Below are 57,671 nucleotides of genomic sequence, written 5' to 3'. Positions count from 1 at the left end.
GGAACCTATCGCAAGCTCGACAAGTCCAAGCTGACCCATTACGGCAACCTCGATCCGGCGGTGATGAAGACGCTCGACAGCGTTTCCGATCCCGGCAACCTCTACGCTGTCCCCTATATGATCGCCGCCACCGGCATCGCCTATAACATCGACAAGCTGGCCAAGGTCGCGCCCGGCCTGAAGCCCGATAGCTGGTCGGTGCTGTTCGATCCGGCGATCGTGTCGAAGGCGAAGAGCTGCGGCGTCAGCCTGCTTGATACGCCGACCGAAGTGTTCGCTGCGGCCCTGCTGTATCGCGGCCATAACGGCGCCAGCCTCGCCACCGAGGATCTGAAGCTGGCCGCCGAGACGGTCAAGGCGATCCGTCCCTCGCTGAAATACTTCCATTCCTCGAAGTATATCAACGACATTGCCAATGGCGACACCTGCTTGGCCCAGGGCTATGTCGGTGATCTGGTTCAGGCGCGCAACCGCGCCAACGAGGCCAATAAGGGCGTTCATCTCGCCATCATTATCCCCAAGGAAGGAGCGGTGGTGAACATCGACGCCGCCGCGATCCCGGCCGATGCCCCGCATCCCGACAACGCCCATAAGTTCATCGACTTCCTGTTGCAGCCCGAGATCATTGCGGCAATCAGCGACACCACCGGGTACGCCAACGCGGTTCCGGCCGCCAAGCCGCTGATGAAAAAGGAAATCGTTGCCGATCCGGTGATCTATCCGCCGGCTGAGGTGGTGGCGAAGGAGTTTCAGGTTCCCCCCGCCGATCTGGCGAAGGAGCGTGAGCGCACCCGCCTGTGGACCAGCGTCAAGACCGGCCGTTAAGGCCGGTTGAGACGCGGAAATCACGAGCATGGCCCAGACGGTTGCCCAACGCCCGACCTTCTCGCCCTGGACCGATCCTGACGCGGTGCCGCTGATCCGTTTCGAGGCTGTCTCGAAACGGTTCGGCGACTTCGTCGCGGTCGATCAGGTCGATCTCTCCATCCACGCCGGCGAGTTCTTCTCGCTGCTCGGCGCGTCGGGCTGCGGCAAGACGACGTTGCTGCGGATGCTGGCCGGATTCGAAACCCCGACTTCGGGGCGGATTTTCATCGACGGAACCGACGTTTCGGCGATCCCGCCCTATGAGCGGCCGGTCAACATGATGTTCCAGTCCTATGCGCTGTTTCCCCATATGACGGTGGAACAGAACGTCGCCTTCGGACTGAAGCAGGATGGGGTGCCTAAGCCGCGGATTCGCGAAAAGGTCCGTGACGTTCTCGATCTGGTGCAGATGAGCCGCTTTGGTGGTCGCAAGCCGCACCAATTATCGGGGGGCCAGCGCCAGCGCGTCGCGCTGGCGCGCTGTCTGGCCAAGGAACCCAAAGTTCTATTGCTCGACGAGCCGCTGGCGGCGCTCGACCGCCAGTTGCGCGAGCGGACCCAGCTTGAACTGGTCGGCATTCAGGAACGGGTCGGCATTACCTTCGTCATGGTCACCCACGATCAGGGCGAGGCGATGACGATGTCCAGCCGCATCGCGGTGATGAATTCGGGATGCCTGGAACAGGTCGGTACTCCGGTCGAAATCTACGAATATCCCGGCACCCGCTTCGTCGCCGATTTCATTGGTGCCGCCAACATGTTTGAAGGGGTGGTGGCGTCGGACAATCACGATCTGCTCGTCGTCACCTGCCCCGAACTGGAACGCGATCTGTCGATCTCGCACAGCGGTTCAGTCCCGGTCGGCGCTCCGGTGACGGTGATGGTCCGCCCCGAAAAGATGGTGGTCCAGCGCGAAAGCCCGTCCGAGACGATGAACGGGGTCAAGGGTGTCGTTGCCGATATCGCCTATCTTGGCGATGTGTCGATCTATCATATCGCCTTGCCGTCGGGTCGGCGGGTCGAGGTGCTGCGCACCAATCTTCGCCATACCGGCGAACAGGAACTGACCTGGGAAGACGAGGTCCATCTGGCGTGGCATCCTGCCAACGCCATGGTGCTGACAAGATGACGGCGCTCGACCGCGCGGTTCGCCGCTGGGGCCGATTGCTGGTCGGACTGCCGCCTTATGCCTGGTTGGTGGTGTTCTTCCTGGTGCCGTTCCTGATCGTGATCAAGATCAGCCTGTCCCAGGCGATCATGGGGATTCCGCCCTATACCCCGTTGCTGGAGTGGGGCGAGGATGCGGTTCTGACGATTCGGATCGCGCTGGGCAGCTTCGGCACCTTGTTTGGCGATGAATTGTATGCGTTCGCTTATCTCAATTCGTTGCGGCTGGCGGCAATCGCCACCTTTTGCTGCCTGTTGCTGGGCTATCCCGCCGCTTATGCGATCGCGCGGTCGTCGCACTCGGTCCGCAACCTGCTGCTTTTGCTGGTGGCGCTGCCGTTCTGGACCTCGTTTCTGATCCGGGTCTATGCCTGGATCGGCATTCTGAAGACCGAAGGTCTGCTGAACGGTCTGCTGCTGTGGCTCGGCGTGATTGATACCCCGTTGCAGATTCTCGAAACCGATCTGGCCGTGCTGATCGGCATGGTCTATTCGTATCTGCCCTTCATGGTGCTGCCTCTGTTCGCCACCTTGGAAAAGATGGATATGTCGTTGCTGGAAGCGGCGGCCGATCTGGGCTGCCGCCCATTCCAGGCGTTCATTTCAGTGACGCTTCCGCTGTCGATGCCGGGAATCGTCGCAGGCTCGCTGCTGGTGTTCATCCCGGCGGTCGGCGAGTTCGTCATTCCCGACCTGCTGGGCGGACCCGATACCCTGATGATTGGCAAAATCTTGTGGGCCGAGTTCTTTGACAACCGGGATTGGCCGGTTGCGTCGGCGGTGGCGGTGGCGATGCTGGTTCTGCTGGTGGTGCCGGTGATGATCTTTCAGCGCCTTCAGGGGCAGGCGACGGAGGGAACACGATGAGCACCGGCTGGGGGCGCAACCGGGCGCTGGCGCTGTATGGCCTGCTGTCGCTGGCCTATGCCTTTCTGTACGTCCCGATCGTCGTCATGATCATCTATTCATTCAATGCCTCCCGTCTGGTGACGGTGTGGGGCGGCTTTTCGTTCAAATGGTATGGCGAACTGCTCCAGGATGAAAAAGTCCTCGACGCGGCGTGGCTCAGTCTTCAGGTTGCCTTCGCCAACGCGACCATCGCCACTATTCTCGGGACATTGGCGGCGGTGGTGCTGGTGCGGTTCCGCCGGTTTCGTGGCCGGACTCTGTTCACCGGAATGATCGCGGCCCCGCTGGTGATGCCGGAAATCATCACCGGTCTGGCCATGCTGCTGCTGTTTGTCGCGATGGAGCAGGCGATCGGCTGGCCCCAGGGCCGCTCGATGACCACCATCGTCATCGCCCACGTCACGTTCAGCCTGTCTTTCGTCACCGTGGTGGTGCAGTCGCGGCTGGCTCAGATGGACGCCTCGCTGGAAGAGGCGGCGATGGATTTAGGCGCGCGTCCGGCCAAGGTGTTCCTGGTCATCACCTTGCCGATCATCGCTCCGGCGTTGCTGGCGGGATGGTTGCTGGCGTTCACCTTGTCGATCGACGACGTGGTGATCTCGGCCTTTGTCTCTGGGCCGGGGGCCTCGCCGTTGCCGATCGTGATCTTCTCGAAGGTCCGTCTCGGCGTCAGCCCCGAGATCAACGCGCTGGCGACGATCGTCGTCGCGCTGGTCGGGGTGGCGATGGCGATTGCCGGGCGGGTGATGCTCAGTCGCGATCGCGACGAGCGTCACCGCCCCACCGTCACCTCGCCGCAGCCGGTCTGACGGAGACGCGAGGCGGTAAATCCCTGCCCGGATATGAAATCGCCCCCCGATATCGAAGCGGGGGGCGCTGCCGTAGGTCCGGGACGTTCAGAACGGCTTTAGCCGTTGACGGCGTCCTTCAGACCCTTACCGGCAGTGAATTTCGGCGCCTTTGAGGCGGCAATATTGATCGGCGCGCCGGTACGGGGGTTGCGACCTTCCTTAGCGGCGCGCTCGCTTACCGAAAACGTCCCGAATCCGACCAGTCGGACTTCATCGCCGCTCTTCAGCGCTTCGGTGATCGAATTGAATGTCGCATACACCACTGTTTCCGCGACAGCCTTGGACAGACCGCTCAATTCAGCGACCTTGCTCACCAGATCCTGCTTGTTCATGAGACCCCCATTCATGTGTCGTGGCCGTTCAAAGATGACATGACAGGGGAGGGGCCACTGGCTTAACGCCGGACATTCCACCCGCTCCCCATCAGCGACTGGCAACACTGTGTCTACTTTTCCACGACAATACAACCGTCTACGCCATGCTCCATAAGGGTTTCCCACAGAAAACAACGGGTCGGGAACTCCGTCCACAGGCGAGGGGGCTTTGCCCGTGGTGATTTTATATCATTCGGTTCCGAAATGACGGCGGCCGGTCACCCCGGCAGCCGGACCCGCCGCAACACCAGAGTGAGCGCCGCGCCGGTCAGGGTGACGCCCGCCATCAGAGGGGCGGCGGCACTCCATCCCCATCCCGCGACAGCGGCACCGACCAGCACCGGTCCGGTCACCTGTCCGATATTGCTGCCTTGCATGATCAGCCCCAGCGTCACCGGAACCAGCCGGGGATCGGGGGCATAGGGCGGCGCCCCCCCCAGCACGCAGCCCGGCAGCAAGCCGCCGACGGCGGATAACAGCAGACACAACCCATAGGCCAGTGGGACGGGGGTAAAGGGGAGAAAAATTCCGAAAGCCGACCCGGCGATGGTGAGATTGGCCAAGATGATCGGAATCCAACGCGGCACTCCCCACCGGAGCAGCGGCCCGGTGGCGAGATTGCCCAGGATGTTGGCCGCCGCCACCGCCGCCGTCATCATCCCGGCCTGTCCCGCCGTCACCCCCATCCGCTCAATCAGCAGGGTGGGCAGAAAGCCGGTGAGGGCAATATAGGCGGTGGTGTAACAGGCGAAGATCAGGGCGAGCAGAACTGGCCCCGGAGCCGAAGCCGTTTGCCGCAGATCGTGCCAGAGCCGGGAGGGAGACTGGCCGCCATGCCCGGTGGCGGCGGGCAGGCGCACCCAGGCCAGAAGAGCGTAAAGGGCGAGAAACGCAGCCATTCCAAGCCACAAGCCGCGCCAGCCGATCAGCGGCAGCAACGGGGCCGCCATCATCGACACCGCCATGCCGAAGGGCATGAAGCAGGCCCACAGGCCGAAGGCGGTGTGGCGATCCTCGGGCCGGGTCGCGACGGTGATCAGGGCGGGGGCGGCGATCACCACCACGGTCAGTCCTAATCCCTCGGCTACCCGGCTGACGAGCAGAATAGCCTGGGTTGAAGCCAGCCCGCCGAGCAGACTGCCGAGGGCGATCAGGACCAGGGCCGCCGGTAGCAAACGCCGCGGCCCCAGTCGGGTGACGACACTGCCCATCGCGCCCCCGGTGACCGCTCCCATCAGGGCCAACATCGACAAGATCCACGATGCGGCCGACAGATCGAGCCCCAATTCGGCCCGGATGAAGGGCAGGGCAATCGGGGCCTTGCCGACCTGGAAAGCGGCAGCCACACCGGCACCGACGGCCAGCAGAACAGCGGGCCAGTCGGTCCGGGCGGGGGTCGTCATTCTCTTTCTGTCCTTTAAGGAAAACAGACTCGGAATCCACTCCGCGACAAGCGGGGCGGTTTACTCGGCGTATTCAGCCTTTCCGTTCTTCCACGCATACATCACGTAGCTGGGAGCGAGGATGTCGCCCTTGGAATCAAAGCCGATCCGACCCAGCACGGTATCGAAACTATTGGCTTTCAACGCCGCTGCGACTTTCCTGGAATCGGTGGTGCCAACCTTTTCGACCGCCTGCGCCCAAGCCTGGATCGAACCGTAGGTGTAAAGGGTATAGGCCTCGGGTTCGTAATTGTTTTCGCGGAAATATTTGACCAGATCGGCATTGTCGGGATTTTTGCGCGGATCGGGGCTGAAGGTCATCAGGGTGCCCTCGCCGACCGAACCGGTGATCGCCCAATATTCTTCGGTGACCAAGGCATCGCCGCCCATCAGGATCGTTTTCAGGCCTTGGTCGCGCATCTGGCGGACGATTAGCCCGCCCTCGGTGTAATAGCCGCCGAGGAATAGCAGATCGACCTTTTCCGATTTCAGTCGGGTGACCAGGGAAGAGAAATCCTTGTCGCCGACCGAAATCGCCTCGTACATCACTTCCTTGATGCCGAGACGGTGCAGTTCGTCGCGGGTGCGGTCGGCCAGTCCCTTGCCATAGGCTGAACGGTCATGAATGATCGCGACGGTTTTGCCCTTTTGGGTGCGGGCGATGTATTCGGCGGAAGTTCGGCCCTGCTGGTCGTCACGTCCGCAGGTGCGGAAGACGTTGGGCAGACCGCGCTCGGTATAGACCGGGCTGGTGGTACCGGGCGAGATTTCCAGGATGTCGGTTTCGGCATAGACGTCCGAGGCAGGAATCGACGAGCCGGAACAGAAATGCCCGGCGACGAACGGGACTTTCTTCGAAGCCATGTCGTTGGCGACCGCAACCGCCTGCTTCGGTTCGCAGGAATCGTCGCCATAAACCGCCACCAGCTTCTGACCGAGCACGCCTCCCTTGGCATTGATGTCGGCGATCACCTTTTGCGCGCCATGGCGGAATTGTTCGCCAAAGGCGGCCTTGGGGCCGGTCATCGGTCCGGCCACGCCGATGGTGATGTCGGCGTGGGCAGGAGCCTGAGCGGCCAACAAAGCCAGGACAATTGCCGCTGTGGAAAAATGTGACCTGTTCATCGGATACGCTCCTTCCGGACTGAGCCTCGACAGAAGGCTAGTTTAACAGGGCTTTTCCGCCGCGCCACGCCCGAATTGGAACGGAGACAATGGGTGGTTCGCCGACGTGGCGATTGTCTTTATCCATTGGACAAATGACGTTAGGATGTGGTGGAAGAGACTTTTGGTTGTTCCACTATTCCGCAAGATCCGCAGGTTGCTGGAGATCGTCCATGCCGATGCGTGACACATCGATCAACACCCGTCTGGTCACGGGATTCGGTCTGGTTCTGCTGATGACCGTGGCGATCGGAGCATTTGCGATCGTGCGGATTCATCAATTGTCGGAACTGACCGAACAATTGTTCGACCACCCCTTTACCGTCAGCACCGAGGCGTTACAGGCCCGGGTTTCCTTCGCCAAGATGGAAAGCTTGCTGGGCGATCTGGTTCAAGCTGTCCGACCCGAGCAGCAGGAAGATGTCGCCCGCAAGATCGCCGGACTGGATGCCGATATCCTGCGCCGTCTCGCTCTGGTTCGGGAACGCTATCTTGGCCCTACCGCCGACGTGGTTCGGATCGACCGCGCGCTGGCGGAATGGCGGGGCTATCGCGACCTGATCCTCGATCTGTCGCGGGCGCGGCGGTTCGACCAGATCGAGACCAGTCTCAATGGGCCGGGACGCGATTATGCCGCTGCGGTTGAACGCGAGATCGAGGTCGTTATTTTCTTTGCCCTCCGGCGGGCCAGTGCGTTCGAAGAACAGTCGCGGCGCGAACGGAACGACGTTGTCACCCATCTCGGCGTGCTGTTGACCGTCCTGGTTCTGCTGGGGACGGCATTGTCGATTTCGATAACCCGGGGCATTGTCCGTCCGCTCGATTCGTTGCGACGCTCGATGTTGCGATTGGCCGAGGGCAAGCTGGATACCCCCATCCTTAGCGGAGTGGGAGCCAGCGAAGTGCAGGCGATGGCTGCGGCGGTCGAGGTCTTCAAAGAATCCTCGCGACGATTGAGCGCCGAAGGTTGGGTCAAGAGCCGGGTGGCCGAGCTGACCGACCTGATGCAGCGGGCGGAAACGCCGAAAGACTATGCCCAATCCCTGATCGGCGCGCTGGTGCCGCTGCTGGGTGGAGGTGCCGGGTTATTTTACCTCCGTCAGGACGACGGCGGCCGGTTCTTCCCCCTCGGGTTCTATGGGCTCGGCGATGTCTCTCTTCCGATCAGAAACGGCGAGGGGTTGGTCGGCCAGTGCGCCCGCCAGCGTGTCCCGATCATGGTGACCGACATTCCCGAGGATTATCTCCGCATCAGTTCGGGGTTGGGAGAGGCAAAGCCCCGGCGGATTCATTTGGTTCCAGTGCAGACCAAAGGCGAGACGCTGGCGGTGATCGAGATCGCTTCGTTCTGCGCGCTTACACCGGTCCAGCAGTCGCTGCTCGACGCCATCATTCCGGTTGCCGCCCTGACGCTGGAGGTGCTGGAACGCAATATCAATACTCGCGACCTGTTGGAGGAAACCCGTCTCCAGGCCGAGGAATTGCGCGCCTCGCAGGAGGAATTGCAGCTTCAGAGTGAGGAATTGACCGCCACAAACGAGATGTTGAGGGTCCAGTCCGAGAATCTGGCCAATCAAGCCGAGGTTTTGCGCAATTCCGAAGCTGAATTGCAGACCGCCAACGAAGCCCTGGTCGAGAAGGGGGCCGCGCTGGAGGCCGCTCGCCGCGAGTCCGAACGCCGGGCGGAGGAACTCGACGAAGCCAGCCGTTACAAGTCGGAATTCCTCGCCAACATGTCGCACGAACTCCGCACCCCGCTCAACAGCCTGTTGATTCTGTCGCGGGGACTGGCCGACAACGAGGGTGGCAATCTGAGTGACGATCAGATCGAGTCCGCTCGGATCATTCATGACGGCGGAAGCCACCTTCTGCGCCTGATCAACGACATCCTCGATCTGTCGAAGGTCGAGGCGGGCAAGATGGATCTGTGTCTGGAAGACGTGCATCCCGCCGCGATAGCCGCCGCTATCCGGCGCCGCTTTGCCTCTTTGGCGGCCGAGAAGGATTTGGGATTGACCGTCGAGGTCGATCCGGACCTGCCGCAATCCATTTACGCCGACGGGGTCAAGATCGAACAGATCGTCACCAATCTGGTCGGCAACGCGATCAAATTCACCCAACAGGGCGGGATCGGGGTGCGCTTGCATCGGGTGCCCGCATTGTCCGAGACCGAGTCTGTACCCGCGTTTCGATTGGCGATCGCCGTCGCCGACACCGGGATCGGCGTTCCCGCCGACAAACTGGAGCATATCTTCCATGCCTTCGAGCAGGCCGATGGCACCACCAGTCGCCAGTATGGCGGCACCGGGCTCGGTCTTAGCATCTCGCGCCGTCTGGCCGAACTGATGGGCGGCGACATCCGGGTTGAAAGCGTCTTGGGCCGGGGCAGTACCTTTACCCTGACCCTGCCGTTGATTCCGCTGCCATCGGATCTTTCGTCGGATACTCCCCAGGACGAATCCCATCCGCTTTTGTCAGCCCCGGCTTTTCCGGATGATCGCGATGTGGTGCAGGCGGGTGATCCGGTGATTCTGATCGTCGAGGACGATGAAGCCTTTTCGCTCATCCTGTCCGATCTGGCCCATTCTCGCGGCTTTAAAAGCATTCGCGTCGGCGACGGAATCGAGGGGTTGGGACTGGCGCGAAGATTACGCCCGACCGGTATTTTGCTTGATATTGGTCTGCCCGGCCTGAATGGCTGGGCGGTGATGGAGGCGTTGAAGCACGATCCGCTGACCCGTCCGATTCCGGTCCATTTCATTTCGGCCACCAATGACAGCATTCGCGGCCTGCGGATGGGGGCCGCCGGCTTTCTGACCAAGCCGGTCGATCGCGACCGGCTGAACGAGGTGTTCGACCGATTATCTCATTTCTCGGGCGAGACTCCGCGGCGGGTGCTGATCGTCGATGACGATCCCCTCTCGCGTGCCGCCACGGCCGCCCTGATCCAGGACGATACGGTCGATCTGCGCGAGGTATCGACCGGTGCGGCCGCGCTCGACCTGCTGCGCGCCGAGCGGTTCGATTGTCTGATTCTCGATCTGATTCTGCCTGACATCAGCGGCTTTGATATGCTTGACCGCGCTCGCGCCGACGGCATCCCGCTCCCTCCGGTGGTGATTCATTCCGCCAAGGATCTCAGTTACGACGAGACGTTGCGACTACGTGATTATACGGACAGTATCGTCGTCAAGAGTGCCCGCTCGCCCGAACGATTGCTCGACGAGGTGACTCTGTTCCTTCACAGCGTCCGCGCCGTTGCCCCGCTCGAATCGCCCCAGCGCGAGGACGACCTGATCGGGCGCACGATCCTGGTGGTCGATGACGACATGCGAAACGCCTTCGCTTTGTCCAAGGCCCTGCGAAACCGGGGGTTTTCGGTGCTCGTCGCCGAGGATGGATTGAAGGCGGTGGCCCAGGTCGATCTTCATCCCGATCTCGACATGGTTTTGATGGACATCATGATGCCGGGAATGGACGGGTATGCCGCCATTGCGGAAATCCGCCGCCATCCAGGGCGGGCTACTCTGCCGATACTGGCCCTGACCGCCAAAGCGATGCCGGGCGACCGCGAACGCTGCCTTGCCGCCGGGGCCAACGAGCATGTCTCCAAGCCGATCGACATCGACCATCTGCTGGGGTTGATCCGGTTCTGGCTGCGCCCGCGCGAGGATGCCACCAGATGATTCCGGACGAGATTCAAGACATTGAGGTCCGTCTGTTCCTGGAGGCACTGCACCAGCGTCACGGTTATGATTTCCGCCATTATGCCCGCGCATCGATGCGGCGGCGGTTGTCGGCATTTGCTCGCTCTCTCGGTTATTCCACTTTGTCCGGGCTGATCCCCCGTGTCCTCCATGAAGACGAGTTCCTGCAACAGGTTCTGACCAGTCTGTCGGTCCCGGTAACCTCGATGTTCCGTGATCCCGAGGTCTTTCTGGCTTTGCGCCGCAAGGTTCTGCCCGTCCTGGAAAGCTATCCCCGCATCGCGATCTGGCAGGCCGGGTGTGCCACCGGCGAAGAAGCTTATTCCCTGGCGATCCTGCTGAAGGAAGAAGGTTTGCTGGCCAAGTCACAGATTTTCGCCACCGACATCAACGATTTCGCGCTGGCCAAGGCCGAAGAGGGGATCTATTCCGCCGAGATGGTGTCGCAGGCCTGCTCCAGCGGCTATTCCGCCGCCGGCGGAGCCGGAAGCCTGGAAGATCATCTTCACGTCGCCTATGGGTTTGTAAAATTCAACGAGGATTTGCGGTCGCGGATCGTCTTCGCGCATCATAATCTGGTCGCCGACGGCATTTTCTGCGAGGTCCACATGGTGGTCTGCCGCAATGTGCTGATCTATTTCGATCGGGTTCTGCAAAAACAGGTCCTGTCGCAGTTCTCCGATGCCCTGGTTCGGGGGGGATTCCTGTGCCTGGGGACACGGGAATCCCTTAACCCTTCGGATTCTGCCGACATCTTCCGTCCGGTGGACGAGATCAATCGCATCTTCAGAAAAGCGGAGGCCAGAAGATGACCTCGCCCGACGGTGATTTTGTTCCGCCCCGGTCCAAATTGCTGATCGTCGATGATCAGGCCGCCAATCTGGTGGCGCTAAAACGGCTGCTTTCAAAGATCGACGTCGAGGTGATGAGCGCCAGTTCGGGCAATGAAGCGCTGAAACTCTGCCTCAACCATGATTTCGCCCTGGTGCTGCTCGACGTGCAGATGCCGGAAATCGACGGTTATGAAGTCGCCGAACTGATGCGGGGCGAAGAGCAGACCCGCGACATGCCGATTATCTTCCTGACGGCAGCCCATCGCGACAACGATCATCGCCGCCGCGGTTATGGCGTCGGCGCGGTCGATTACATCGAGAAGCCGATTGACGAGGTGGTGCTGCTGTCGAAGGTGCGGGTGTTCATCGACCTGCACCGCTCTCATGCCGAGTCGAAGCGATTGCTTGGCCTGCTGACCGAGGCCAACCGCAGCCTGAGCCTTGAGGTCGAGGCGCGGCGGCGGAGTGAGGCCGAGAATCTCCGCCTCGCCGGGACCATTTTTGATTCTTCCGCCGAGGCAATCATGGTGTGCGACGCCCAGTCGCGGATCACGGCGGTTAACCCCGCCTTTTGCAAGATCACCGGCTTTTCACCCGCCGAGATCGAGGGGCGTAATCCGCGGGTGATGGGATCGGGGCGGCAAAATCGGGAGTTCTATTCCGCGATGTGGGCCGAACTGGACCAGCGCGGGACATGGCAGGGCGAGTTGTGGAATCGCCGCAAGAACGGCGAAGTCTATCCGGTCTGGTTGTCGATCGCGTTGATCCGGGGCGAGGGGGGAGCGATCGACAAATATGTCGGAATATTCTCCGACATCACCGAACGCAAACTGGCCGAACGCGAATTGATGGAAAGCCGTCTAGCCGCCGAAGAGGCCAACCGCGCCAAGTCGCATTTTCTCGCCAATGTCAGCCATGAATTCCGCACCCCGCTGAATGCGATTTTAGGCTTTTCGGAATTGCTGTTGATCGAGAGCGAGGGCGAAGGTCTCTGTGCCCGTTATCGCGAATACGCCGCCAATATTCACGACAGCGGCCAGCATCTGCTCGAACTGGTCAACGATCTGCTTGATCTGTCGAAAATCGAGGCGGGCAAATGGGTGCTTCATCCCGTTCTTTTCGCCATCACCCCGCTGGTTCACGAGTGCGCCCGCCTGCTTCAGGCCGATGCCGAAACACTGGGAATCCGGATCGGGTTCAGGACCGAACGGGCACCGCTCGCGATACACGCCGATCAACGCGCGGTGCGGCAATGCCTGCTCAATTTGTTGTCGAACGCGGTCAAATTCACTGCCGCGGGTGGACAGATCACGATCGAGGTCACCGCCGATGGGCCAATGACGTTGATCCGGGTCAGCGATAGCGGGATTGGAATCGAAGAGAAGGACATTCCCCGTCTGGTGCATCCGTTCGAACAGGTGGATTCCAACCAGGCCCGTCCCAACAAGGGAACCGGCCTTGGATTGGCGGTGGTTCACTCTCTGGTTGATCTCCATGGCGGACGGATGGATATCGACAGTATCGTGGGCAAGGGGACCACCGTCACCATCGCTTTACCGACCGCCGGAACGGAATCGGCATGAGTTCATGACCGGGATCAACCCTACCCGGTCGGGGTGGGAAAAGGCGAGACATCGTTATGGTCTTGGACTATATAAAGATGATCCTTGACCGTGAACGGAGATGTTCCGCATGCCCAGGACCCGTCTGATTGCCGCTTTGTTCGGCCTTGTTCTCACCTGTTTTTCCGTAACGGCGATGGCCGCGGAGGTGCGCGTGTTCGCTGCCGCGTCTCTGACCAACGCCCTGAACGATATCGGTGCACTCTACACCGCCCGCACCGGGGACAAGATGGTGGCGTCTTATGCCGCGTCTTCGGCGCTGGCCCGCCAGATCGAGCAGGGCGCTCCCGCCGATGTCTTCGTGTCCGCCGACCTGAAGTGGATGGACCACATGGTCGCGCAAAAGCTGGTCGATCCCGAAAGCCGTTTCAATCTGCTCGGCAATCTTCTGGTTCTGATCGCCCCCGCCAATTCCACCCTGGGCAAGATCGATTTGTCGCCGAAAACCGATATTGCCGCTTTGGCGGGCGAAGGCCGCATCGCCACCGGCAATCCGGATTCGGTTCCGGTCGGCCTCTATTTCAAGCAGGCGATGGAACGTGCCGGACAGTGGGGTGCCGTGGCTCCCAAGGTCGCCGGGGCCGACAGTGTTCGCGCCGCTTTGACCCTGGTCGAACGCGGCGAGGCTCCGCTGGGCGTCGTCTATGCCACCGATGCTGCCGTCAGCACCAAGGTCAAGGTGGTTGGCGTGTTCCCCGACAGCATGCACGATCCGATCGTCTATCCCTTCGCTCTGGTCGCGGGCAAGGATTCGGCTCCGGCGCGGGCGTTCCTCGACTTCGTGCGCAGCCCGGAAGCCAAGGGCGTGTTCGCCCGCTACGGCTTTAAAGTCAACTAGCCGACGGCGGGGTCTTTCCGTGTCCTTGTGGTTTACCCTGACCCCGCTTGAACGCGAGGCCCTGTCGCTGTCCCTGCTGGTTTCCGGCTGGGCGGTGGTGGGGTCTCTGCCGTTCGGCATCCTGTCCGCCTGGCTGCTGGCGAGGCGCGATTTTCCCGGCAAGTCGTTGTTCGATGGACTGATCCATCTGCCGCTCGTTCTGCCCCCGGTGGTGGTCGGCTATGCCTTGCTGGTCCTGCTCGGCCGCAAGGGCGTGGTGGGCGGATGGCTGTACGACTGGTTCGGCATCACCCTCGCGTTCACCTGGAAAGGGGCCGCGATCGCTTCGGCGGTGGTGGCGTTTCCCCTGATGGTCCGAGCGATCCGGCTGGCGCTCGAAGGGGTCGATCGCGGGCTGGAACAGGCGGCGCGGACGCTGGGCTGCGGCCCGATCCGGACCTTCTTTTCGGTCACGATGCCGCTGGCGATGCCCGGCGTGTTGGCCGGGGTCATCCTGGCCTTCGCCCGCTCGCTGTCGGAATTTGGTGCCACCATCACCTTCGTCTCGAATATTCCGGGCGAGACCCGGACCCTACCGATTGCGCTGTACGCCTTGACCCAGGTGCCGGGCAGCGACGAACCGGCGTTTCGCCTGTGCATCATCTCGGTGGTGGTCGCCTTTGCCGCGCTGCTGGCGTCGGAAATCCTGGCCCGGCGGATGCGCGCCCGGATGGAGGGATGACCGCAATGCTGGAAATCGACGTCACCCGCCGCCAGGGTGACTTTTCGCTGGAGATGGCCTTTACCGCCGGGGCCGGTGTCACCGCTTTGTTCGGCCGCTCCGGATCGGGCAAGACCTCGCTGGTCAACATGGTGGCCGGTCTGTCACGGCCCGATTGCGGCCGGATCGCGGTCGATGGCAAGGTTCTGTTCGACAGCCAGGCCGGGATCGACCTGCCGCCCGAAGCGCGCCGCCTGGGCTATGTCTTCCAGGAACATCGCCTGTTTCCCCATCTGTCGGTGCGCGACAATCTGTGCTTCGGCATGAAGCGGCTCCCGGTCGCCGAACGCCGCGTCTCGGTCGATCACGTCGTCGCGGTGCTGGGAATCGCTCACCTGCTCGACCGCCGCCCCACCGGCCTGTCCGGCGGTGAGAAGCAGCGCGTCGCGATCGGTCGTGCCCTGCTGGCGTCGCCCCGCATCCTGCTGATGGACGAGCCGCTGGCCTCGCTCGATGGCGGGCGCAAGAACGATCTGCTGCCCTTCATCGCCGGTCTGTCGCGCCAGTTCGACATTCCGATCGTCTATGTCAGTCACTCGATGGAAGAGGTGTTGCGGCTGGCCGATACCCTGGCACTGATTGATGCCGGACGGTTGGCCGCGATCGGACCGGTCGAGGATCTGCTGTCCTCCCCCGCTTATGCCGGACTGACCGGCCATGGTGAAGCAGGGTCGGTGTTGGCCGCGACCCTCTGTCGCGAGGATTCCGAGTACGGGATCAGCGTGTTGTCCTTCCCCGGTGGCGAGTTGAAGGTGGGGCGGCTTGCTTTGCCGATGGGAACGCCGGTGCGGGTGCGCATTCACGCCCAGGATGTCGCAATCGCGCTGGTTCCGCCCGTTGGCCTCAGCGTCCGGAACCGGCTGTCCGCCCAGGTCCGCTCGGTCGCTCCGTTCGATGGCACCCTGGTCGATGTGATGCTCGAGTGCGGCGGCTGCTCCTTGTGGTCGCGGATCACCGCCGAGGCTCAGGCCGAATTGTCATTGAAGCCGGGGATGGCGGTGACGGCCTTGGTCAAGTCGCTGACGATTGCCCGTGGCGACGTCGCCGACCGCCCGCCCGGTCAGACCGAATCCCTGCCGGGCTAGGAGCCGTTACGTCGTGGCGAAGCGGCTGCGCGGGGCGGGCAGGGCGCGGGCGGGGCGAGGCAGGTCTTTCATCAGGCCGGGACCGTTGATGAGGCTGTAGCCACCCATCACGGTTCCGGTGACGATGGCGCGGCGGCGCAAACCCCAGGCATAGACGCCGAGCCCGACCGCATCGGCTTTCTGATGCAGTCCGGCCAGGGCGTCGAGCAGATCGTCGTCGTCGGCTGGCGAGGTCGCGGAAAGGTCGTCGAGATCGGTCCCGATGGCGCTGGCACCGCAATCGGCGGCGCGGGCGGCGCGGGGCTGATCGAGCGAGACCCGCAGCATCACCTCGCGGCACAGTGGGCGCAGGGCCATAATGGTGTCGCCGAGATCGCGGGTGGCAAGGTCGTCGGGCAGGCCGAACAGTTCGAAGACGACCCGTCCACTGCGCTGGCCGTCGGTCAGATCGGCCAGCGGAGCCAGCAGCGACAGACGGCGAGCCGAACTGACCGAAGCCCAATGCAGCGGCAAGATTAGCGCGGCGCGGGGCGAGGGAGCGTCGGCGGCGCACAATTCGCGCACCGCTCCAGCGACGACGGCGCGGTCGAGCAGCAACGCGGTCTCGCCACCTTCGAACGGATAGGCGCGGCTGCCTGCGTGGGGCGTCTGCCCCGGCTGATCGACCCGGCTGATCCGCGCCTGATAGGCCCCCAGGGTTTCGCTCGTTCCCATCCAGGTCGGCCGCCAGGACAGCGACAGAACCGCATCGGCGGGCAGCGGCGGTGGGGAATCCGACCGCGGTTCGGAAACCCGTCGCGCCGTCTCCAGCGGCTTCCAGTCAGGATCGGATCGGGTGCGCTTCTGCTCGGTCTCCAGCGGTTTCCAATCCGGCTCGGTCGGCGGACGTTTTTGCCCGGTCTCCATCTTCTTCCAGCGCGGATCGACCGGATCGACCTCGCGATGGTCGGTGCGGCCCGCCCACGCCGTCTCCGCCCCCCGGTCCGACGAATCGTCAGACCCGCTGCTCTGTCCGGACAGCAGCGAACGTCTGCCCCCGCCGGTGCTGTCGGTGACCAGAACCGGCTCGGGGCGTCCGCCGCCGGGATTGTCCCGGGCGATCTGCGCCCGCGTCGCGGCGATCGCGTCGGCCAAGGCGGCAGGCTTCAGCCGCCCATCGGGGCCGATCGCGTCGGCAAGGTCGAGCTCGGCGGCCAGGGCCAGCGGCTGATCACCGGCGATAAACTGGTTGCCCAGCAGCCGGGTTCCCAATTCCTGGGCGATCACGATCGCGCGCCGCCGCCCTTCGGCATGAGAAACGGTACGGAACAGCAGGACGAAGAAATCCTGGCCCTGACGCCCGCAAACATTGCCCGCGCCAAGATGCTGGGCGATGACACCTTCGGCGATCAGCATCACCTTTTCCGACAGCCGGGTCCATTTCTCGCCGACTCCCTCGCGGAACTGAATGAGCGAGATGATCTGGAGCTTGACCTGGAAGCGGCCGGCATCCTCGGCCAGCATTTCGTCGAGGGTCAGGGTGAAAGTGTCATCGACCAGACGGTCGTCGAACGGCTCGGACGACGCGGAATCCGGCCCCGCTTCCTCTTCCTCACGGGTGGTCAGCCGACGACCGATCGCGGCCAGAGGGCGCGTCAGCCGGTTCAGCAGGCCTTTGGCGGTTCGCTTCGCATTCATTCTGGCAACGCTTTAAGCGGGGCCGTCGCGGTATTGTCGGGCCAGTTCGGTGTAATTGGCCGCCGAGACCAGGAAATGAGCCCGATCCTGCTCGGTCAGCGGACGCAGCAGCCGGGCCGGGTTGCCGCCCCATAATTCGCCGCTCTTGACCCGCTTGCCCGGCGTCACCACCGCCCCGGCGGCGACCATCGCCTCGCGCTCGATCACCACCCCGTCGAGCAGCACCGCGCCCATCCCGATGAAGCAGCAATCTTCCAGCGTGCAGCCATGCAGCACGGCGGCGTGGCCGATGGTGATGTCCGACCCGATATAGGTGCCAAAGGTCCGGCGGGTGACATGCACCACCGTGCCGTCCTGGATATTGGTCCTGGCCCCGATGCGGATTTCATTGACGTCGCCGCGCAGGATGCAGCCGAACCAGATGCTGGACTCGGCTCCGATCGTCACATCGCCGACCACGGTCGCGTTGGGCGCGATGAAAGCGGTCGCGTCGATCTCGGGCAACCGGCCCTGCCAAGGAAGGATCAAACCGCTCATATTTTGCCTCAGGGGAACATCGGTTGCAGGTCAAGGCCCTGTGTTTCGGGCAGGCCGAACATCAGATTCATGTTCTGGAGCGCCTGACCGGACGCCCCCTTGACCAGATTGTCGATCGCCGAAACCAAAATCGCCCGGCCGGAAACGCGGTCGGGAAACACCCCGATCAGACATTGGTTCGATCCGCGCACGTTACGGGTGGCGGGAACGGCTCCTTCGGGCAGCACCCGGACGAACGGTTCCTCGCGATAGATCTCGGCCAACGCCGACCGGAGCGCTCCGGCATCGGCTCCGGCGGCGGGGCGGACATGGATCGTCGAGAGCATTCCCCGGTTCATCGGCATCAGATGGGGGGTAAAGCTGACTTCGACGCTCCGCCCGGCGGCGTCGGACAGGCCCTGTTCAATCTCGGGAGCGTGGCGGTGCCCGGCGATGCCATAGGGGTGGATCCCCTCGGCGACCTCGGTATAGAGGTTGGCTTCCTTGGCGGCCCGGCCCGCGCCCGACACGCCCGACATCGCGTCGATGATAATGTCGTCGGCCTTGATCAGCCCGGCCCGCAGCAGCGGAATCAGCGGCAATTGCGCCGAGGTCGGATAGCAGCCGGGATTGGCGACCAGCCGCGCCGTGCGGATTTCCGGCCGGGCCAGTTCGGTCAGGCCATATACGGCGGTTTTCTGAAGCTCGACCGCCTGATGGGGATGGCCGTACCAGCGGGCATAGGTATCGACGTCGCGCAGCCGGAAATCGGCCGACAGGTCGCAGATCTTGACCGAGGCGGGCAGGGCGGAGATCACCTCCTGGGTGGTGCCGTGCGGCAGGCAGCAGAACACCGCGTCGATCGCAGCGAAATCGACCTGATCGATCGACACCAGATCGGGCAGGGTGAGGGCGGCGAGATGCGGGAAGACCTGGGCCATCGGTTGCCCGGCTTTGCGGTCGGCGGTCAGCGCGGTGACGCGAAAGGCGGGATGCCCGGCCAGAAAACGCAGCAATTCGGCACCGGTATAGCCGCTGGCTCCCAGGATCGCCGTCTTGATTTGGTCCATCTCACTCCCCACTCTCAAATGTCCGAACCCGCACTGCGGCGCGAACCGGACTGGACGATACCAGCCACTGCCACGCCCGACAACCCGCGCAAAAGCGGCTAGGGATACCGGTAGATGCAAGAGGGAGTTGGAGCCGAATTGTCGATGCTGGGGGAACGGGGTAGGCGGTTGTTTCCGTGGCGTGGCAGAATGGCCGGTCACGACACGCCGGATTAGATCATGCTTGATGTCCGCACTTTGCTGGTTCCCCTTGTTCTGGCTGCGATCTTTTCCGCAGGGGCCCTCTATCTGGTCAATCGCGACAATCTGCCCGTTCCCGGGGTCGCCCGCTGGGCGATCTGCAATGCGACCGGCGCGGTCGGGATGATTTTGTCGGCGATGCGGGATGTCCTGCCCGATTTCCTGGGGATTGTCGCCTCCAACACCCTGATCGTGGTGGCGCTGGCATTCTTGTTGAGCGGGTTCCATCAATTCCTTGGAAAGAAAACAAATTTTGTCTTTTACGCCGCATTGGTCGTCGTCGTCGCCGTTCTGCTGGCCTATTTTCTCTACATCACCCCCTCGATCGCGGCCCGGGTGATGGTGATGTCGACGGCGGCTTCGCTGTTGTGCGGAGCGTCCGCCTGGGTTCTGTTGCGTCCGGGGCCGTCGCCGGTTCTGGTCCGCCGCCTCTGCGGATCGGTAAATCTGGGGATGGCGATCTTTTATCTCGTGCGGACTTATGTCGCGTCGGGCGAGACGATCACCGATTTCTTCTCAGGCGCCACCTTTGTCGTCGGCGTCCATGTGTTTGGCTTCATTCATTTGCTGGTCAACACGTTTACCCAACTGATCCTGATTTCGGAACGGCTTAACGCCGATTTGAAGCGTCAGGCCAACCTCGACCCGCTGACCGGGACGTTGAACCGGCGCGCCCTCGCCCTGGTGGCGGGGAAGGCGATGGCTCGTGCCGAACGCTCGGCCCAGCCTTTGACGGTGTTGCTGTTCGATCTCGATTATTTCAAGCGGGCCAATGACACCTTCGGCCACGCTTTCGGCGATGCCCTGCTGTGCCGCTTCTCCACCCTGGTTCTGGCCTCTTTGCGGGCCGAAGACAGTTTTTGCCGGTATGGGGGCGAGGAATTCGTTGCCCTGTTGCCCGACACCGACGTCGCCCCTGCGCTCGCCGTCGCCGAACGGCTGCGGCAAGCCTATGCCGAGGACGAGACGGCACGGGGGGTCGAGGGGACGGTCAGCGTTGGACTCGCCCGCTTCGTCCGGGGCGATACGCTGGATTCGCTGATGCGCCGGGCCGATCTTGCCCTGTATCAGGCCAAGGAAGGCGGGCGCGACCGGTGTATCTTCGCCGAAGATGACGGAGGGATTGCCATTGTTCCCGCCCGGGAGGTAGTGTCCCCGGCATGAGTTTTCCGCCCGATCTCCACTCCCGTCCTTTTGGCGTCGGTGCTCACGCCTCGTTTGCCAGCGATCCCGAACGCGCGCGCGGGCGGCTTCACCCCGAGGCGGACAGCCCGACCCGCTCGCCGTTCCAGCGCGACCGCGACCGCATCATCCATTCCGCCGCGTTCCGTCGCCTGCAATACAAGACCCAGGTGTTCGTCTATCACGAGGGCGAGAATTACCGCACCCGGCTGACCCATTCGCTTGAAGTGTCGCAGATCGCCCGCTCGGTTAGCCGGATGCTGGGGCTGAACGAAGATCTGGCCGAGGCGCTGGCGCTGGCCCATGATCTCGGCCACACCCCGTTCGGCCATGCTGGCGAGGACGCGCTGGAAGAGGTGCTGCACGATTATGGCGGCTTCGACCATAACGCCCAGTCGCTGCGGATCGTCACCCGGCTGGAACGCCGCTATATCGCGTTTGACGGGCTGAATCTGACCTGGGAGACCCTGGAAGGTCTGGTCAAGCATAACGGGCCGCTGACCGGACCGCTGGCCCGCGACAAGGGGCGGCCCTTGCCCCGCGCCATCGCCGAATATGCCGAGTTGCACGATCTCGGTCTCGACAGCTTCGCCGGGCCCGAGGCCCAGGTCGCGGCGCTGTCCGACGATATCGCCTATAACAATCACGATCTTGACGACGGATTACGCGCCGGTCTGTTCTCGATCCGCGATCTGGCCGATCTGCCGCTGGTCGGGCCGCTGTTCCATCAGGTCCGCGCCGACTTCCCCGATGCCGAGCCGTCGCTGCACATCCACGAGGTGGTGCGGCGGATGATCGGGATCATGATCCTTGACCTGACCGGGGAAACCCGCCGCCGCATCGCCGAACTCCGGCCCGAAAGCGCCGACGATGTCCGCCATCTCGGCCAGCCGCTGGCGGCGTTCTCGGAAGAGATGCGCGCCCACGATGCCGCCCTGCGCGACTTTCTGTTCACCCACATGTACCGCCATTTCACCGTCAACCGGATGACCAGCAAGGGGCGACGGGTGGTCAAGGAACTGTTCCGCCTGTTGTGGTCCGAGCCGGAATGCCTGCCACCGGAATGGCGTCGCCTCACCGACGGCAAGGGCACACCCCGTACCGCCCGGGTGGTGGGCGATTACATCGCCGGGATGACCGACCGTTTCGCCCTCGACGAGCACCGGCGGATGTTCGACCTTCAGGAAAAGCCGTAAAACAGCGCCGCCGCAGGATTTCCCGGTCCCGCTTCGACGCCGCCTTGATGGCGACGGGGATGGACAGGACCGGGCGGTGGTGGCACGATCCCGACCCCCAACCTTTCCCAGCGAAATCGACACCATGAATCTGTTCCGGTATTTTCACGACGAGATCCTCGCCGCCCTTGGCCGTCTGACCGACGCCGGGGCGCTGCCGTCCGGACTCGATACCAGCCGCGTTACCGCCGAACCCCCGCGCGAGACCTCTCATGGCGACGTCGCCACCAATGCGGCGATGGTTCTGTCCAAGCCGGCGGGGATCAAGCCGCGCGATCTCGCCGAAAAGCTGGCCGCCGAACTGCGCTCCCATCCCGCGGTGGTCGCGGCCGAGATCGCCGGTCCGGGATTCATCAATCTGCGTCTGTCCGATTCGTTCTGGGCCGAGCGCCTGGGCGACGTGCTGCGCGAGGGCGTGGGATATGGCGAGTCCGATATCGGCCACTCGCTGCGCGTCAATGTCGAATACGTTTCCGCCAACCCGACCGGGCCGATGCATGTCGGCCACGCCCGTGGCGCGGTGGTCGGCGATGCGCTGGCCTCGCTGTTGAGCAAGGCCGGTCACGACGTCGCCCGCGAATATTACATCAACGATGCCGGGGCGCAGGTTGACGTGCTGGCCCGTTCGGTGCACCTGCGCTACCGCGAGGCGCTGGGCGAAGAAATCGGTCCGATCCCCGAGGGGCTGTATCCGGGCGAATATCTGAAGCCGTCGGGCGAGGATCTGGCCCGGCAGCACGGAAACCGGTTCCAGACCGCGCCCGAATCCGAGTGGCTGCCGCTGTTCCGCGACTATGCCGTCACCGCGATGATGGGAATGATCAAGAGCGATCTGGCCGCGCTGGGGGTTCGCCACGACGTCTTTATTTCCGAGCGCGGCTTGGTCGAAGCGGGCAAGGTGAGCGCGGCCGAGGAATTCCTGCTCGGCAAGGATCTGATCTATCAGGGCGTTCTGGAACCGCCGAAGGGCAAGCTGCCCGAAGATTGGGAACCCCGTCCGCAGACTCTGTTCCGCGCCACCCAGTTCGGCGACGATGTCGATCGGCCGTTGAAGAAGTCCGATGGGTCGTGGACCTATTTCGCGTCCGACATCGCCTATCACCTCGACAAATACCGTCGCGGCTTCAACGTGATGATCGACGTCTGGGGCGCCGATCACGGCGGCTATGTCAAGCGGATGCAGGCGGCGGTGGCGGCGATGACCGGCGGGCACGGCGCACTCGACGTCAAGCTGTGCCAGATGGTCAACCTGTTGAAGGGTGGCGAGCCCTACAAGATGAGCAAGCGGGCGGGCACCTTCGTCACCCTGCGCGATCTGGTCGATGCGGTCGGGCGCGACGTCGTCCGCTTCATCATGCTGACCCGCAAGAACGACGCCCATCTCGATTTCGACCTCGACAAGGTGCTGGAACAAAGCCGCGACAATCCGGTGTTCTATGTCCAGTACGCCCACGCCCGCTGTTTCTCGGTGATGCGCCATGCCGCCGAATTGTGGCCCGAAATCGACCCGCTGACCCTGGTTCCCGAACCCGTCATCCTCGGGCGCTTGACCGATCCGGCCGAGCTTGGTTTGATCAGAGCGCTTGCGGGATGGCCCCGCGTGGTGGAAAGCGCCGCCGAAGCGCACGAGCCGCATCGGATCGCCTTCTATCTGTACGATCTTGCCGCCGCGTTCCACGGTCTGTGGAACAAGGGCAAGGACGATGCCCGGTTGCGCTTCCTGATCGAGGGCGACCGCGATTTGTCCATCGCCCGGCTTGGATTGCTGCGGGCGGTGACGTTGGTGATCGCCTCGGGTCTTGGCATCATCGGCGTCGAACCCATGGAGGAAATGCGCTGACATGGCCTTGCGTCCCAGCGACGATTACGACCGCGACATTCTGGATATCATCCCGGAACGCTACGACGCCGATGCCGATTCGCATGAGGCCCGCGCGGGCCATCGCCTGCGCGGGATCGTCACGATTGTCGCGGCGGTGGTCGCGGTCGGCGCGATCGTCGCGGTCGGGCTGCATTTCATCGGCGGGCGTAAGGGGGCGGGCGACGGTGTCCCGGTGATCAAGGCCGAGGACCGCCCGTTCAAGCTGCGTCCCGACGATCGCGGCGGCATGCAGGTTCCCAACCAGGACAAGCTGGTCTATGAGCGGATGGAATCCGGATCGGAAACCGACGGGCGGGTCGAGCGGTTATTGCCACCGCCGGAAAGCCCCAAGGCTCCCCCTCGTCCCTCGACGACTCCGACCGAAACCCTGACCTTGCCGCAGGCCCCGGCGGCCGCGCCGCAAAGCGCGGCTCCGCCTGCGTCGGTCGCTCCTGCGGTTCCGACCGCTCCCGCGCCGGTTGCGGCACCTCCTGCCGGGTCGGCGCTGGCGCCGCCGCCGCCGGTGTCGTCTTATCAACCAGTGCAGACCCGTGCCGCTCCGACGGTTCCGACCTCTCCCCCTGCCGCTCCGGCTGCGACGACCAAGACGGCGGCCCCGCCCGCTGCGGCCAAGCCGCAGGTGATCACCCCGGCCCAGGTCGCCAATGTCGCGCCGCCGCCCGCCGCCGCCCCGGTCCGCCGCAGCGGCGGGGGCGATTTCGTCGTCCAGTTGGGGGCTGTGCGCGCCGCCGATCAGGCCGACAAGGAATGGGCGCGGATTCAAAAAACCTATGCCGATCTTCTGGGCGGACTGAAGTCCGATATCGTTCGGGTCGATCTGGAAGGTAAGGGTGTGTTCTGGCGCATCCGTGCCGGTGGTCTCGACGAACAATCCGCCCGTCAGATTTGTGCCGATCTTACCCGTCGTAACCAGGGGTGTATCGTTGCCCGTAAATAGTCAGCCTCCGGCGGCTCTGATTCTCGGTTGCGCCGGATTGGCGCTGACCGAGTCCGAACGCCGTCTCTTCGCTGCGGCCAATCCGTTGGGATTCATCTTGTTCGGCCGCAATATCGACACGCCGGATCAGGTGCGCGACCTGGTCGCCGCATTGCGTCAGTCGGTCGGCCGCGCCGACGCCCCGGTCCTGATTGATCAGGAGGGGGGGCGGGTCCAGCGTCTGAAGCCGCCTTATTGGCGCAAAGCGCCCCCCGGCGCGCCGTTTGCCGCCCTGGCCGAGCGTAACCGTGCCGCTGCAAAGGAAGCGTTGCGGCTCAATTTCCGCCTGATCGGGCGCGAGCTGGCCGATCTTGGCATCGACGTCGATTGCGCCCCGGTGCTCGACGTCCCCGTCCTGGGGGCGCATGACGTGATCGGCGACCGCGCCTATGGCACCGATCCGGCCCTGGTCGCCGATCTGGCCCGCGAGGTGGCCGACGGCTTGCTCGACGAGGGGGTGATCCCGATCGTCAAGCATATTCCCGGACATGGCCGCGCCACCGTCGATAGCCACGTCGCCCTGCCGGTGGTCGAGGACTCCGCAGAGAGCCTGGAGGCCAAGGATTTCGTTCCTTTCCGGGCGCTGTCCGATGCGCCGTGGGGAATGACCGCCCATGTCGTCTATACCGCGTTCGACCGCGTGCGTCCGGCGACGACCTCGCCGATCGTGATCGAGGAGGTCATTCGCGGCCGCCTGGGCTTTGACGGCGTTCTGCTGTCCGACGATCTGTCGATGAAGGCGCTGGGCGGGCGGTTCGAGGATCGCTCCAACGACAGCCTCGATGCCGGGTGCGACATCGTCCTTCACTGCAACGGAGATATGGACGAGATGGCGGCGCTGGCCCGCGTCGTCCGGCCGTTGACCGACCGGGCGTTGGAGCGGCTGGCCCGGGGCGAGGCGCGCCGCCGTCGGCCGGTGCCGTTCGACATTGCTGCCGCCCATGCGCGGGTCGAAGCTCTGTTGTCCGTGTCGGTCCGATGAACGACGTGCTGTCGGGGATCGCCGTCTGGGCCTTGCCGGTAATCCTGGCGGTGACGCTGCATGAGGCGGCGCACGGATATGCCGCCCGGGCGATGGGGGACGACACCGCAGAACGGATGGGGCGGATTTCGCTCAACCCGCTGCGCCATGTCGATCCGTTCGGCACCGTGATCCTTCCCGCTTTTCTCGTGATCGTCGGCGGCGTGATGTTCGGCTGGGCCAAGCCGGTCCCGGTCGATTTCTCCCGCCTGCGCCCCCTGCGGCTGGGGATGATTGTTGTCGCCGCTGCCGGTCCTGCCATCAATCTGCTGATGGCGGCTTTGGCGGTGATCGGGTTCTGGCTGATTCCGTTCGTGCCCGATGCGGCCCAGCTCTGGCTGTTCGAGAATCTTAAAAACGCAATCTATATCAATCTGTTGTTGGCCGTTTTCAACATGATTCCGATTCCGCCGCTTGATGGTGGGCGGGTGTTGACCGGTCTGTTGCCCGCCCATCTGGCCATCCGGCTGGCCCGGCTGGAGCGGTTCGGCATCCTGCTGGTGCTGGGGGTTCTGTTCCTGCTGCCGATGCTGGGCAATGCGATTGGGATCAATCTCGATCTGCTGGGCGGATTGGTCGATGGCCCGGTCCGGGCGATCGCGCGGCTGTTGCTGGGAGTTCTGGGGCCGGGAGGCTGAGTGCCGATGACAGAGTCGGTCGCCGTCGCGGAGGAATTGGACGAGAGTACGGAGGCTCGTCCCGTCGCCGATCGCCTGCTGATCGACCTTGACGGGTGGGACGGCCCGCTTGATCTGCTGCTTCAATTGGCACGGGAACAAAAGGTCGATATCAGCCGGATGTCGATTCTAAGGCTTGCCGAACAGTACATTGATTTCATTGGCCGTCTCCGCAAGAACCAGCTTGATCTGGCGGCAGAATATCTGGTGATGGCGGCGTGGCTGGCCTATCTGAAATCGCGGCTGCTGCTGCCCGAGCCGGAACCCGATCCCGGCGACGAACCCAGTCCGGCGGAACTGGCCGAGGCGTTGGCCTTTCGCCTGCGCCGTCTTCAGGCGATGCAGGATTCCGGGCGAAAATTGTTCGCCGGTCCCCGCCTGGGCCGCGACGTGTTCGGCCCGGGTGCGGCCGAGGGGATCGAGGTGATCGACCGCCCGATCTTCGATCTGGGCTTCTACGACTTCCTCAAAGTTTATGCCGACCATGTCGCCCGCCGCAGGGTGACGGTGCTGACGGTCGAAGCGGCCGATCTGTGGTCGGTCGAGGATGCGCTGGCCCGGCTCGAGACGATGCTGGGGCTGGGCGCCCTGCCGGACTGGTCGGTGCTGATGGCCTATCTGCCGCCGATCGAGGGCGACGCACTGAAGATGAAATCGGCGATGGCCTCGACCTTCGTCGCCGCGCTGGAACTGGCCCGACAGGGGCGGCTGTGCCTGCGCCAGGATGGACCGGCTTATTCGCCGATCTATGTCCGGGCCGGTCAGCGCGACGGCGGCGACGAAAGCGGAGGGGACGATGACTGATCCCGATCTGGTGCGGCTGGTCGAGGCGGTGATCTTCGCCTCGGGCGAACCGGTCAGTGAACGGACCCTGGCCGCGCATCTGCCCGAGGGAACCAATCTGTCTCGCCTGCTTAACGAACTCGAAGGGCTGTATGCCGGGCGAGGAATCTCGCTGGTGCGGCGCGGGCAGGGGTGGGCCTTCCGGACCGCTGCCGATCTGGCCGGGCGGTTGCGAATCGAGCGGGCGGAGCAGCGCAGGCTGTCGCGCGCGACGGTCGAAACTCTGGCGATCATCGCCTATCACCAGCCGGTGACCCGCGCCGAAATCGAAGAGGTGCGCGGCGTTGCTCTGTCGAAAGGGACGCTCGACATCTTGTTCGCCGCTGGGTGGATCCGGCCGCGCGGGCGGCGGGCGACGCCGGGACGGCCGCTGACCTGGGGCACCACCGACGGCTTCCTGGATCATTTCGGACTCGAATCGATATCGGACTTGCCCGGGGTCAAGGAGCTTGAGGCCGCCGGTCTGCTCGATCCTAATGCCGCCGCCGGAGCCTATGGCAACCGCGCGTTTGGCGAGGGAGCGCTGGTCGATACCCTGCCCGAACCGGACGAAGACGGCGCGGGCGGAGTCGATGCGTGCGAAAGTGCACTCGATCCCGACGACGGTCCGTCATGATCCGATCAGGGGTTGAACCGGCGGGGACGCGTCCAATATGACGGTCTTGCTGGTCGTCCAGGGATAATCTGAGGGGGTGGAATGAGCGTATTGAAAGTGGCGATTCTGGCCGGACTGAGCCTGTTCGCCGCCTGTGATCCGATCCGGGCCGAAGATGCGCCCGCGGTTCCCGTCGATGTCAAATCCTTCGCTCTGGTCGATCGTGCCCCGGTTCGCACCGGGTTCGCGCCCTTCAGCATCGAAGCGGTGTCGCTGCTGCCGACCCCGCACAAACGGGACTCGTTCACCCCGACCGAAGACGAGCAGTTCCACGCATTGCGCCGCACTGTCGAACGCTTCCTCCAGCGCAAGGAAATTGCTCGTGGCTGGTCTCGCTCGAACGAAGCCAGTTTCAGCTTTGGCGACGAAATCGCCCGCTTTCCCGGAGCGGACGGTTTAGCTTATGCTGTCGAAGGAGAATTGGTGGTCCATGGCGAGACGCTGGTGCCGCTGGGGCTTCGTCTGACCGCTCCGCCCGGCGTGGTGTTGCGCTACGCCGTGGGGATGCTTGCCGCCGATCAGGAGGTGATGGCGCATGAGGGCGTGCTGGATGCGAGCAAACGCACGGTCGAATGGATGGTGAGACTCCATCCCAGCGGTCCCGATGCCGCCCTGCCGGTCCGCGCCGCGTTCGCCGTTCGCGCCGAAGGCGGCAGCGAAGAGGATCGCCGCCGCGCTCTGGCGTCGGTCTCTGCCGCCGTGATCGCCTCGTCGGATGGCCGTCTTGCCCTGGCCGAGCGTGCCCGCGACGCTTCGGAATGGCTGAAGCCCTTGCCGATGTTCCTGAAGCCGGAACAGGTCAGCGATCCCGCCCTGGAAAAGGGGGGCAAGCCGCCCAAGGACAAAAAGGCAAAGGCCGAAGGCGGAGGAGGGCATTGACGCCGTCCCGCCCGATCCGGAGTGAACCTCCGCCAGATTGTCCGGCGCGCGAGCGTTGCCGCCGGGCCGAGCGGCATGAATGTGTCGATTGTGCCGCCGGGGCCGCTGCCGCCAGATCGGCGCGGCAGGATCCGGTTTCGTTGTTTTTCCTCTCTGCCTCTCGGTGCGAGCCATGACCCCGATTCCGTCCCGCTCCCGTTCCTGGACCTCCGTGCTGACGGTGCCGTTCGCGGTGCTGCTGATGCTGTTCGAGGAATATTTGTGGGGATGGCTGAAAAGCCTGATGGCCCGGCTTGGCCGCCTGGCCTCGATCGCCCGGATCGAGGCGGTGATCGTCGCCCTGCCGCCCAAGGCCGCCGCTGTTGTCTTCCTGCTGCCTGCGCTGCTGATCCTGCCGGTCAAGCTGGCGGCGGTCTGGGCGATCGCCAGCGGGCATTTCCTGTTCGGGCTGGTGGTGCTGGTCACGGCAAAGCTTGCCGCGACGGCCCTGTTCGCGCGGCTTTACACCCTGTGCCGTCCCGCCCTGATGACGTTTGGCTGGTTCGTCTGGCTGCACGACATCATCTTGCGCGCCAAGAATTGGGCTCATGCCCGCCTGGAAAGCTGGGCAGCGTGGCGTCAGGCCAAGGCTCTGATCGCCACGCTGCGCGCCCGTTGGTTTCCTCACCGCAAGGAAGAGCAGGCTTCGTAGTCTCCCGTGAAAAAGTCCCTCGCTGTCGCTCGGTGTACTTTTTCCCGTTGGATTAAAAGGAGAAAAATGGGCTAGGGACGGCCCGGCGCCCATTTTTCGTGTTGTCTGTTTCACCCGCCTCCGATGCCGTGGGCAAAGCCCATCGGCTTCGGAGGAAACCAAATCCATCCCCGCGCAGAAAGCTTGATTGAGCACGGGGATTCTTTTTGAACCGGGGAAAAGTACACTGAGGCCAAAGGCCGAAGGACTTTTTCACGACCGGCTTCGTAAGCGGTTAGCGGGGCAGCCAGACCGAGGCGCTGGCCTGGGCGGCGATCCCTTCCGCGCGACCGGTAAAGCCCAACCCCTCGGTGGTGGTGGCCTTGACCGACACCCGACCCTGGTCGATTTTGAGAATCTCGGCCAAACGAGCCGCCATCCGAGCCCGGTGCGGACCAACCTTGGGACGCTCGCAGATCAGGGTAACATCGACATTGACGATCCGGCCGCCCCGCGCCGCCACCAGCGACGCGGCATGGGCGAGGAACTGGTCCGAGGCGGCTCCCTTCCAGCGCGGCTCGGACGGGGGGAAATGGTGGCCAATATCCCCCGCCGAGATCGCGCCGAGTACGGCGTCGGTCAAGGCGTGGAGGCCGACATCGGCGTCGGAATGGCCCAGCAGCCCGGCCTGGTGCGGCACCAGTTCGCCACACAGCCATACTCCGTTGCCCGGCCCGAACCGGTGGACGTCATAGCCGGTGGCGGTGCGGATTTCTCCCGCGCCTTCGAACAGGCGGCGCGCCCGGTCCAGATCGGCGGCGGTGGTGATCTTGACATTGTCCTCGGCCCCGGCGACCAGCGCCACCGCCAGCCCGGCCCGCTCGGCGACGGCGGCATCGTCGGTCAAGTCCTCGCCGATCACCGCCTTGTGCGCCGACAGGATATCGCCATAGCGGAATCCCTGCGGAGTCTGAGCGCGGAACAAGCTCTCGCGCGAGATCGTGTCGGAGACGAAACCGTCCTTGCCGCGCTTTAACGTGTCGGCGACCGGCACCACCGGCAAGGCGGCTGCTTGCGAGGCCAGCGCGGAAACGACCCGCCCAATCGTGCCTGCGTCAATGAAGGGGCGGGCGGCGTCATGGATCAGCACCCGTTCGGGCGCAAGATCGGCCAGGCTTTCGAGACCGAGACGAACTGAATCCTGACGGCTGGCTCCCCCTGCCACCGGCTCCAGCAGCGCCAGACCGGACGCTGCGATATCGTAAAGCTGGCGGTCGTCGGGGTGAATCACTGCCCGCACCGCGTCGATCTCGGGATTGGTGGCGAACGCGGCCAAGGTGTGGCGCAGCACCATCCGTCCGGCAAGATCGTGATACTGCTTGGGCAAATCGCCGCCGAACCGGCGTCCGCGCCCCGCCGCCACCACCAGCACCACCGTTTTGCCCATGATCGTCCTCCAATGGCCTAAAGAGGCGACAGCCTATGCGGCAAGGACGGGCTTGCCAAGGGACAAGGCGCGCTTATCTGAAACCCTGCGGGCGGTCATAGACGGGACTATGACTCTCCGGAGAAAGAGAGAGGCCGGAACGGAATCGGGCTTTCGCGTCGGCAAAGGGAGAAATATGATTTGTCGGCTATCCTGAGCCGAAGCTGCGGCCAGCGCGGGGGAGATCCCCGCCCGTGTCATCACTCCGCCAGTTTGCATGAACCAAAAGAATGGTATAGTCCGACCCATGTCGCCGCTTCTTCTTAACATTATCGCCCTCGTCGCTCTGGTTCCGGCCGCGACGGTTTCCTTCAGACCCCATGCCGGTCGCGACGGCCGTTTCTGGGCTGCGACCCTTCTTGCCGTCATCGCCCCGTCGATCTGGGGCGGCTGGCTGATGAGCGGCGAATGGTTGACCAGTCTTTCGGCCGGATTGTGGGTCAGCATCGCTGGCAGCGCCGCGATGTATGCCTTGCTGTCGGTGACGACGCCGCAGGCGTGGCGTCTGGGGCCGCTGCTGATGCCGTTCCTTGCCGCTGTCGGGCTGTTGGCCTCGATGGTCAGCTGGGTCGAGGGCGCGCCGCCGCCGATGACCGGCGGGGCCAGCGCGGCGTGGGTCGATCTCCATATCATCGTTTCGGTCATGACCTATTCGCTGCTGACCGTGGCGGCGGTGGCGTCGGCCTCAATCTTCCTCCAGGAGCGGGCGCTGAAGCGCAAACGGCCGACAGCGCTGACCCGGCTGCTTCCCAGCGTCGCCGACGCCGAACGGATGTCCGGTCGCCTGTTGCTCGACAGCGAGGTCGTGCTGGGGCTCGGCCTGTTGACCGGGCTGGCGCTGCATTATGTCGAAACCGGCTCGTTCATCACCTTCGAGCATAAGGCCCTGCTGTCGCTGCTGGCCTTCGTCCTGATCGGTATGCTGCTGATCGGTCATCGCATCTGCGGCGTGCGCGGCCGTCTCGCCGCCCGGGTGGTTCTGGTTGCCTATCTTCTCCTCACTTTAGCCTATCCCGGGGTAAAGTTCGTGCAGCAGGTGCTGTTGACGGCTCCGCTCGGCTGAGACAGCCCCCGGCTCGGCCGTTTTTGACGTTGCGCCGGGGGACATCTGCATAATAAATATGCACATATGATGTGCACCCGCCCCCTTTCGTCCCTGACCGTCGGATCGCTCTCCCTCGACAATGCCGTAATCCTGGCACCGATGGCGGGGGTGACCGATCTGCCCACCCGCCGTCTGGCCCGTCGCCTGGGGGCCGGTCTGGTCGTTTCGGAAATGATCGCCAGTCAGGCGATGATCCGCCAGAACCGCCAGACGATGCGGATGGCCAGTCACGAGGCCGCCGATCAGCCGACCTCGGTCCAACTGGCCGGATGCGAACCCGAGGCGATGGCCGAGGCCGCCCGGCTCAACCAGGACATGGGAGCGGCGATCATCGACATCAACATGGGATGTCCGGTCAAGAAGGTTGCGGTCAAAGGGGAATCCGGCGCCGCCCTGATGAAGGACGAGGTGCTGGCCGGCCGTTTGATGGAAGCGGTGGTTCGCGCCGTCGATCTTCCGGTGACGCTGAAGATGCGGATGGGATGGGATCAATCCTGCCTGAATGCGCCCCGGCTGGCCCGGATCGCCGAGGAGAGCGGCATCCGCATGGTTACTGTGCACGGGCGGACCCGCAGCCAGATGTATGGCGGTCGGGCCGATTGGGCCTTTATCGGCGAGGTCAAGCGGTCGGTGTCGATTCCGGTGATCGGCAACGGCGACGTTTGCAGCATCGACGACGCGGTCGCCTTGTTGGACCTGTCAGGGGCCGATGGCGTGATGATCGGACGCGGCAGCATGGGGCGGCCGTGGCTGCCGGGGCAGGTGGGGCATTTCCTCGCCACCGGAGAACGGCGTCCCGACCCCTCGCCGGGGGAATTGTATGAGATCGTGATCGATCATTTCGAGGCCTTGCTGGTGCATTACGGAACGGTTTCGGGTGTGCGCAACGCCCGCAAGCATCTTGCCTGGTACTCTCGCGGCCTGCCGGGCTCGGCCGAATTTCGCGCCGGGATCAACCGGCTGGACGATCCCGACGCGGTGCGCCGCGCCTTAGCCGATTTTTTTGGATCGCTGGCTGGAAAGGCCGCCGCCTGATGGCACTCCCTACCGTTTCCGCGCCCCGACGTCGTACCGGCGGCGCGACCTTCGATCCCGATGTCATCTTGAACGCGATCAGCGCCGCCGTGCTCGCGGTCGATGGCGACGACATCATCCGCCTCGCCAATGGCGGGGCCGAGCAATTGTTTGCCTGCGGGGCGGCGTGGCTGTGCGGCCACCCCACCAGCGAATTCCTCCCGCCGGATTCGCCGGTGCTGGCGCTGATCGCCCAAGCGCGCGGCGACGGTAATTCCGTTGCCGAATACGGTGTCGTGCTCGACACCCCGCGGACCGGCCACCGCATCGTCAGCGTCCAGGTTTCGCCGATCGTCGAACAGACCGGCGCGGTGGTGGTCAGTCTGCTCGAACAATCGATCGCGCTTAAGATCGGCGCGCATCTGACCAGCCGCAACGCCGCCCGTTCGGTGACCGCGATGGCCTCGATCCTGGCTCACGAGGTCAAGAATCCGCTGTCGGGCATCCGGGGGGCGGCGCAATTGCTGGAGCAGAACGCCAACGAGGACGATCGGGTGCTGACCCGGCTGATCTGCGACGAGGCCGACCGGATCGTCGCCCTGGTCGATCGGATGGAAGCGTTCTCGGACAATCCGACGGCGGTACGCGATCCGGTCAACCTGCATCAGGTGCTGGAGCATGTCCGCCGTATCGCCGAGGCCGGATTTGCCCGTCAGATCCGCATCGTCGAGCATTACGACCCCTCGCTGCCCCCGGCCCAAGGCGACCGCGATCAGTTGATCCAGGTCTTCCTCAATCTGGTCAAGAACGCCTCGGAAGCGGTGCCCGAGGAGGGCGGCGAGATCATTTTGTCCACCGGCTACCAACATGGTGTGCGGCTGGCGTTGCCGGGCGGCAACGAAGCCAAGCGTCATCTGCCGCTGGTGGTCAGCATTCAAGATAACGGTCCTGGTATCCCCGACGATCTGCGCCCCAATCTGTTCGATGCCTTTGTCACCACCAAGACCACCGGAACCGGTTTGGGATTGGCTCTGGTGGCCAAAATCGTCGGCGATCACGGCGGAGTCATCGAGTTCGACAGTCAGTCCCGGCGGACGGTTTTCCGGGTGTTGCTGCCGATGGTCCAGGACGGCGAAAGCAAGGAAAGCGAATGACCATGACTACTACCGCCACCATTCTGGTGGCTGACGACGATCGTGGCATCCGCACTGTGCTGTCCCAAGCGTTGGGCCGGGTCGGCTATGAAGTCCGGACGACCGGAAACGCCTCGACGTTGTGGCGCTGGGTGTCGGAAGGCGAGGGCGATCTCGTCATCACCGACGTGGTGATGCCAGATGAGAACGGGCTCGATCTGCTCCCCCGGATCAAGAAAATCCGTCCCGATCTGCGGATCATCGTGATGAGCGCCCAGAACACCCTGCTGACCGCAGTCAAGGCGACCCAGCGCGGCGCGTTCGAATACATGCCAAAACCGTTCGACCTCAAAGAGTTGGTCGCGGTGGTCAGTCGGGCTTTGTCGGCACCGCGTGCCGCCTCGTCCGACACCGCCCAGGACGACGACGAGGAAAAGCTGCCGCTGATCGGCCGGTCTTCGGCGATGCAGGAAATCTATCGGACCCTGGCCCGGCTGATGGGGACCGACCTCACGGTGATGATCACCGGCGAGTCCGGCACTGGTAAGGAACTGGTTGCCCGCGCCCTGCACGATTACGGCAAGCGCCGCAACGGCCCCTTCGTCGCGATCAACATGGCGGCGATTCCGCGCGAACTGATCGAAAGCGAGTTGTTCGGTCACGAGAAGGGGGCGTTCACCGGCGCGACCCAACGCGCCGCCGGTCGCTTCGAGCAGGCCGAGGGCGGAACGCTGTTCCTCGACGAAATCGGCGACATGCCGCCCGAGGCGCAGACCCGGCTGCTGCGGGTGTTGCAGGAAGGCGAATACACCACCGTCGGCGGGCGGGTGCCGATCCGCGCCAATGTCCGCATCGTCGCCGCCACCCATCGCGATCTGACCCAATTGATTCGCCAGGGCATGTTCCGCGAGGATTTGTTCTATCGTCTCAACGTGGTGCCGATCCGCCTGCCGCCGTTGCGCGAGCGGTCCGAGGACATCCCCGAACTGATCCGCCACTTTCTGGCCCAGGCCGGAGCGGAGGGTCTGCCCACCAAGACGATCGATTCCCAGGCGATGGAGCGCTTGAAGCGCCATCGCTGGCCCGGCAATGTCCGCGAATTGGAAAATCTGGTCCGCCGTCTGGCCGCGCTTTATTCGCAGGAAGTGATCGGGATCGACGTGATCGAAGCCGAACTGGCGGGTGGCGCTCCCCCGACGGACGTGATCGGGGCCGGGATCGAGGGTGAGGGGCTGTCGGCGACGGTTGAACGCCATCTGCGCGATTATTTCGCCAATCATGGCGATGGATTGCCGCCGGCCGGAGTCTATGACCGGGTGGTGCGCGAGGTCGAGAAGCCGCTGATTTCGCTGGCACTTGAGGCTACGCGCGGCAACCAGATCAAGGCGGCGCAACTGCTCGGTCTTAACCGCAATACCCTGCGCAAGAAAATCCGCGACCTGGAATTGCAGGTCAGCCGCACCCTGAAATGAGGAAAGGCGAGGCGATGGCGCCGGAACAGCAAGAGTCCGCCCGTCGTTTCGGTTCGTGGCTGAGACGGGCCGATCTTTCCCATCTGTTGGCCTATGGACTGACCCTGGCGACAATCCCCTCGGTCGTTGCCACCATCTGGGTTCTGGCCGATGCCGGGATTGCCCGGCCCGATCCCCACACCGTGCAAATTCTGCTGGTGCTGGATTGCGTTCTGCTGCTGGCGCTGGGCGCGGTGGTCGGGTTCCGGGTGCTCGAGGTGATGCGGGCGCGCCGCAGCGGGTCGTCGGGATCGCGGCTCCATCTCCGCTTCATCGTCCTGTTCGCGCTGGTGGCGGTGACGCCGTCCGCCTTGATGTCGGTCGGCTCGGCGGTTTTTTTCCGCTACGGCCTGGAAAGCTGGTTTTCCGAGCGGGTCCGTACCGCGCTTCAGGCCTCGCTTGAGGTCGCGCACGCCTATCTGGAAGAGCACAAGCAGATCATCGGCGGCGATGCCTTGGCGATGGCCAACGACATCAACCGCGAAGGGCCGATGCTGATGCGCTCGCCGCAGCATTTCTCGCAATTCGTCGCCACCCAGGCGGCGGTGCGCGGTCTGACCGAGGCGATCGTGTTCGACGGACGCGGATCGATCCTGGCCCGCTCGGGGCTGATCTTCGCCGTCGAGGCCAATATCGACCAGATTCCGCAATGGGCGTTCGAGAAAGCACGGGCAGGCGATGTCGCGGTGCTGACCGGCGGTGGCGAGGATCGGGTGCGGGCGTTGGTCCAGGTGTCGGGGCTGTTCGGCGACACCTTTCTTTTTGTCGGGCGCTTTGTCGATCCCAAGGTGATCGGCCATATGGAGCAGACCTCGGAGGCGGTGGCGCAGTACGAACGGCTGGAAGGCCGCCGCTCGGGGCTGGAAAACGCCTTCTCGCTGGTGTTCGGGATGGTCGCGCTGCTGCTGGTGCTGACCTCGGTCCGGGTTGGATTGATGATGGCGACCCGGCTGGCAACACCGATCGTTCGGCTGATCGACGCCGCCGAACGGGTCCGATCGGGCGATCTCGACGCCCGGGTCAGCGAGGAGGACACGTCCGACGAGGTCGGCCTGTTGTCGCGGGCGTTCAATCGGATGACCGATCAGCTATCCACCCAGCGTCAGGATCTGATGGACGCCAACCGCGAGTTGGACGAACGCCGCCGCTTCACCGAAACGGTCCTGGCGGGGGTGTCGGCCGGGGTGATCGGCCTTGACCGCCAGGGACGGATTCACCTGCCCAACCGCTCTGCCAGCGATCTGGTCGGGTTGGCGCTGGAAGACCATATCGGCGAGGATTTGCATCAGGTTCTGCCCGAACTGGCCGAGGCGGTCGATGAGGTCGCCCGCCGTCCCGACCGGTTGCTTCAGCGCGAGGTGCGGCTGTCGCCGCCCGGCGAGCGGTCGCGCATCTTGCTGGTCAGTGTCGCCGCCGAAAATCTGGATGGAGAGACCGTCGGGTTCGTCATCACGTTTGACGACATCACCGAACTGGTCTCGGCCCAGCGCAAGGCGGCCTGGGCCGATGTCGCGCGACGGATCGCCCACGAGATCAAGAATCCGCTGACTCCGATCCAATTGTCGGCCGAGCGGCTGAAACGCAAATATTTAAAGGAGATCGCGAGCGATCCTGATACGTTTGTTCAACTGACCGAAACCATCGTCCGTCAGGTGGGGGATATCGGGCGGATGGTCGATGAATTCTCGTCCTTCGCCCGGATGCCGGCTCCGCAGATGAAGCCGGACGATCTCGCCAACATCTGCCGCCAAGCGATGTTCCTGCAACGGACCGGAGCGCCCGAAATCACCTTCGAAAATCAGATTCCCGATCATCCGGTCCCGATCACCGCCGACGGTCGCCTGATCGGGCAGGCGTTGACCAATCTGTTAAAGAATGCGGTCGAGGCGGTGCGAGGACGCGAGGATCCGTCGGTTCCGGGGCGGATCGTGATGCGTCTGCGCCGTGAACCCGAGCGGACTCTGGTCGAGGTCGAGGACAATGGTCGCGGATTGCCGCGTGAAAATCGTGAACGGCTGACCGAGCCCTATGTCACCACCCGGACCAAGGGGACCGGATTAGGTCTTGCCATCGTTAAGAAGATCATGGAAGACCATGGTGGTGATCTGTATCTTGAAGACGCGCCGGAAGGGGGGGCGCGGGTCGGTCTGATCTTTCCGGCAACCGAGCCGCCACCATCCCAATCCTCCGGTGACAAGACGGTAGTTCATGGCGCATGACATCCTGATCGTCGATGATGAGGCCGATATTCGCGTCCTTATCGCCGGCATTCTCGAGGACGAGGGGCACAGCACCCGCGAGGCAGCAAACGCCGACGAGGCGCTGGAGCGTATCCGTGCCCGCCGTCCCTCTCTGGTGATCCAAGACATCTGGCTTCAGGGCTCGCGGCTGGACGGGCTGGGCGTGCTTGACGAGATCAAGCGCGAGCATCCCGACGTTCCGGTCGTGATGATCTCGGGCCATGGCACGATCGAGACCGCTGTTCAGGCGATCAAGCAGGGGGCTTACGACTTCATCGAGAAGCCGTTCAAGGCCGACCGCTTGCTGCTGGTGGTCGATCGCGCGATCGAATCCGCACGGTTGAAGCGAGAGAACCGCGAGTTGCGGGTCCGCTCCGGCTCGACCGGCGATCTGGTCGGAATCTCCCCCGCCATTGTGCAAATCCGCCAGACGATCGAGCGGGTCGCGCCGACCAATTCCCGGGTGCTGATCACCGGGCCGGCCGGATCGGGCAAGGAAGTGGCGGCGCGGATGATCCACGCCCACTCGCGCCGGACCGAGGGGCCGTTCGTCGTCGTCAATTGCGCGGCGATGCATCCCGACCGGATGGAAATCGAATTGTTCGGGACCGAGCACGGTGCCGACGGCCCGACCTCTCCGCGCAAGATCGGCACGTTCGAGCAGGCCCATGGCGGCACGCTGCTGCTGGACGAGGTCGCCGACATGCCGCTCGAAACCCAGGGCAAGATCGTCCGCGTCCTCCAGGACCAGACCTTCGAGCGGGTCGGCGGCGGCAAGCGGGTCGAGGTTGACGTTCGAGTGATCGCGACCACCAACCGCGACCTGCAATCCGAAATGCTGGCCGGTCATTTCCGCGAGGATTTGTTCTATCGCCTCAACGTCGTGCCGATCCGGATGCCCGCGTTGCGCGATGGCAAGGAAGATATCCCGCTGCTGGCCCGTCAGTTCATGCAACTGGCGGCGCAGTTGGCGGGGGTGCCGCCGCGACCGCTGGGCGAGGACGCGCTGGCGGCGCTTCAGGCCTATGACTGGCCGGGCAATATCCGTCAGTTGCGCAACGCGATCGACTGGCTGCTGATCATGGCTCCGGGCGACTGGCGCGAGCCGGTGCGGGCCGACATGCTGCCGAGCGAGATCGGCGCGATCACCCCGACCGTTCTGCGCTGGGAAAAATCAAGCGAGATCATGACGCTTCCCTTGCGCGAGGCGCGCGAATTGTTCGAGCGGGAATATCTGTTGGCCCAGGTCAATCGTTTCGCGGGCAATATCTCTCGCACCGCTGCTTTTGTCGGCATGGAGCGGTCGGCCCTGCACCGGAAGCTAAAGCTTCTCGGCATTAATACCGACGAAAAGGTACGTTAACGATGAAGGTCATCGTCTGTGGGGCTGGGCAGGTCGGCTTTAATATTGCCCATTACCTCGCCAGTGAGAATAACGACGTTACTGTGATCGATCAGCGGCCCGATCTGCTGCGTAAGATCGGCGACACGCTGGACGTTCAGGTGGTGTCGGGCTTTGCCTCGCATCCCGGTGTCCTGGAACAAGCCGGTGCCGCCGACGCCAATATGCTGATCGCGGTCACCGCCGCCGACGAGGTCAATATGGTGGCCTGTCAGGTGGCGCATTCGCTGTTCAACGTGCCGACCAAGATCGCCCGCATTCGCAGCCAGAGCTATCTCCAGCCGATCTGGTCGAACCTGTTCACCCGCGAACATCTGCCGATCGACGTCATCATCAGCCCGGAGATCGAGGTCGCCCGCGCCATCACCCGCAGGCTTCAGGTTCCCGGCGCAATCGACGTCATTCCGCTCGCCAACGATCGGGTCCGGCTGATCGGGGTGCGCTGCACCAGCCAGTGCCCGCTGATCAACACCCCGTTGCGCCAGCTCACCGTGCTGTTTCCCGATCTTGCGATCGTCATTATCGGTATCGTCCGTGACGGCAAGGCGATCGTTCCGGATTCGGAAGATCAGATGCAGGAAGGCGACGAGGTCTATTTCGTCGTCGATACCGGCCATGTCGAGCGGGCGATGGCCGCCTTTGGCCGCGAGGATCAGGAAGCGCGGCGCATCCTGGTGCTGGGGGGCGGCAATATCGGCCTGTTCCTGGCCCAGCAGCTTGAAGCGGCCCACCCTAACACCACGATCAAGGTGATCGAGATCGACAAGGATCGCGCCGAACTGGTCGCCCGCAGCCTGAACCGCTCGGTGGTGATCAATGGCGACGTGCTCGATGCCGAGATTCTGAAGGAAGCTTCGGTCGCCGCCGCCGAAGCGGTGGTCGCGGTGACCAACGACGACGAGACCAATATTCTCGCCAGTCTGCTCGCCAAGCGCTATGGCTGCCGCCGCACCATGACCCTGATCAACAAGACCGATTACGGCGCGCTGGTCGCGCCGCTCGGGATCGACGTGGTGATTTCGCCTCGCGCCATCACCGTTTCGAACATCCTCCATCATGTCCGACGGGGCCGCATTCACGGCGTCCATTCCCTGCATGAGGGCTTTGGCGAACTGATCGAGGCCGATGCGCTCGAAACCTCCTCGCTGGTCGGCAAGCCGTTGCGCGACGTCCGTCTTCCCGCCGGGGTTCTGCTCGGCGCGATCGTGCGGGGCGGTCGGGTGATCTCGCCACGCGGTGCCACCGTGGTCCAGGCGGGCGACCGGGTGATTCTGTTCGCCGCCGCCGAGGCGGTCAAGAAAGTGGAAAAGATGTTCTCTGTAAGGTTGGAATTCTTTTGATGTCCTCTCCTTTGCCCCGGCCGCGGGCGCTGGTGTTCGATTGGGACAACACCCTGGTCGATTCCTGGCTGTGTATCCAGAAAACCTACAACGCCACCTTCCGCCATTTCGGCCTGCCCGAATGGAGCCTGGAGCAAACCAAGGGACAGGTCGCCGCCTCGATGCGCGATTCGTTTCCGAAGATGTTCGGCGAGCGCTGGCCCGAGGCGCGCGAGGTGTTCAGCGATGCCTTCGCCGCGATTCACCTCGACCATCTCGTCCCGCTACCCGGGGCCGCCGCGTTGATCGAAGCGCTGGCTGAATCCGACATCGTGCTGGCGGTGGTCAGCAACAAGCGCGGCTATTTCCTGCGCAAGGAAGCCGAGGCGTTGGGCTGGACCGGCTATTTCAGCCGTCTGGTCGGTGCCGAGGACGCCTCGGCCGACAAGCCCGATCCGGCCTCGGTCCGGCTGGCGCTGGACGGGACCGGAATGGATCTTGGTCCCGAGGTGTGGTTCATCGGCGATTCGCCGGTCGATATCCTCTGCGCAGTCAATGCCGGGTGCAGTTCGGTTCTGCTGCGGCCCGAACCGCCCCGACCCGGCGAGTTCGTCGCACCTCCGGCCCGAATCGTCGAGGATTGCCGCGCCCTGGGCGAGGTGCTGCGCGAACTATCGGTTCCCATCGCGCCGAAATGGTGCTAACGAAAGAGATAGTCGAGGAATGCTGTCGGCGTTGCCTCGATTAATCCAAACGGGCAATAAGAACGGATCAAGATCATGTCCGCAGAAAAGACCCAAAACGTGCAAGACGTTTTTCTTAATTATATCCGAAAGAATAAGACCCCTGTGACAGTTTTCCTTGTCAATGGTGTCAAGCTTCAGGGTATCGTTACTTGGTTTGATAACTTTTCCGTACTTCTGCGTCGGGACGGTCATACCCAGTTAGTCTATAAGCATGCGATTTCAACCGTGATGCCATCGACCCCGGTGACCTTGTTCGATCCCACGAGCAAGGAAAGCGGCGAAGAGTAAGTGGCGCCCCGTCCCCCTGAGTCTCCGGTTTCGTCTGCGCGTCAACGCGCTTTGGTGGTTCATCCCGCCCGCAAGGCGGGGGGGCGAGGGGAGGGGTCTGCCGACTCTTCCCCGGCCACGGCGATTCGTCTGCCCGAAGCCCGGCTGGCCGAGGCGGTCGGGCTGGCCCAGGCGATCGAACTCGATATCGTGTTGGCCGAGGCGGTTCCGGTGCCGCGCCCGCGTCCAGCTACCCTGTTGGGCAAGGGCGCGGTCGAGCGTTTGGCCGATGCTATCGCCGATGCCGAGATCGGCCTGGCGGTGATCGATTCGCCGCTGACCCCGGTGCAGCAGCGCAACCTTGAGAAGGCTTGGGGCTGCAAGGTCATCGACCGCACCGGCCTCATTCTCGAAATCTTCGGTGCCCGCGCCCGTACTCGCGAGGGAACGCTTCAGGTCGAGTTGGCCGCGCTCAGCTACCAGCGCTCGCGGCTGGTGCGGTCCTGGACCCACCTTGAGCGTCAGCGCGGCGGCTTCGGCTTCCTGGGTGGCCCCGGCGAAACCCAGATCGAGGCCGACCGCCGGATGATCGGCGACCGTATCGTCAAGCTGGAACGCGAACTGGACGACGTCAAGCGGACCCGCGACCTTCACCGCAAGGCGCGGCGTCGGGTGCCCTATCCGATTGTCGCTCTGGTCGGCTACACCAATGCGGGCAAATCGACTTTGTTCAATTCCGTCACCCGCGCCGAGGTGATGGCGAAGGACATGCTGTTCGCCACCCTCGACCCGACGATGCGGACATTGGAGCTACCGTCCGGGCGCAAGGTGATCCTGTCCGACACGGTCGGCTTCATTTCCGATCTGCCCCACGAACTGGTTGCCGCCTTCCGCGCCACTCTGGAAGAGGTGCTGGAGGCCGATGTCGTGGTCCATGTCCGCGATATCTCCCATCCCGACAGCGAGGCCCAGGCCGCCGACGTCGAAACCGTCCTGCGCGAATTGGGGCTTGCGGAGATGGTCGATAACGGTCTGGTCGAAGGGCTGAACAAGATCGATCTGCTGAGTGCCGAACGGCGCGAGGAAGTGATCAATCAGGCCAGCCGCCATTCGGCCCGGCTGCCCTTTTCGGCGGTGACCGGAGAAGGGGTTCCGGCTCTGCTGGCCGAACTCGACCGCCGTCTGGGGCAGGGGCGGGCGATGCTCGACGTGTCGCTGCCGCTGACCGATGGGGCCTCGATTGCGTGGCTGTACCGTCACGGCGAAATCGTCGCCCGTCGTGACGATCAGAGCCACGCTTATCTGCGCGTCAAGCTTGATGCCGCCGATGTCCGCCGCTTTCATCAGCGACAGGCGGCGGCCCGGCCGCCCTCATGACCGCCCCGGTCGATATCGACCGGGTGGCCGGGATTATCCGCGAGGTCGCCGCCGCCGAAATCCTCCCCCGCTTTCGTAATCTGACCGCCGGACAAATCCGCGAAAAGCTTCCGGGTCAATTGGTCACCGAAGCCGATATCGAGGCCGAACGGGTTCTGACCCTGCGTCTCGCCGAAATCCTGCCCGAAGCCGCCTGCGTCGGCGAAGAGGCGGTTGCCGCCACTCCCGCTCTGCTCTCTCTGCTAGAGCGTCCGGGGGCGGTGTGGGTGATCGACCCGGTCGATGGCACCTCGAATTTCGCCCAGGGGCTGACCCGCTTTGCCGTGATCCTGGCCCTGGTCGTCGATGGCGTCACCCGGATCGGCTGGATCTATGATCCGGTCTCGGGGCGGATGACAATCGCCGAACAAGGCGGTGGCGCCTGGGAAGCCGGTCAGCGCCTGTCGGTGCTGCCGGGTGGTCCGCTTGCCACCCTGTCCGGTTCGGTCAAGCGCTCGGCCCGGCTGTCCGGGCGGGTGGCCAAGGTCGGCCGCAAGGGTAGCGCCGCCCACGATTACCTCGATCTGGTCCATCGCGGGCTGCATTTCGCCCATTTCCGTCGGCTGATGCCGTGGGATCATGCCGCCGGGGTTCTGATTCACGCTGAGGCGGGGGGATATGGCCGAATGATCGACGCCAGCCCCTATCGCCCTCGCTTCGACGACGGGGCGTTGCTGCTGGCACCCGACGAATCCTGCTGGTCGGCCTTGCGGGCTCTTCTGCTCGGATAGGACGCGTCGAACGGAAACGGCGGAACCGGGACTCCGATTCCGCCGCTTTTTTATCCTGGTTCCGCTATCATATCAGGGGACGTTTCCTTCCGAACCCAGGGCCGCGCAAAAGTTCGGCCATCGATTTGGATGGTTTGCCCGTTGACCGAGCTTGACGCCGAAGCTACGCAACTTTGTTCCCCGCGTCACCCTGTTTTTTTGTTTATATTCCATAATGCAGGTTGAAGGCGAAAGAGTCGTAGCCTTGCCCGGGGATGCTCCGACAGGATGCAAGGAGGGTTTTCGCGATGTTACGCTCCCTGATAACCTTGTCTTTCTTGATAATTGCCGGTGTAGAACCGGCTTTGGCCGAGCCGTCGGCGGGAGCCCCGACCCGGCTGATGCCCGACACCCCGTTGGTGATCACCATCACCAAGCCGGATTGTTCCCGGCTGATCCGCCACATCCCCGACGCCGACGTCGCCTATCGTCCCGGCGTGGATGCCCGTGGCCGCCCGGTTGTTCCCGCCGATCTCGATCCGGTCGCCGCCGACTTCGCCCGCAAGGTCGTGCCCGAGGTGCTGGAAATCCCGCTCACGATCAATCCGCTGACCTATAACAAAGAGCGCCAGGGCGTCACCACCCCGCAAGGGACTGCCAAGGGATTGGGGCTGACCCAATCGAAGGTCGGCACGGTCAAGTACGATTTCGCCCGCGACACCTTCACCTTCAACGGCCAGCCGATGGTGCAAGACGATCAGCGGGCGCTGGCTGCGGCCTGTGCGCGCCGGGGCGTGCGTTGACGGCATGACTGTTTCCGCGCCTTTCTGCGGCCCGGTTCGTGACAGGCCGGGAAATCCGGGCTAAAGTCCGCGCTTTCCAGCCTTTCCCGATTCCAGAGGACCGTCATGCGCCGTTCCAGCTTTTTCCTGCCGACCCTGAAGGAGACTCCGTCCGAGGCTCAGATCGCCTCGCACCGGCTGATGCTGCGGGCCGGGATGGTCCGCCAGTCGGCTGCGGGCATCTATTCCTGGCTGCCGTTGGGCCTGAAGGTGCTGCGCCGGATCGAGCAGATCGTGCGCGAGGAGCAGGACGCCGCCGGTGCTCAGGAATTGCTGATGCCGACGATCCAGTCGGCCGACATCTGGCGGGAAAGCGGGCGCTACGATGCCTATGGCAAGGAGATGCTGCGCATCCGTGATCGTCACGACCGCGAAATGCTGTTCGGGCCGACCAACGAAGAGCTGATCACCCAGTTGTTCCGCGACAACGTCAAGAGCTACCGCGACCTGCCGAAGATCCTCTATCACATCCAGTGGAAGTTTCGTGACGAGGTCCGTCCCCGCTTTGGCGTGATGCGCGGCCGCGAATTCCTGATGAAGGACAGCTATTCCTTCGACCTGGATTTCGAAGGCGCGAAAAAGTCTTACGAGACGATGTTCACCGCCTATCTGAAGACCTTCAAGCGGATGGGTCTGACCGCGATCCCGATGCGGGCGGATTCCGGCGCGATCGGCGGCAACCTTACCCACGAATTCCACATCCTGGCCGAGACCGGCGAAAGCGGCGTGTTCTATGACGTCGCTTATGACGAGCTGGCGGCGAAGGGCGAGATCGACCTGGAAGCGCTCGACCGCCTCTATGCCGCCACCGACGAAAAGCACGTCCCCGGCGCGCCCGGCGTTCCGCCTGCGGAACGGTTGCGCGAGGCGCGCGGGATCGAGGTCGGCCACATCTTCTATTTCGGCACCAAATATTCCAAGGCGATGAACGCGGTGGTGCAGGGGCCGAACGGCGAGCCCGTCGCGGTCGAGATGGGGTCGTATGGGATCGGCGTGTCGCGTCTGGTCGGTGCGATCATCGAGGCCCACCATGACGAACGCGGCATCATCTGGCCCGCCTCGGTCGCGCCGTTCCAGGTCGGACTGATCAATCTGAAGAGCGGCGATGCCGCCTGTGACGCCGTCTGCGAAGACCTTTACGCCAAGTTGGCGAAGGCGGGGATCGACACCCTGTACGATGACCGCGACGACCGTGCCGGGGTCAAGTTCGCCGATATGGACCTGATCGGCCTGCCCTGGCAGGTGGTGGTCGGACCCAAGGGCGTTGCCGCCGGGATCGTCGAACTGAAGAACCGCGCGACCGGCGAGCGGGTCGAACTGTCGGCCGAATCGGCTCTGGCCCGTCTGGCCGAATAAGGCCACTGTTTGGGAGACCCCGATGATCTTTGGTTCGTTCGAGCGGATGGTGGCGTTTCGCTACCTCCGGGCCCGGCGCAAGGAAGGCTTCATTTCGGTCATTGCCGGTTTTTCGCTGGCGGGAATCGGATTGGGCGTCGCCACCTTGATCGTGGTGATGGCGGTGATGAACGGCTTTCGCCATGAATTGCTGGGCCGTATCCTGGGCATCAACGGCCATATCGGGGTTTATGGGGCCTCGGCCCCCTTGTCCGAATTCGATTCGCTGACGGATCGAATTCGGGCACTGACCGGCGTAACAATGGTGATCCCCACCGTCGAGGGGCAGGTGTTCGCCTCGTCGCCCGGCGGGGGCGGCACGGGCGCGATTGTGCGCGGCGTCCGGCCCGAGGATTTGCTGGCCCGCCAGATTTTCTCCCGCAACTGGCGCGGCGCACCATCCGAATTCAATGGCGAGGATTCGGTCGTGCTCGGCTATCGTCTGGCGGAAAAGCTGGGCGTGGCGATCGGCGATACCGTGACGTTGATTTCGCCCAAGGGTAGCGCCACCGCCTTTGGCACCGTGCCCCGGATGCGGGGCTACCGGGTCGCGGGAACCTTCAATGTCGGGATGTTCGAATACGATTCCGGCTTCGTTTTCATGCCGTTGCCCGCGGCGCAGACCTTCTTCCGCCTCCCCGGTGCGGTGACCCAGATCGAAGTGTTCCTCGACGATCCCGACCGGGTGCCGACCACCCGGCGCGAACTGACCGAGCTGACCGGCGGCTCGGCCCGGATCTATGACTGGCAGCAGGCCAACGCCAATTTCTTCAACGCGGTCCAGGTCGAACGCAATGTGATGTTCCTGATCCTGACCCTGATTATCCTGGTCGCCGCCTTCAACATCATCTCCAGCCTGATCATGCTGGTGAAGGATAAGGGGCGCGACATCGCGATCTTGCGGACGATGGGGGCGACGCGGGGAATGATCATGCGGATCTTCTTCCTGTCGGGAGCTTCGGTCGGGGTGGCCGGAACCGTGTTCGGCACCGCGCTCGGCGTGTGGTTCGCCACCCATATCGAGGCGATCCGCCAGTTCATCCAATCGATCATCGGCCGCGAATTGTTCGCCGCCGAAATCTATTTCCTGACCCAACTGCCCGCCCGCGTCGAAACCGGCGAGGTGGTGACGGTGGTGCTGATGGCACTCGGGCTGTCTTTTGCCGCGACGATCTATCCGTCCTGGCGGGCAGCGCGGCTCGATCCGGTGGAGGCGTTGCGCTATGAGTAAGGCCCAGCAGACCGAAGGATTGCGGCTGTCTGGCATCCGCCGCCGCTTTAGCCAGGGCAAAGACGTCCTCGACGTTCTGTGCGGGGCCGATCTCGCGATCCAAAGCGGCGAGATCGTTGCTCTGGTCGGTCCGTCGGGGGCGGGGAAGTCGACCCTGCTGCATATCGCCGGATTGTTGGAGCGCCCCGATCAGGGCGAGGTGTTCCTGGCCGGGATTTCCGCCGGGGATCAGAGCGAGGCCGAGCGGACCCGTCTGCGTCGGCTTCATCTCGGTTTCGTCTATCAATTCCATCACCTGCTGCCGGAATTTTCTGCCGCCGAGAACGTGATCCTGCCGCAGATGATCGCCGGGATCGCCAAGGGGCAGGCGCGGGTGCGGGCGATGGACCTGCTCGACCGGATGGGGCTGGCCAACCGCGCCGATCATCGCCCCGGCCAATTATCCGGCGGCGAGCAGCAGCGGGTGGCGATCTGCCGTGCCCTTGCCAACGGGCCCAGGGTTCTGCTGGCCGACGAACCGACCGGCAATCTCGATCCCCATACCGCCGAATCCGTCTTTGCCGAACTGATCGCCCTGGTGCGCGGAACCGGGGTCGCGGCCTTGATCGCGACCCACAATCCCGATCTGGCCCAACGGATGGACCGGGTGGTAACGCTCAAGGACGGCGTGCTGGTCGCGGGATAGGAGCCGGTCGCTCCCATCCCGATTCCATCTTTTCCGAGCGGAGATACGCCCTTGGCCGCCTGTGCCGATTTCGTCCATCTTCGCGTTCACACCGCCTTTTCGCTGTCCGAAGGCGCGATCAAGATCAAGCAATTGGTCAAGGCGTGCGAGAAGATGGCGATGCCGGCGGTGGCGATCACCGATACCGGCAATCTGTTCGGTGCGTTGGAATTCTCGACCTATTGCGCCGATGCCGGAATCCAGCCGATCGTCGGGGTGCAATTGGCGATCCGCCGCGAGGACGGCGCGCCGACCCGCGACGGGCGGCGGCCTGACCCCGATCCGCTGGTGCTGTTGTGCCAGAACGAGGCAGGCTATCTCAACCTGCTGAAACTCGTTTCGAAAGCGTTCCTGGAGACCGAGGGGGGCGAGGTTCCCCAGGTTGCGGTTGATGACCTGGAAGAGCGCTCGGGTGGGCTGATTTGCCTGACCGGTGGTCCGGCCGGGCCGGTCGGGCGGTTGCTGTCCGAAGGGCAGGGCGATAAGGCCGAGGCCCTGCTGACCCGGCTGTCCCAAGCCTTTTCCGGTCGGCTCTATGTCGAGCTGATGCGCCATGGTCTGGAGGTCGAGGACCGGATCGAGCCGACCCTGATCGATCTGGCCTATCGTCTTGATCTGCCCCTGGTCGCCACCAACGAGCCTTATTTCGTCGATCGCGGCATGTATCGGGCTCACGATGCCCTGATCTGCATCGCTGACGGCACCTATGTCGCCGAGGATCACCGCCGCCGCCTGACCCCGGAGCATTATTTCAAGTCGCCTGCCGAGATGCGGGAGCTGTTCCAGGATCTCCCCGAGGCGATCGACAACACCCTGGCGGTGGCGCGCCGCTGCGCCTTCATGGTGACCAAGCGCAAGCCGATCCTGCCGCCCTTCCATATGGACGGTCTGACCGAGCCGGAAGTGCTGCGCAAGATGACCTTGGACGGTCTGGAAAAGCGGATGTGGAAGCATGTCTTCCGCCCCGGCATGACCGACGAGGAACGCGCCGAGATCGCCCGGCCCTATCGCGAGCGGACCGAATATGAGCTGGGGATCATCAATCAGATGGGCTTCCCCGGTTACTTCCTGATCGTTTCCGACTTCATCCAATGGTCGAAGGGGCATGGGATTCCGGTCGGGCCGGGCCGTGGTTCCGGTGCCGGTTCGGTGGTGGCCTGGGCTTTGACCATCACCGATCTCGATCCGCTGCGCTGGGGCCTGCTGTTCGAGCGGTTCTTGAACCCCGAACGCGTCTCGATGCCTGACTTCGACATTGATTTCTGTCAGGACCGCCGCGAAGAGACGATCCGCTATGTCCAGGAGCGTTACGGCTACGCCCAGGTCGCCCAGATCATCACCTTCGGTAAGCTCCAGGCCCGCGCCGTGCTGCGCGACGTCGGCCGGGTGTTGCAGATGCCCTATGGACAGGTCGATCGCCTGTGCAAGCTGGTGCCCAACAATCCGGCCAACCCGGTCACCCTGGAACAGGCGCTGGAAAGCGAGCCGCTCCTGAAAGAGATGAAGGAGCGTGACGAGACCGTCGGGCAACTCCTTGATCTGGCGATGAAACTGGAAGGGCTGTACCGCCACGCCTCGACCCATGCCGCGGGTGTCGTGATCGGCGATCGCCATCTAGACGAGTTGGTTCCGCTCTATCGCGATCCGCGCTCGGACATGCCGGTGACCCAGTTCAACATGAAGTGGGTGGAATCCGCCGGTCTGGTCAAGTTCGACTTCCTGGGCCTCAAAACCCTGTCGGTGATGCAGACCGCCGTCCGACATATCAAGAATACCAGTGGGATCGAGGTCGATCTGTCGGCGATTCCTCTGGACGATACCCGCACTTACGAGATGCTGACCCGGGGTGATACCGCCGGTGTGTTCCAGTTGGAAAGTTCGGGGATGCGCGACGTGCTGCGCAAGATGGGACCGAACCGTCTGGAGGATCTGATCGCGGTGGTGGCGCTGTACCGCCCCGGCCCGATGGACCAGATTCCGCGCTACATCGCCTGTAAGCATGGCAGCGAGATGCCCGATTACATGCATCCGCTGCTCGAGCCGATTCTGACCGAGACCTTCGGGATCATGGTCTATCAGGAACAGGTGATGCAGATCGCCCAGGTTCTGTCGGGCTATTCGCTTGGCGGCGCCGATCTGTTGCGCCGGGCGATGGGTAAGAAAATCCGCGAGGAGATGGAGGCCCAGCGCAAGCAATTCGTCGATGGCGCGGTGGCCCGGGGAGTCGATGGCGCCCAGGCCTCGATGATCTTCGACAAGGTCGCGAAGTTCGCCGAATACGGCTTTAACAAATCGCACGCTGCCGCCTATGCCCTGATCGCGTATCAGACCGCGTGGTTGAAGGCCAATTATCCGGCCGAGTTCATGGCCGCGACGATGACCTATGACATGAACAACACCGACAAGCTGAACGGACTGCGCCAGGAACTGGATCGGCTGAACATTCCGCTGTTGCCGCCCGATATCAATGCCTCGCGCGCCGATTTCGCGGTCGAGCGGGTCGCCGATGGCCGTTCGGCGGTGCGCTATGCCCTGGCCGCGCTGAAAAATGTCGGCGAAGGAGCGATGAAGGCGCTGATCGACGAGCGCGATCGCGGCCAGCGGTTCCGCGATCTACCCGACTTCGTCGCCCGGATGGACGCCCGCCTGATCAATCGCCGCCAATTGGAAAACCTGATCAAAGCAGGCGTGTTCGATTCGATCGACCGCAACAGGGGGCGGCTGTTCCGCAATGCCGACACCCTGGTCCGCACTGCCGCCCAAGCCGCCGAGGACCGCGCCAGCAGCCAGATGAGCCTGTTGGGGGGAACCGATCAGCCGACGCTGAAGCTGGAGGCCGGTCCCGACTGGTCGCCGCACGAGAAGCTCAACATGGAGTTCGAGTCGGTCGGGTTTTATCTCTCCGCCCATCCGCTTGACGCGTTCGCTAAGAGTCTGAAGCGTCTCAACGTCCTGAAGGTCGCCGAATTGCCGCGTCACCTGATGGCCGGGGGCAAGGGGCGGGTGCGGTTGGCCGGATCGCTGCTGTCAAAGCAGGAGCGGGTCTCGGCCAAGGGGTCGCGCTATGCCTTCCTGCAATTCTCGGATTCCTCGGGCCTGTTCGAGGTCACCTGCTTTTCCGAGACGCTGGCCGCCGCCCGCGACTTGCTGGAAGCGGGCGGCGCCTTGCTGCTGGAGGTCGATGCCAAGCTCGAGGAAGAGCAATTGCGGATGACCTGTCAGCGTATTGACTCGCTCGATCAGGAAGCGGCCAAGGCCGCCGCCGGAATCCGCGTCTTCCTCGAAGACGATGCCGCAATTCCGGCGCTACGCGACCTGATCGACGGCGTGGGACGCGGCCGCAATCGTGTCGCCATCGTCGCACGGATCGACGGGCGCGAGGTCGAAATGGGCCTGAAATCGACGATCGCGATTACCCCGGCCTTCATGCTGTCGCTGCGCTCGATCGCCGGGATCGCCGAGGTCGAGGAAATTTAGGCGTAAGTCCGAAGAAGCGGGCTCTGCCCGCGCCCGCAAGGGGCCACCGGCCCCTTGACCCGGATCGGATCAGGATCGGGTTCCAAGGGCGTTTGCCCTTGGTGGGTGCAGGGCAAAGCCCTGCGATCTTTCCTCACACCTATCCCGACCGCAACGTCCGGATCGCGGCGTCGCGTTCGAACAGATAGAGCAGAACCCGCAGCGCCTCGCTGCGTTTGCCGGTCAATTCGGGATCGCGATCGAGGATCAGGCGGGCATCGTCGCGGGCGATCTCGAGCAGGTCGCCATGGCGGTCGAGGTCGGCGAGATGGAATTCGGGCAGACCGCTTTGGCGGGTGCCGAGGATTTCTCCGCCGCCACGGAGGCGCAAATCTTCTTCGGCGATGACGAACCCGTCCTCGGTGGCGCGCAGGATTTCCAGCCGGGCCTTGGCGACCTCGCCCAAGGGGTGGCCGTAGAGCAGCAGGCAACTCGAGCGCCCGCTGCCGCGTCCGACCCGTCCGCGCAATTGGTGCAACTGGGCGAGGCCAAAGCGCTCGGCGTGCTCGACCACCATCACCGTTGCTTCGGGGACGTTGACGCCGACCTCTATCACGGTGGTGGCGACCAGGATATCGATCTCTCCGGCGGCAAAACGCTCCATCACCGCATCGCGGGCCGGCCCCTTCATCCGTCCGTGGACCAACCCGACCCGGTCGCCAAACCGTTCGGTCAGGGTGTGGTGGCGCTCCTCGGCGGCGGCGAGGTCAAGCTGTTCGGATTCCTCGACCAGCGGGCAGACCCAATAGACCCGCGCACCACCGGCGACGGCGCGGCCGACCGCCGTCACCATCTCGTCAAGCCGGGCCAGCGGAACCACCCGCGTGTCAATCGGTTGACGCCCCGGCGGTTTCTCGTCCAGACGCGAGGCATCCATGTCGCCATAGGCGCTGAGCAGCAGGGTGCGCGGGATCGGAGTCGCGGTCATCACCAGCATATCGACGGCGAAGCCCTTCGCCGCCAGATCGAGACGCTGATGAACCCCGAAGCGGTGTTGCTCGTCGATCACCGCCAGCCCAAGGTCGCGGAAGGCGACGTCGTCCTGGAACAAAGCGTGGGTGCCGATCAGCAGGTCGATTTCGCCGGTCGCCAGCGCCGCCAGCAGCTTCTCCCGCGCTTTGCCCTTATCGCGGCCGGTCAGCAGGGCGAGGTGAATTCCGGCGGCTTCGGCCAGCGGAGCCAGGGTGGCGAAATGCTGGCGGGCGAGGATTTCGGTCGGAGCCATCAGCGCCGCCTGGGTACCCGCCTCGATTGCGGTCAGCATCGCCAGCAGGGCCACCACCGTCTTACCGCTGCCGACATCGCCTTGAAGCAGCCGCAGCATCCGCAGCGGCTCTGCCATGTCGGCATCGATTTCGGACAAAGACCGGTCCTGCGCCCCGGTCAGGCGAAAGGGCAGGGCCGCCAGCACCTTAGACCGCAAGGCTCCGGCGGGGGCGGCCAGTGAGCGCCCTTTTTGCCGCCGCAGATTGGCGCGGACCAGTGCCAGGGCCAGTTGGGTCGCCAGCAATTCGTCGTAGGCAAGGCGGCGGCGGGCCGGACCATCCGGGTTCAAGGCTCCGGCATCGTCGGGGCGATGGACCGCCAGCAGTGCCGCCCGCCACGACGGCCAGGTCTGCCGCGCCAGCCAAGCCGGGTCTTGCCATTCCGGCAGATCGGGAGCGCGGGCCAGCGCCGCCGCCGCCGCCTTGGCCAGCGGGCGCTGGGTCAGTCCGGCGGTGAGGGGATAGACCGGCTCGACCACCATCACCTCGGCTTTGCGCTCGGGGAGAACGATATGGTCGGGATGGGGGAAATTGATTTCGTTGTTGAAATGTTCGACCAGTCCGCTGACGACCCGGATCTCGCCCTCGGGCAATTGGCGGCGCAGCCAATCCTCGCGTCCATGGAAGAATACCAGATGGGCAAAGCCGGTCTCGTCGGCGACGCGGACGCGATAGGGCCGCCTTGGCCCATCGCCGGGGAAATGAGCCTCGACCCGGACCGTCACCGTCGCCACCTGACCGGGCGGGGCGTCGATCAGGTGGGGCGAAAAGCGGCGGTCAACCACCGAGGACGGCAGATGCCACAGCAGATCGACGACCTTGGCCCCCACCAGCTTTTCATACAGAGGGGCAAGACGTGGACCCACTCCCGGCAACGCGGTGATCGGGGCGAACAGCGGAAACAGACATTGAGGGCGCATCGGACGGCTGACAGCGGCGAAGAAGGGTTCTATCCTAACCGGCTCTGATCCCGACGCAATGCCGGAACACGATGTCCGAACCCAGCCAGTCACGATTTAAGCGCCTTTTGTTCCGCGCCCATCACATGGGCTCGAACGAGAACGACATTCTCTTCGGCCGCTTCGCCGCGCGCCGTCTGTCCAGCTTTACCCCGGACCAGCTTGACCGCTTCGAGCATCTGCTGGGCCAAACCGACAGCGATCTGTTCGATTGGGTCACCGGGAAAAGCCCGGTCCCCGACGCGTTCGATCACGATGTGATGGCGATGATTCGCGAATTCGTTCAGACCGAAGCGTCGATCCCTTGACCCTGCCGGACTCTTTCCTGTCGCAACCGGGCCGAATTACCCTGGCGGGAACGCCCGAGGGCAGCGATGCCCTGGCTCTGGCGGAACTGGCCCGCGCCCATCCCCTCCGCGATTTCCTGTTCGTCGCCCGCGACGATGGGCGGTTGGCGCGGATGGTCGAGGCGCTGGCCTTCTTCGCGCCCGATCTGACGATCCTTGATTTCCCCGCCTGGGATTGCGTGCCCTATGACCGGGTGTCGCCCCATGTCGATGTGGTGGCCCGGCGAGTTGATACCCTGGCCCGGCTGGCCGAACGCTCGGCCGGTGCGCCGGGCGTGGTGGTCCTGACCAATGTCGCCGCCCTGGCGCAGCGGGTGCCGCCACGCGAATCGCTCTCCCGCGCCAGCCTGACCGCTCGGGCCGGGGCCCGGGTGCCGCTCGGCAAGCTGATCTCGTTTCTGGAACATACCGGTTATGTCCGCTCCGACACCGTGATGGAAGCGGGCGAGTACGCCGTGCGCGGCGGGATCGTCGATCTGTTCCCGCCGGGATCGCCCGAGCCGCTGCGGCTCGATTTCTTTGGCGACGAGATCGAGGCGGTCCGCGCTTTCGATCCGATGAGCCAGCGTACCACCGGCCCGGTCGATGGTTTCGTCTGTCGCCCGGTCAGCGAGGTGACGCTGGACGAAGGCTCGATCGCCCGCTTCCGCGCTGGCTATCGCGAATTGTTCGGGGTGGTGCAGGGGGCCGACCCGCTCTACGAGAGCATCTCGGCCGGGGTCAAATTCACCGGGATGGAACATTGGCTACCGTTGTTCCACGACGGACTCGATACCCTGTTCGCCTATCTGCCCGACGCGGTGGCACTGCTCGATCCCCAGACCGACCAAGCCCTGGCAGCGCGCCAAGAACTGGTACTGGAATATTACGATGCCCGCCGGACCATCGACGGGTCGGGGCAGATCGAATCCGGGATGGTCTATCACCCGCTGCCGCCGCCTCTGCTTTATCTCGAAACCGAGGAATGGACCCGGCACTTGGCGGCGCGCCCGGTGCTGTTGCTGTCGCCGTTCGATTCGGTCGAGACCGAGTCCAGCGCCGCAATCGACATGAAGGGACGGATCGGGCTCGATTTCGGCGAAATCCGGACCCGTCCCGGCACCAATCTCTACGATGGGGTGCGCGAGCGGATCGAGGCTGAAATCAAGGGCGGACGCCGGGTGGTCATCGCCGCCTGGACCCATGGCTCGCGCGACCGCCTCGGCGCGGTGCTGAAAGATCGCGGCTTAAAGGGGATCGAGTCCGTCGAAAGCTGGGCCGAAGCGCTTGCGTTGGGACCGAAGCGGGTCGCCGCCTTGGTGCTGGGGCTCGATCACGGCTTCGTCACCCCCGATCTGGCGCTGATTACCGAACAGGACATCCTGGGCGACCGTCTCGCCCGTCCGGCGCGCAAAAAGAAAAAGGGTGCCCAGTTCATTGCCGAGGCGTCGGCGCTGTCCGAAGGCGATCTGGTCGTCCATGTCGAGCATGGCATCGGCCGGTACGACGGTCTGGTCGCGCTCCAGGTCGCCGGAGCCCCGCACGATTGCCTGCGGGTGATCTATGATGGCGGCGACAAGCTGTTCGTCCCGGTCGAAAATATCGAGGTGCTGACCCGCTTCGGCTCGGATCAGAGCGGGGTGGCGCTCGACAAGCTGGGCGGTACAGCCTGGCAGGCGCGCAAGGCCCGGCTGAAGAAGCGGATTCGCGATATCGCCGACCAATTGATCCAGGTTGCCGCGCTGCGTCAGTTGCGCCAGAGCGAGAGTCTGGTTCCGGCCGAAGGGCTGTACGACGAGTTCTGTGCCCGCTTCCCCTGGGTCGAGACCGAAGACCAGTTGCGGGCGATCGAGGAAACCGTCGCCGACATGGGCTCGGGACGCCCGATGGATCGCTTGATCTGCGGCGATGTCGGTTTCGGTAAGACCGAGGTGGCGCTTAGGGCCGCCTTCGTTGCCGCGCTTCAGGGTTTGCAGGTGGCGGTGGTGGTGCCGACCACCCTGCTGGCCCGTCAGCATTACCGCACGTTCCGCGAGCGCTTCCAGGGGCTGCCGGTGCGGATCGAGCAATTGTCCCGGCTGGTCACCGCCAAGCAGGCGTCCGAGACCAAGGCGGGGCTGGCCCAGGGCACCGTCGATATCGTCGTCGGCACCCATGCCTTGCTGGCGAAGTCGATCGGGTTCAAGCGGCTGGGGCTGCTGATCGTCGACGAAGAGCAGCATTTCGGCGTCGCCCATAAGGAACGGCTGAAACAGCTCAAAGCCGATGTTCACGTCCTGACCCTGAGCGCGACGCCGATCCCGCGCACCCTGCAACTGGCGTTGTCGGGGGTGAAGGAAATGAGCGTGATCGCGACCCCGCCGGTCGATCGGCTGGCGGTGCGGACCTTCATCCTCCCCTATGATCCGGTGGTGCTGCGCGAAGCGATCATGCGCGAACGCTATCGCGGCGGACAGGTGTTCTATGTCTGCCCGCGTCTGGCCGATATCGACCATGTTGCCGACCGGCTGGCGAAACTGGTGCCCGAAGTCAAGACCGCCGTCGCGCATGGCCGCCTGTCGCCGTCCGAACTGGAAGAAGTGATGGTCGCCTTCGGTGATCGGCAGTATGACGTTCTCCTTTCGACCAACATCGTCGAATCCGGTCTCGACATGCCCAGCGTCAATACGTTGATTATCCATCGCGCCGACATGTTCGGCCTTGGCCAGCTTTATCAATTGCGCGGTCGGGTCGGGCGGGGAAAGGTGCGCGGCTATGCCTATTTCACCCTGCCCAACGACAAGGTGCTGTCGAAGGCGGCGGAGAAGCGGTTGCAGGTGATGCAGACGCTGGATTCGCTGGGGGCGGGATTCCAGTTGGCCAGCCACGATCTCGATATCCGCGGCGCGGGCAATCTGCTGGGCGACGAGCAATCCGGCCATATCCGCGAGGTCGGTATTGAGCTGTACCAACAGATGCTGGAAGAGGCGGTGGCGGCGGCGAAGGGCGGTCTGGCCAGCGATGCCGCTGAGGAATGGTCGCCGCAGATCACCCTGGGCAGCCCGGTGCTGATCCCGGAAACCTATGTCGCCGATTTGTCGGTTCGCCTCTCGCTCTATCGCCGGATTGGCCAGTTGGACGAACAGGGCGACCTCGACGCCCTGGCCGCCGAACTGATCGACCGCTTCGGCAAGTTGCCGCCCGAGGTGGAAAATCTGCTCGAAGTCGTTGCAATCAAAGCTTTGTGCAAGCAGGCCGGAATCGAAAAAGTCGATTCCGGGCCAAAGGGCGCAGTGGTGACCCTGCGGGGGAACCTCTTCGCCAATCCCGCCGGGCTGGTCCAATATGTCAGCCGTGCCGCCGGATCCTGTAAAATACGTCCAGACCACAAGCTGGTCTTCCTGCGTGACTGGGACGACCCGGCCAAGCGGGTCAAAGGCTTGCGATCCGTTATCGCCAAATTGGCTGAACTGGCCCGGGCGTAATCTTAGTGAAGTTCAGCCGAACGTCATTCAACCCCAGGACATGAGATGAAATACCCCAAGCCCCCCAGTGTGATCCCGCTCGACAATATCCTGCCTGACGAACCTCTGCTGATGATGGGTGCCGGTCCGGTGCCGATCCCGCACAAGGTCGCCAGCGCCAATTCGGTGGTGATCAATCATCTGGGCGAGACCATGAGTCAGGTGGTCGAGCAGGTCAAGGTGATGTCCCGCTATGTCTTCCAGACCAATTCCGGACATGTCCTGGGCGTGTCCGGACCGGCTTCGGCGGCGATGGAGATGGCGATCTGCAATCTGGTCGAACCGGGGACGCAGGTTTTGAGCATCCGCAACGGTCTGTTCAGCGCTCGCCTCGCCGAGATGGCGACCCGGGTCGGCGGCGACGTGACGATTCTCGATGTTCCCGACAAGCAATCGGTCAGCCCCGAAGCGGTCGAGAA

At 63.9% G+C, this 57,671-nt stretch carries 47 protein-coding genes (2 of these 47 running past the window's edge); 39 read left to right on the top strand and 8 right to left on the bottom strand.

Annotated elements, in window-relative coordinates; translation table 11 throughout:
* The 4 genes in view from BLW40_RS00505 to BLW40_RS00490 are tightly spaced (at most 28 nt apart) and all read left to right on the top strand, a layout consistent with a single transcriptional unit that may run on beyond the window.
* A protein-coding gene (locus BLW40_RS00505) for a polyamine ABC transporter substrate-binding protein (protein WP_074764481.1) crosses the window boundary here: on the top strand, positions 1-825 show its 3' portion. Its footprint begins 282 nt before the window's first position; 825 of the gene's 1,107 nt are visible here — the last part of the coding sequence; its start codon lies beyond the left edge, outside the window; it ends in the stop codon at positions 823-825.
* Positions 826-853: 28 nt separating this feature from the next.
* The gene (locus BLW40_RS00500; protein WP_074764479.1) at positions 854-1,996 is read left to right on the top strand and encodes an ABC transporter ATP-binding protein; all 1,143 of its coding nucleotides are present in this window, start codon (positions 854-856) and stop codon (positions 1,994-1,996) included.
* A complete protein-coding gene (locus BLW40_RS00495; protein ID WP_074764477.1) occupies positions 1,993-2,901 on the top strand; it encodes an ABC transporter permease subunit in 909 nt (302 codons plus the stop codon). The genes BLW40_RS00500 and BLW40_RS00495 overlap by 4 nt, the downstream gene beginning before the upstream one ends.
* Positions 2,898-3,752 (top strand): ABC transporter permease subunit, encoded by an 855-nt coding sequence (locus BLW40_RS00490; protein WP_074764475.1) that lies wholly within the window; start codon positions 2,898-2,900, stop codon positions 3,750-3,752. The genes BLW40_RS00495 and BLW40_RS00490 overlap by 4 nt, the downstream gene beginning before the upstream one ends.
* Before the next feature lie 98 nt (positions 3,753-3,850).
* Here BLW40_RS00490 and BLW40_RS00485 read toward each other — a convergent pair whose 3' ends face one another.
* The 3 genes from BLW40_RS00485 to BLW40_RS00475 form a co-directional block, all read right to left on the bottom strand.
* Positions 3,851-4,141, bottom strand: coding sequence for an HU family DNA-binding protein (locus BLW40_RS00485; RefSeq protein ID WP_170834499.1), 291 nt, complete (start codon positions 4,139-4,141; stop codon positions 3,851-3,853).
* A 245-nt stretch (positions 4,142-4,386) separates the two neighbouring features.
* Entirely contained in the window at positions 4,387-5,571 is a 1,185-nt protein-coding gene (locus tag BLW40_RS00480) for an MFS transporter (protein ID WP_074764471.1), read from the bottom strand.
* Between the two features lie 60 nt (positions 5,572-5,631).
* Complete coding sequence (locus BLW40_RS00475) at positions 5,632-6,735, bottom strand: branched-chain amino acid ABC transporter substrate-binding protein (RefSeq protein WP_074764469.1); 1,104 nt, start codon at positions 6,733-6,735, stop codon at positions 5,632-5,634.
* 218 nt (positions 6,736-6,953) lie between these two features.
* Here BLW40_RS00475 and BLW40_RS00470 point away from each other — a divergent pair, with 218 nt between their 5' ends.
* The 6 genes from BLW40_RS00470 to modC all read left to right on the top strand — a co-directional run bounded on the left by BLW40_RS00470 (position 6,954) and on the right by modC (position 15,619).
* Positions 6,954-10,460, top strand: coding sequence for a response regulator (locus BLW40_RS00470; RefSeq protein WP_170834498.1), 3,507 nt, complete (start codon positions 6,954-6,956; stop codon positions 10,458-10,460).
* A complete protein-coding gene (locus tag BLW40_RS00465) occupies positions 10,457-11,293 on the top strand; it encodes a CheR family methyltransferase (protein WP_074764465.1) in 837 nt (278 codons plus the stop codon). Before BLW40_RS00470 ends, BLW40_RS00465 begins: the two co-directional genes overlap by 4 nt.
* A complete protein-coding gene (locus BLW40_RS00460; protein WP_074764463.1) occupies positions 11,290-12,897 on the top strand; it encodes a hybrid sensor histidine kinase/response regulator in 1,608 nt (535 codons plus the stop codon). The genes BLW40_RS00465 and BLW40_RS00460 overlap by 4 nt, the downstream gene beginning before the upstream one ends.
* A 109-nt stretch (positions 12,898-13,006) precedes the next feature.
* Complete coding sequence (gene modA / locus BLW40_RS00455; protein ID WP_074765028.1) at positions 13,007-13,774, top strand: molybdate ABC transporter substrate-binding protein; 768 nt, start codon at positions 13,007-13,009, stop codon at positions 13,772-13,774.
* 25 nt (positions 13,775-13,799) lie between these two features.
* A complete protein-coding gene (gene modB, locus BLW40_RS00450; protein WP_074764461.1) occupies positions 13,800-14,495 on the top strand; it encodes a molybdate ABC transporter permease subunit in 696 nt (231 codons plus the stop codon).
* Between the two features lie 5 nt (positions 14,496-14,500).
* Entirely contained in the window at positions 14,501-15,619 is a 1,119-nt protein-coding gene (gene modC, locus BLW40_RS00445) for a molybdenum ABC transporter ATP-binding protein (RefSeq protein ID WP_074765026.1), read from the top strand.
* Between the two features lie 6 nt (positions 15,620-15,625).
* On the opposite strand, the gene BLW40_RS00440 is transcribed toward modC, so the two are convergent.
* Genes BLW40_RS00440 through argC form a run of 3 tightly spaced genes read right to left on the bottom strand, consistent with a single transcriptional unit; the run spans position 15,626 to position 18,882 of the window.
* Positions 15,626-17,296: a hypothetical protein gene (locus BLW40_RS00440; protein ID WP_074764459.1), complete on the bottom strand. Its 1,671-nt coding sequence runs from the start codon at positions 17,294-17,296 to the stop codon at positions 15,626-15,628.
* A 12-nt stretch (positions 17,297-17,308) separates the two neighbouring features.
* Positions 17,309-17,833, bottom strand: coding sequence for a gamma carbonic anhydrase family protein (locus BLW40_RS00435; protein ID WP_074764457.1), 525 nt, complete (start codon positions 17,831-17,833; stop codon positions 17,309-17,311).
* Between the two features lie 8 nt (positions 17,834-17,841).
* Positions 17,842-18,882: an N-acetyl-gamma-glutamyl-phosphate reductase gene (argC, locus tag BLW40_RS00430; RefSeq protein ID WP_074764455.1), complete on the bottom strand. Its 1,041-nt coding sequence runs from the start codon at positions 18,880-18,882 to the stop codon at positions 17,842-17,844.
* A 219-nt stretch (positions 18,883-19,101) separates the two neighbouring features.
* On the opposite strand from argC, the gene BLW40_RS00425 reads away from it, so the two are divergent.
* From BLW40_RS00425 to BLW40_RS00380, 10 genes are all read left to right on the top strand, one after another.
* The gene (locus BLW40_RS00425; RefSeq protein WP_074764453.1) at positions 19,102-20,286 is read left to right on the top strand and encodes a GGDEF domain-containing protein; all 1,185 of its coding nucleotides are present in this window, start codon (positions 19,102-19,104) and stop codon (positions 20,284-20,286) included.
* Positions 20,283-21,500, top strand: a complete 1,218-nt coding sequence (locus BLW40_RS00420; protein ID WP_074764451.1) for a deoxyguanosinetriphosphate triphosphohydrolase — start codon at positions 20,283-20,285, stop codon at positions 21,498-21,500. The genes BLW40_RS00425 and BLW40_RS00420 overlap by 4 nt, the downstream gene beginning before the upstream one ends.
* Positions 21,501-21,624: 124 nt before the next feature.
* Positions 21,625-23,379: an arginine--tRNA ligase gene (gene argS, locus BLW40_RS00415; protein WP_074764449.1), complete on the top strand. Its 1,755-nt coding sequence runs from the start codon at positions 21,625-21,627 to the stop codon at positions 23,377-23,379.
* A 1-nt stretch (position 23,380) separates the two neighbouring features.
* Positions 23,381-24,358, top strand: a complete 978-nt coding sequence (locus tag BLW40_RS00410; RefSeq protein WP_074764447.1) for an SPOR domain-containing protein — start codon at positions 23,381-23,383, stop codon at positions 24,356-24,358.
* The gene (gene nagZ / locus BLW40_RS00405; RefSeq protein WP_074764445.1) at positions 24,345-25,379 is read left to right on the top strand and encodes a beta-N-acetylhexosaminidase; all 1,035 of its coding nucleotides are present in this window, start codon (positions 24,345-24,347) and stop codon (positions 25,377-25,379) included. The genes BLW40_RS00410 and nagZ overlap by 14 nt, the downstream gene beginning before the upstream one ends.
* Complete coding sequence (locus BLW40_RS00400; RefSeq protein ID WP_074764443.1) at positions 25,376-26,056, top strand: site-2 protease family protein; 681 nt, start codon at positions 25,376-25,378, stop codon at positions 26,054-26,056. The genes nagZ and BLW40_RS00400 overlap by 4 nt, the downstream gene beginning before the upstream one ends.
* 6 nt (positions 26,057-26,062) lie before the next feature.
* Positions 26,063-26,899, top strand: a complete 837-nt coding sequence (locus BLW40_RS00395) for a segregation and condensation protein A (RefSeq protein ID WP_074764441.1) — start codon at positions 26,063-26,065, stop codon at positions 26,897-26,899.
* Entirely contained in the window at positions 26,892-27,554 is a 663-nt protein-coding gene (gene scpB / locus BLW40_RS00390) for an SMC-Scp complex subunit ScpB (RefSeq protein ID WP_074765024.1), read from the top strand. The genes BLW40_RS00395 and scpB overlap by 8 nt, the downstream gene beginning before the upstream one ends.
* An 81-nt stretch (positions 27,555-27,635) precedes the next feature.
* Complete coding sequence (locus tag BLW40_RS00385) at positions 27,636-28,472, top strand: hypothetical protein (RefSeq protein WP_074764439.1); 837 nt, start codon at positions 27,636-27,638, stop codon at positions 28,470-28,472.
* Positions 28,473-28,644: 172 nt separating this feature from the next.
* Positions 28,645-29,163, top strand: coding sequence for a hypothetical protein (locus BLW40_RS00380; protein WP_074764437.1), 519 nt, complete (start codon positions 28,645-28,647; stop codon positions 29,161-29,163).
* Between the two features lie 274 nt (positions 29,164-29,437).
* Here BLW40_RS00380 and BLW40_RS00375 read toward each other — a convergent pair whose 3' ends face one another.
* Positions 29,438-30,589: a bifunctional 2-C-methyl-D-erythritol 4-phosphate cytidylyltransferase/2-C-methyl-D-erythritol 2,4-cyclodiphosphate synthase gene (locus tag BLW40_RS00375; protein WP_074764435.1), complete on the bottom strand. Its 1,152-nt coding sequence runs from the start codon at positions 30,587-30,589 to the stop codon at positions 29,438-29,440.
* A 286-nt stretch (positions 30,590-30,875) separates the two neighbouring features.
* Here BLW40_RS00375 and BLW40_RS00370 point away from each other — a divergent pair, with 286 nt between their 5' ends.
* From BLW40_RS00370 to dnaE, 16 genes are all read left to right on the top strand, one after another.
* Positions 30,876-31,691: a cytochrome C assembly family protein gene (locus tag BLW40_RS00370; protein ID WP_074764433.1), complete on the top strand. Its 816-nt coding sequence runs from the start codon at positions 30,876-30,878 to the stop codon at positions 31,689-31,691.
* Positions 31,692-31,757: 66 nt separating this feature from the next.
* Positions 31,758-32,768 carry a tRNA dihydrouridine synthase DusB gene (gene dusB, locus BLW40_RS00365; protein WP_074764431.1) on the top strand — a complete coding sequence of 337 codons (1,011 nt, stop codon included), beginning with the start codon at positions 31,758-31,760 and terminating at the stop codon, positions 32,766-32,768.
* Positions 32,768-33,901 (top strand): two-component system sensor histidine kinase NtrB, encoded by a 1,134-nt coding sequence (locus tag BLW40_RS00360; protein WP_074764429.1) that lies wholly within the window; start codon positions 32,768-32,770, stop codon positions 33,899-33,901. The genes dusB and BLW40_RS00360 overlap by 1 nt, the downstream gene beginning before the upstream one ends.
* Complete coding sequence (ntrC, locus tag BLW40_RS00355; RefSeq protein ID WP_083386551.1) at positions 33,898-35,352, top strand: nitrogen regulation protein NR(I); 1,455 nt, start codon at positions 33,898-33,900, stop codon at positions 35,350-35,352. The genes BLW40_RS00360 and ntrC overlap by 4 nt, the downstream gene beginning before the upstream one ends.
* 14 nt (positions 35,353-35,366) lie before the next feature.
* Positions 35,367-37,610 (top strand): sensor histidine kinase NtrY-like, encoded by a 2,244-nt coding sequence (locus BLW40_RS00350; RefSeq protein WP_074765022.1) that lies wholly within the window; start codon positions 35,367-35,369, stop codon positions 37,608-37,610.
* Positions 37,600-38,994, top strand: coding sequence for a nitrogen assimilation response regulator NtrX (gene ntrX, locus BLW40_RS00345; protein ID WP_074764427.1), 1,395 nt, complete (start codon positions 37,600-37,602; stop codon positions 38,992-38,994). The genes BLW40_RS00350 and ntrX overlap by 11 nt, the downstream gene beginning before the upstream one ends.
* Positions 38,995-38,996: 2 nt before the next feature.
* Positions 38,997-40,373: a Trk system potassium transporter TrkA gene (gene trkA, locus BLW40_RS00340; protein ID WP_074764425.1), complete on the top strand. Its 1,377-nt coding sequence runs from the start codon at positions 38,997-38,999 to the stop codon at positions 40,371-40,373.
* The gene (locus tag BLW40_RS00335) at positions 40,373-41,056 is read left to right on the top strand and encodes an HAD family hydrolase (RefSeq protein WP_074764423.1); all 684 of its coding nucleotides are present in this window, start codon (positions 40,373-40,375) and stop codon (positions 41,054-41,056) included. Before trkA ends, BLW40_RS00335 begins: the two co-directional genes overlap by 1 nt.
* A 75-nt stretch (positions 41,057-41,131) precedes the next feature.
* Positions 41,132-41,386: an RNA chaperone Hfq gene (gene hfq / locus BLW40_RS00330; RefSeq protein WP_074764421.1), complete on the top strand. Its 255-nt coding sequence runs from the start codon at positions 41,132-41,134 to the stop codon at positions 41,384-41,386.
* A 54-nt stretch (positions 41,387-41,440) separates the two neighbouring features.
* Positions 41,441-42,742, top strand: a complete 1,302-nt coding sequence (gene hflX, locus BLW40_RS00325; RefSeq protein ID WP_244511005.1) for a GTPase HflX — start codon at positions 41,441-41,443, stop codon at positions 42,740-42,742.
* The gene (locus BLW40_RS00320; protein ID WP_074764417.1) at positions 42,739-43,512 is read left to right on the top strand and encodes an inositol monophosphatase family protein; all 774 of its coding nucleotides are present in this window, start codon (positions 42,739-42,741) and stop codon (positions 43,510-43,512) included. The genes hflX and BLW40_RS00320 overlap by 4 nt, the downstream gene beginning before the upstream one ends.
* A 287-nt stretch (positions 43,513-43,799) precedes the next feature.
* Positions 43,800-44,294, top strand: a complete 495-nt coding sequence (locus BLW40_RS00315; RefSeq protein WP_083386550.1) for a hypothetical protein — start codon at positions 43,800-43,802, stop codon at positions 44,292-44,294.
* A gap of 105 nt (positions 44,295-44,399) precedes the next feature.
* On the top strand, positions 44,400-45,689 hold the full coding sequence (gene proS, locus BLW40_RS00310; RefSeq protein ID WP_074764413.1) for a proline--tRNA ligase: 1,290 nt from the start codon (positions 44,400-44,402) through the stop codon (positions 45,687-45,689).
* Positions 45,690-45,711: 22 nt separating this feature from the next.
* Positions 45,712-46,959, top strand: coding sequence for a lipoprotein-releasing ABC transporter permease subunit (locus tag BLW40_RS00305; protein ID WP_074764411.1), 1,248 nt, complete (start codon positions 45,712-45,714; stop codon positions 46,957-46,959).
* Positions 46,952-47,644 carry an ABC transporter ATP-binding protein gene (locus tag BLW40_RS00300; protein ID WP_074764409.1) on the top strand — a complete coding sequence of 231 codons (693 nt, stop codon included), beginning with the start codon at positions 46,952-46,954 and terminating at the stop codon, positions 47,642-47,644. Before BLW40_RS00305 ends, BLW40_RS00300 begins: the two co-directional genes overlap by 8 nt.
* 51 nt (positions 47,645-47,695) lie before the next feature.
* Positions 47,696-51,160: a DNA polymerase III subunit alpha gene (gene dnaE, locus BLW40_RS00295; RefSeq protein ID WP_074764407.1), complete on the top strand. Its 3,465-nt coding sequence runs from the start codon at positions 47,696-47,698 to the stop codon at positions 51,158-51,160.
* Between the two features lie 139 nt (positions 51,161-51,299).
* Here dnaE and recG read toward each other — a convergent pair whose 3' ends face one another.
* The gene (recG, locus tag BLW40_RS00290) at positions 51,300-53,384 is read right to left on the bottom strand and encodes an ATP-dependent DNA helicase RecG (protein WP_074764405.1); all 2,085 of its coding nucleotides are present in this window, start codon (positions 53,382-53,384) and stop codon (positions 51,300-51,302) included.
* 71 nt (positions 53,385-53,455) lie between these two features.
* Between recG and BLW40_RS00285 the strand changes: the two genes are divergently transcribed.
* The 3 genes in view from BLW40_RS00285 to BLW40_RS00275 are tightly spaced (at most 45 nt apart) and all read left to right on the top strand, a layout consistent with a single transcriptional unit that may run on beyond the window.
* Positions 53,456-53,731 carry an FAD assembly factor SdhE gene (locus BLW40_RS00285; RefSeq protein ID WP_074764403.1) on the top strand — a complete coding sequence of 92 codons (276 nt, stop codon included), beginning with the start codon at positions 53,456-53,458 and terminating at the stop codon, positions 53,729-53,731.
* Positions 53,728-57,213 carry a transcription-repair coupling factor gene (mfd, locus tag BLW40_RS00280; protein ID WP_074764401.1) on the top strand — a complete coding sequence of 1,162 codons (3,486 nt, stop codon included), beginning with the start codon at positions 53,728-53,730 and terminating at the stop codon, positions 57,211-57,213. The genes BLW40_RS00285 and mfd overlap by 4 nt, the downstream gene beginning before the upstream one ends.
* A 45-nt stretch (positions 57,214-57,258) precedes the next feature.
* A protein-coding gene (locus BLW40_RS00275; RefSeq protein WP_074764399.1) for a pyridoxal-phosphate-dependent aminotransferase family protein crosses the window boundary here: on the top strand, positions 57,259-57,671 show its start. The gene runs 793 nt beyond the window's last position; the window shows 413 of its 1,206 coding nt (coding positions 1-413); its start codon is at positions 57,259-57,261; the stop codon falls past the right edge of the window.

The organism is Magnetospirillum fulvum, from assembly GCF_900108475.1.
Taxonomy (GTDB): Bacteria; Pseudomonadota; Alphaproteobacteria; order Rhodospirillales; family Magnetospirillaceae; genus Phaeospirillum; species Phaeospirillum fulvum_A.
The sequence above is the reverse complement of the archived record's forward strand: the minus strand, read 5'-3'. Positions and strand labels throughout refer to the sequence as shown.

Excerpts from the sequence above, each read along its gene's own strand:
- BLW40_RS00500 (WP_074764479.1), top strand. The coding sequence starts at position 854 with ATGGCCCAGACGGTTGCCCAACGCCCGACCTTCTCGCCCTGGACCGAT.
- BLW40_RS00495 (WP_074764477.1), top strand. The coding sequence starts at position 1,993 with ATGACGGCGCTCGACCGCGCGGTTCGCCGCTGGGGCCGATTGCTGGTC.
- BLW40_RS00490 (WP_074764475.1), top strand. The coding sequence starts at position 2,898 with ATGAGCACCGGCTGGGGGCGCAACCGGGCGCTGGCGCTGTATGGCCTG.
- BLW40_RS00485 (WP_170834499.1), bottom strand. The coding sequence starts at position 4,141 with ATGAATGGGGGTCTCATGAACAAGCAGGATCTGGTGAGCAAGGTCGCT.
- BLW40_RS00480 (WP_074764471.1), bottom strand. The coding sequence starts at position 5,571 with ATGACGACCCCCGCCCGGACCGACTGGCCCGCTGTTCTGCTGGCCGTC.
- BLW40_RS00475 (WP_074764469.1), bottom strand. The coding sequence starts at position 6,735 with ATGAACAGGTCACATTTTTCCACAGCGGCAATTGTCCTGGCTTTGTTG.
- BLW40_RS00470 (WP_170834498.1), top strand. The coding sequence starts at position 6,954 with ATGCGTGACACATCGATCAACACCCGTCTGGTCACGGGATTCGGTCTG.
- BLW40_RS00465 (WP_074764465.1), top strand. The coding sequence starts at position 10,457 with ATGATTCCGGACGAGATTCAAGACATTGAGGTCCGTCTGTTCCTGGAG.
- BLW40_RS00460 (WP_074764463.1), top strand. The coding sequence starts at position 11,290 with ATGACCTCGCCCGACGGTGATTTTGTTCCGCCCCGGTCCAAATTGCTG.
- modA (WP_074765028.1), top strand. The coding sequence starts at position 13,007 with ATGCCCAGGACCCGTCTGATTGCCGCTTTGTTCGGCCTTGTTCTCACC.
- modC (WP_074765026.1), top strand. The coding sequence starts at position 14,501 with ATGCTGGAAATCGACGTCACCCGCCGCCAGGGTGACTTTTCGCTGGAG.
- BLW40_RS00440 (WP_074764459.1), bottom strand. The coding sequence starts at position 17,296 with ATGAATGCGAAGCGAACCGCCAAAGGCCTGCTGAACCGGCTGACGCGC.
- BLW40_RS00435 (WP_074764457.1), bottom strand. The coding sequence starts at position 17,833 with ATGAGCGGTTTGATCCTTCCTTGGCAGGGCCGGTTGCCCGAGATCGAC.
- argC (WP_074764455.1), bottom strand. The coding sequence starts at position 18,882 with ATGGACCAAATCAAGACGGCGATCCTGGGAGCCAGCGGCTATACCGGT.
- BLW40_RS00425 (WP_074764453.1), top strand. The coding sequence starts at position 19,102 with ATGCTTGATGTCCGCACTTTGCTGGTTCCCCTTGTTCTGGCTGCGATC.
- BLW40_RS00420 (WP_074764451.1), top strand. The coding sequence starts at position 20,283 with ATGAGTTTTCCGCCCGATCTCCACTCCCGTCCTTTTGGCGTCGGTGCT.
- argS (WP_074764449.1), top strand. The coding sequence starts at position 21,625 with ATGAATCTGTTCCGGTATTTTCACGACGAGATCCTCGCCGCCCTTGGC.
- BLW40_RS00410 (WP_074764447.1), top strand. The coding sequence starts at position 23,381 with ATGGCCTTGCGTCCCAGCGACGATTACGACCGCGACATTCTGGATATC.
- BLW40_RS00400 (WP_074764443.1), top strand. The coding sequence starts at position 25,376 with ATGAACGACGTGCTGTCGGGGATCGCCGTCTGGGCCTTGCCGGTAATC.
- BLW40_RS00395 (WP_074764441.1), top strand. The coding sequence starts at position 26,063 with ATGACAGAGTCGGTCGCCGTCGCGGAGGAATTGGACGAGAGTACGGAG.
- scpB (WP_074765024.1), top strand. The coding sequence starts at position 26,892 with ATGACTGATCCCGATCTGGTGCGGCTGGTCGAGGCGGTGATCTTCGCC.
- BLW40_RS00385 (WP_074764439.1), top strand. The coding sequence starts at position 27,636 with ATGAGCGTATTGAAAGTGGCGATTCTGGCCGGACTGAGCCTGTTCGCC.
- BLW40_RS00380 (WP_074764437.1), top strand. The coding sequence starts at position 28,645 with ATGACCCCGATTCCGTCCCGCTCCCGTTCCTGGACCTCCGTGCTGACG.
- BLW40_RS00375 (WP_074764435.1), bottom strand. The coding sequence starts at position 30,589 with ATGGGCAAAACGGTGGTGCTGGTGGTGGCGGCGGGGCGCGGACGCCGG.
- BLW40_RS00370 (WP_074764433.1), top strand. The coding sequence starts at position 30,876 with ATGTCGCCGCTTCTTCTTAACATTATCGCCCTCGTCGCTCTGGTTCCG.
- dusB (WP_074764431.1), top strand. The coding sequence starts at position 31,758 with ATGATGTGCACCCGCCCCCTTTCGTCCCTGACCGTCGGATCGCTCTCC.
- BLW40_RS00360 (WP_074764429.1), top strand. The coding sequence starts at position 32,768 with ATGGCACTCCCTACCGTTTCCGCGCCCCGACGTCGTACCGGCGGCGCG.
- ntrC (WP_083386551.1), top strand. The coding sequence starts at position 33,898 with ATGACCATGACTACTACCGCCACCATTCTGGTGGCTGACGACGATCGT.
- BLW40_RS00350 (WP_074765022.1), top strand. The coding sequence starts at position 35,367 with ATGGCGCCGGAACAGCAAGAGTCCGCCCGTCGTTTCGGTTCGTGGCTG.
- ntrX (WP_074764427.1), top strand. The coding sequence starts at position 37,600 with ATGGCGCATGACATCCTGATCGTCGATGATGAGGCCGATATTCGCGTC.
- trkA (WP_074764425.1), top strand. The coding sequence starts at position 38,997 with ATGAAGGTCATCGTCTGTGGGGCTGGGCAGGTCGGCTTTAATATTGCC.
- BLW40_RS00335 (WP_074764423.1), top strand. The coding sequence starts at position 40,373 with ATGTCCTCTCCTTTGCCCCGGCCGCGGGCGCTGGTGTTCGATTGGGAC.
- hfq (WP_074764421.1), top strand. The coding sequence starts at position 41,132 with ATGTCCGCAGAAAAGACCCAAAACGTGCAAGACGTTTTTCTTAATTAT.
- BLW40_RS00320 (WP_074764417.1), top strand. The coding sequence starts at position 42,739 with ATGACCGCCCCGGTCGATATCGACCGGGTGGCCGGGATTATCCGCGAG.
- BLW40_RS00315 (WP_083386550.1), top strand. The coding sequence starts at position 43,800 with ATGTTACGCTCCCTGATAACCTTGTCTTTCTTGATAATTGCCGGTGTA.
- proS (WP_074764413.1), top strand. The coding sequence starts at position 44,400 with ATGCGCCGTTCCAGCTTTTTCCTGCCGACCCTGAAGGAGACTCCGTCC.
- BLW40_RS00305 (WP_074764411.1), top strand. The coding sequence starts at position 45,712 with ATGATCTTTGGTTCGTTCGAGCGGATGGTGGCGTTTCGCTACCTCCGG.
- BLW40_RS00300 (WP_074764409.1), top strand. The coding sequence starts at position 46,952 with ATGAGTAAGGCCCAGCAGACCGAAGGATTGCGGCTGTCTGGCATCCGC.
- recG (WP_074764405.1), bottom strand. The coding sequence starts at position 53,384 with ATGCGCCCTCAATGTCTGTTTCCGCTGTTCGCCCCGATCACCGCGTTG.
- BLW40_RS00285 (WP_074764403.1), top strand. The coding sequence starts at position 53,456 with ATGTCCGAACCCAGCCAGTCACGATTTAAGCGCCTTTTGTTCCGCGCC.